Source organism: Micromonospora sp. NPDC000668 (assembly GCF_042897975.1).
Taxonomy (GTDB): Bacteria; Actinomycetota; Actinomycetes; order Mycobacteriales; family Micromonosporaceae; genus Micromonospora.
In genome coordinates, this window is the sequence record NZ_JBIAYP010000001.1 from 1,967,404 (window position 1) to 2,015,987 (window position 48,584).

Here is a 48,584-nt window from a genome sequence, read left to right on the forward strand (position 1 = left end):
CCGGAAGCCGGGCCGGGTCACCCCGATGAAGTGGGCCAGCTCGAAGATCTCGTCCAGATCCTTCCAGGACAGGATGCGTTGCAGCGCGTCCGCGCCGGTGATGAAGAACAGCTGCACCTTGGGGCCGTACTCGGCCTGAAGGTCGCGCAGCGTGTCGACGGTGTAGGTCGGCCCATTCCGGTCGATGTCGACCCGGCTGACCTGGAAGCGGGGGTTGGAGGCGGTGGCGATGACCGTCATCAGGTACCGGTCCTCGGCGGGGCTGACCGGCTCGTCGGACTTCTGCCACGGCTGCCCGGTGGGGACGAAGACCACCTCGTCCAGGCCGAACCGGTCCGCCACCTCGCTGGCCGCGACGAGGTGCCCGTGGTGGATCGGGTCGAAGGTGCCACCCATGATCCCAATCCGCCGGATATCTTCCTCCACCCCGTGATCGTAGGCCGGGCGTCGGGGCGGGCCGTTGCGGCCCGGTTCAGGGGTCGCGCGCCGGGCACTCGTGCGCATATACTCGTCGACAAGTAATCGGGTACGAGGAATGGGAGAAACGTCGTGCCGAAGCGGCGCAAGGTCGGCAACCTGCTGGCGCTGGCCGTGCTGTCCGCCCTGGTCCAGCGGCCGATGCACCCGTACGAGATCGCCACCGCACTGCGCGCCTGGGGCAAGGACCAGGACATGGAGTTCAAGTGGGGATCCTTCTACACGGTGATCCGCAACATGGACAAACACGACATGATCGAGGAGGTGGAGAGCCTCCGCGAAGGCCGGCGCCCGGAACGCACCGTCTACCGGATCACCGACGCGGGGCGGGCGGAGCTGGTCGACTGGGCCCGCGAGCTGGTCTCCACCCCGATGCCCGAGCATCCCCGCTTCCGCGCCGGCCTGTCCGTGCTCGCCGCACTGCATCCCGACGAGGCCACCGACCTGCTGCGGCAGCGGCTCGACCTGCTGGACGACGCGATCCGCCAGGACCGCGAAGCGCTCGACGCGCACCTGCGGGAGATCCCGCGACTGTTCCTGGTCGAGACGGAGTACGACCTGGCCATGCGCGCCGCCGAGGCGGCCTGGCTACGGGCACTGCTCGCCGAGCTGACCTCGGGCAGCTACCCGGGGCTGGACATCTGGCGGGCCTACCACGAGACCGGCGAGGTGCCAGCCGAGCTGACCGAGCTGGCGGAGAGGACCAGCACCCCCGACCCCAGCACCCGACGCCCCGAGACCTCCAACTGAAAGACGGCCCCGGCGGGGTGCGCCAACACCCCGCCGGAGCCCTTACCTCGAACCGACACCTGGAAAGGCACCCGGCCCGAAGCGGCAAACACGAGGATAACCGGGTTCCCTCCCAGGTCGGTTCGCCCGCGCACGGACCGACGACACCCAGGGAGAGAACATGACCACGGTACGAACCGCGATCGTCATCGGCGGCGGCATCGCCGGCCCGGTGACGGCACTCGCACTGCGCCGCGCCGGCATCACCGCCACCGTCCACGAGGCGTACCCCGCCACCGCCAGCGGAGTTGGCGGCATCGGCGGCACGCTCGCGCTCGCGCCCAACGGCGTGGCGGCCCTGCAAACGGTCGGCGCGGACCAGGCGGTGACGGCGATCGCCACCCCGATCGAGCGCAGCATCATGGCGGTCGGCCGCCGCCGCATCGACCTGCCCATCCTGGCCGGAGTGCCGCCGCTGCGCGTGGTGCACCGGGCCGAACTGCACCGGGTGCTGCACGACCGGGCGGTCGCCGAGGGCGTCGCTTTCGCGTACGGCAAGCGGCTGGTCGGCGCCGAGCAGACGGACAGTGGCGTGACCGCCCGCTTCGAGGACGGCAGCACCGCCACCGCCGACATTCTGGTCGGCGCCGACGGCATCCGGTCGACGATCCGTGGTCTCATCGACCCGGCCGCGCCCGGCCCCCGGTTCACCGGGCTGCTCGGCTTCGAGGCGGTGGCCCGGCACGAGGTGGACGTCGAGCCGGGCACGATGACCTTCGCGTTCGGGCGACGCGGCTACTACCTCTACTGGCCGGAGCCCGGCGGCGGCACCCGGTGGGGGGCCAACCTGCCGCAGCAGCGGCCGATGAGCCTGGTCGAGGCCCGCGCGGTGCCGTCGGCGGAATGGCTGGCCACGCTGCGCACCACCTACGGCGACGACGATCCGGGCCGGGAGCTGGTGGCGACCAGCAACGCCGACGAGCTCCAGGTGGTCGGTTCGCTGCAGATCATGCCGCCCGTGCCGCACTGGCACCGGGGGCGGATGGTGCTGGTCGGCGACGCGGCGCACGCGCCGTCGAACAGCTCCGGGCAGGGCGCGTCGCTGGCCATCGAGAGCGCGGTGCAGCTCGCCCGCTGCCTGCGCGACCTGCCGGACGTGGCGTCGGCGTTCGCCGCGTTCGAGCGGCTCCGCCGCTCGCGGGTCGAGAAGGTCGCCGCCCGCGCGGCGCGGATCAACCACGCCAAGGCGCCGGGGCCGGTCGCCCGGACGCTGATGCCGCTGCTGATGCCCCTGCTGACGCGCACCGCCATGGACCCGGAGAAGACGGTCGCCCACGAGCAGCGCTACGTCATCGACTGGGACGCGCCGGTCACGGCAGAGCCCGCGCTGCGCTGAGCCGGGGGCGGGGTGGCCGGTGGGCCACCCCGCCCCGACCGCTCTGTCAGGCCGCCGCGGCGGCCATCGCGGTCCGGGCGACCAGCGCACGGCGCAGGTCGTCGTCGGCGTCGGTGACCACCCGGCGCAGGCCCGGGGTCAGGTCGTCGCGGGCCAGCAGCGCGGCGGCCGCCTCCCGGGTCGGCTGCGCCACGGCGTAGCGGGGGAACGCCAGGGAAGCCACCCGGTCGGCCGTCCACGCGGTACGCCGTCGCGCGGCCGACGGCATGTCCGCGAAGTACCGCTCGACGTACGCGGCGGTCAGCTCGGCCTGTTCGGGTTGCCAGAACCCCTCGGCCGTCGCCTCCAACAGCCGGTTGGACAGCTCGGTGTCCCGCACGATGATCTCCCATGCCGCCTGCTTGGCGGCCGGGTCGGGCAGGGCGGCCCGGCAGCGGGCGGCTCGCTCCGCGCCGGTGGCGCTGGGGTCGGCGGCCGCCTCAGCGACGATCTCCGCCTCGCCGGCGGCGCCCAGCACCACCAGCCGGCGCAGCACCGCCCAGCGCAGCTCGGCGTCGACCTTCAGCCCCGCCGGCACGTCCCGGCCGGCGAGCCAGCCGGTGAGCAGGTCCGCGTCGGTGGTCGCGGCGATCCAGGCCCGCGCCGCGGCGAGCTGCAGCGACTCCCCCGCCGACGCGCCGTCGAGCAACTGCCGACACGCCCCGGCGACCCGGGCCAGCGCCGCGGACCGGGTCAGCGGGTCGAGGTAGCGATCGACCAGCGACCGGCTGAGGGTGAGCACGTCCTCCGCGATGATCACCTCGGTCTCGGCGGGCAGCGCGGCGACCATCAGGTCGACCAGGCCGCTGACCGGCCGCTCCCCGTCGGTCGCCGCGTCCAGCGCCTCGCCCCAGAGCACCGCCCGCGCCAACGGGTCGGCGAGCCCCGGCAGCACCAGCGGCACGGCGTCCGCCGACGCCGGATCGAGGCGGACCTTGGCGAAGGTGAGGTCGCCGTCGTTGGGCAGCAGGAGCCGGGCCGCCGGCTGGCCGGTCAGCTCGCCGAGCACCGTCCGGCCGCCGTCGGCGGCCGGGTCGAGGTCCACCTCGTCGCGCCGCACGGCGCCGTCCGCCGAGTAGCGGCCCACGCCGATCCGGTGCGGGCGAAGCACCGGGTACGACTCGGGCGCGGTCTGCACCACGGCCACCTCGGTGTAGCGGCCCTCGGCGTCAACGGCGACCTCGGCGCGCAGCGTGTTGACCTGCGGCCGGCGCAACCACACATCGGCCCAGCCGGAGAGGTCCCGGCCACTCGCCGTGGTGAGACTGGCCAGCAGGTCGGCGAGGGTCGCGTTGCCGAAGCGGTGCGCGGAGAAGTGGGCGTTCAGCCCGGCGAGGAACGCCTCGTCACCGAGCCACGCGACCAGCTGCCGCAGCACGCTGGCCCCCTTGGCGTACGAGATGCCGTCGAAGTTGAGCAGGCCCTCGTCGGCGTCGGCCACCTCCTCCGGAGCGACCGGGTGGGTGGAGGGGCGCTGGTCGGCGGCGTACCCCCAGGCCTTGCGGCGCATGGCGAAGGTGGTCCACGCCTGATCGAAACGGGTCGCCTCGGCGGTGACCCGGGTGCCCAGGTACTCCGCGAAGGACTCGTTCAGCCACAGGTCGTCCCACCAACGCATGGTGACCAGGTCGCCGAACCACATGTGCGCCATCTCGTGCGCGATGGTGGTGGCCCGCAGCTCGCGCTGGGTGTCGGTGACCGCCGAGCGGAACACGTAGTCGTCGCGGAAGGTGACGATGCCGGGGTTTTCCATGGCGCCGGCGTTGAACTCGGGCACGAACGCCTGGTCGTACTTGCCGAACGGGTAGCGCTCGGTGAAGAGCTGGTGAAACCGGTCCAGGCACTGCCGGGTGATGGTGAAGATCTCGTCGGCGTCGGCGTCCAGGTGCTCGGCGAGCGACCGGCGGCAGTAGATGCCCAGTGGCACGCCGTCGTGCTCGGCCCGCCGCACGTGGTACGGCCCGGCGATCAGCGAGAAGAAGTAGGTGGCCAGCGGCGCGGTCGGGGCGAACTCCCAACGACCGGGCACGGGATTGGCGGCCACCTCGGCGTTGCTGGCCACCGTCCACTCTGGCGGGGCGGTGACCGCGAGGGTGAACGACGCCTTGAGGTCGGGCTGGTCGAAGGCGGCGAAGATGCGCTGCACGTTGTCGAGGAAGGTCACCGCGTAGAGGTAGGTCTCACCGTCGGCCGGGTCGACGAAGCGGTGCATCCCCTCCCCCGTGTTGGAGTACGCCATCTCCGCCTCGACGACCAGGGTGTTCTCCGCGGCAAGGTCGCTCAGCGGCAGCCGGTTGTCGGTCAACGCTGCGGGGTCGACGGCGCGGTCGTTGAGGCGTACCGCCAGCAGTGTGGCGGGTTTGATCTCGGCGAAGGTCGCGGTGCCGGGGGTCGCCCGGAACCGGATCTCGACGCGGGAGCGGAACAGCTCCCCACCACCGGTCAGGTCGAGGTCCACCTGATAAGACTCGACAGTAATCGCCGCGCCACGCGCGGTCGCCTCTACACGGGTCAGGCTCGGCATCCGCTTATCCTGCCCGATGGGGATCCGCACGCGGTCACCACACGACCCTCGGCACTGGAGGAAAGAACCATGGCGCAGCACCCCAAGGGCGACTTCGACCTCTCTCGGGCGGTCTGGCAGCGGGCCGACGGGGACACCTCCGACAGCGCCGTCGAGGTCGCCTTCGTCGATGACCTGATCGGGATGCGCAACTCCGCCGAGCCGGAGGGGGCGGTGCTGGTCTTCACCCAGGCCGAGTGGGACGCGTTCGTCGCCGGCGCGCAGGACGGCGAGTTCGACCTGGACTGACACTCGTCGCCGGCGCGGTGCCCCACCCAGGGCACAACGCCGTCAGCCATCGCCGGGACCGTCGCCGTCGCCCCAGCCGAGTCCGCCGGGACCCGGGGCGTGATGGAAGCCGGGGTGGTCGGCCACGTCGACGCACCGCTCCCCGTCCGGGCCGACCGCCCCGCAGAACAGCCGTTCGGCGCGTTGCCAGGCGTCGGCCGGTGACAGGGCCGCCGCGCCGAGCGCCAGCTCCGGGCGGAGCAGGCTCAGCGCCTCGGCGTACGCCACGGCCAGCTCGCGGGCGTCGGCCGCGCCCGGCGCGGTGAAGCCCAGGTGCACCGTGAAGAACCGGTGCGGCCGGGTGGGTCTTCCGGGCGGACGGATCAGCCCTCCGCCGTCTCGACCCCTGCCGATGCCGAGCGCCCCGACCACCCGCCGCTGCCGCCAGTACGGTGATCTGTTGTCCCGCATCCACCCTCCCCGTGATCCGTGGTCGCCGCCCGGCCACGCCACCGGGCAGCCCGCCCGGCCCGGCTCTGTGGCCGGCCACCTACCGCAAAGCCAACCAGGTTTCCGCGCCGGTGGGAGGGGCCAGCAGACGCCGATCCGGTGGCCCCGGTGAGCGGACGGCCGGCCCAGCGGCGATCCGGGCGGCGGGATTCAGGAGCGCTGACCCGGGTAGACGCAGCCGACCGAGGAGACCGGCCAGCGGCGACGGCCGCCACCCGCAGGTGAGGAGACCCGATGGCGACCATGCCGGCCGACCGCAGCCCGGACAGCACGCTCGCGTTCCTCCGCGCCGGCTACCGGTTCATCGGCGATCGTTGCGACCGGTACGGCAGCGACGTCTTCCAGACCCGGATCCTGCTGACCCCGACCATCTGCCTGCGCGGCAGGCCGGCGGCGGAGCTGTTCTACGACACCGAGCGCTTCCAGCGGCGCACCGCGATGCCGCTGCGGGTGCAGCGGACCCTCACCGGTCGGGGCGGGGTGCAGGGGCTGGACGGCTCGGAGCACCGGGACCGCAAGGCGATGCTCATGTCGATCATGACGCCGACCGCCATCCGGCAGTTGGGCCAGCTCTTCGACGACGAGTGGCAGGCCCGGATCCCCGCCTGGGAGGGTGCCGCGCCGGTGGCGCTCTACGACGAGCTGGGCAGGCTGCTCACCCGGGTGGTCTGCGCCTGGGCCGGGGTGCCGCTGGCCGCGTCGCAGGTCGACCGCCGTACCGTCGAGCTGCACGCCATGATCGAAGCCCCGGCGGTGGTCGGCCCCCGGCACTGGCGGGGGCGGCTCGCCCGTCGCCGCGCCGAACGCTGGCTCGCCGACGTCATCGAGCGGACCCGGGTCGGTAGCGTCCCCGCGCCGGCCGGCAGCGCGCTGCAGGTGATCGCCGAGCACCGGGACGCCCGGGGCAGGCTCCTCCCCCGGCGGATCGCCGCCGTCGAACTGCTGAACGTGCTGCGGCCGACGGTCGCCGTGGACCGGTTCATCGTCTTCGCCGCGCTCGCCCTGCACGACCATCCGGCCTGGCGGCAGCGGGTCCGCGAGGACGACGAGGCCACCGAGCAGTTCGTCCAGGAGGTACGCCGCTACTACCCGTTCTTCCCGGCCGCCGCGGCCCGGGTCCGGCGCTCCTTCGACTGGGAGGGTCACCACTTTCCGCAGGGCCGACGCGTACTGCTCGACCTGTACGGCACCAACCACCACCCGGCGCTCTGGCCACAGCCCGAGCTGTTCCGCCCGGAGCGGTTCGCCGGCCGCCGCGTGGACCCGTTCGCGTTGATCCCACAGGGCGGCGGCGACCACAGGACTGGGCACCGCTGCGCCGGTGAGTGGATCACCATCGACCTGATGAAGCGGGCGGTCACCAACCTGACCAGCACCATGCGCTACGACGTCCCCCCGCAGAACCTGGCCCTGGATCTGCACAGGATGCCCGTCCTGCCCCCCACCGGCCTCACCCTCACCAACATCCGCCGCACCGCCTGACCCGGACGTCTGGGAATGGACCGCCCGCACCCGCAGCGCTACCCGGCGTCGGCCCGCAACGCCGAGGCCGGCCGCGCGCGGGCCGGAGAGCGGTCGAGCGACGGCCGCGCCGGCACGCCTCCACCCGCACTGCCGATGGCGTACGTCCTGCCGCTGCGCCGGACCACCGACGTTGGCCTGGCCGAGCTGACCGGCTACCTGCGCTGGCTGGGCGACCGGGTCGAGGTGACCGTCGTCGACGGTTCGCCGCCGGATCTCTTCGCCGGGCACGCCGCCGCGTGGCGCGGACTGAACCTCCGGCACCTGCCGCCCGACCCCACCCTGCACGGGCTGAACGGCAAGGTGATCGGGGTGCTCACCGGCGTCCGCGTGGCGGGCCACGAGCACGTGGTGATCGCCGATGACGACGTCCGGTACGACGACGCCGGGCTGGGCGCGGTGCACCGGTTGCTGGGCCGGGTGGATCTGGTGCGACCGCAGAACTACTTCGACCCGCTGCCCTGGCACGCCTGGTGGGACACCGGCCGGACGCTGCTCAACCGGGCGTTCGGGGCGGACTACCCGGGCACGCTGGCGGTTCGCCGCAGCACCTTCCTCGGCATGGGCGGATACGACCCGAACGTGCTCTTCGAGAACCTGGAGCTGATCCGCACCGTGCGGGCGTACGGCGGCACCGAGGCCGCACCGGCCTGGCTGTACGTACGCCGGCTGCCGCCGGACGCCGCGCACTTCCGCGGCCAACGAGGCCGCCAGGCGTACGACGATCTGGCCCAGCCGGCCCGCCTGCTGACCGTGCTCGCGGTCCTGCCGGCGCTGGCGGCGGCCGTCGCGGCCCGTCGACCCGGACTACTGCTCGGTGCGGCGGCCGGCACCGTCGCCCTGGCCGAGTTGGGCCGCCGTCGCGCTGGCGGCAGCACGGTCTTCCCGCCGACAACCGCGCTGTCGGCCCCGCTGTGGCTCCTGGAACGCGGCGCGTGCGGTTGGCTGGCGGTGGGCCGGCGTTTCCTGCTGGGCGGAGCCCGCTATGGCCACACCCGGATCCGCCAAGCCGCCCACCCCACCTCCCGCCTCCGCCCCCTTGCAGGGAACAGCCCGCGGGCACCGGGGTGGCCGCGGGCTGTCGGGGTGGGGACGGATCAGTAGGTGACCTGCTGGCGGGACTGCTGGGCCTGGTCCTTGACGTCCTGCGCAGCCGACTTCGTGTCGTCCTTGACCACGTGCACGGCGCCCTGGGCGGTGGACTTCACCGACTCGGCGGCGTGCTGGGCCGGCTCGCGCAGCTCGTCCTTGAGCTCGCTGGCCACCTCGCCCAGCTTCTCCTTCACCGCCCCGCTGTGCTCGCCGACCTTCTCCTTGATCTGGGTCGCGGCCTCCTGCTCGCGACGGGAGGCCGGGATCAGCGAGGAGGCCAGCCAGCCCACCCCGAACGCGATCAGGCCGGCGGCCAGCGGGTTGCCCGCCGACTTCTGCCGGATCACGTGCGGCGCGCTGTGCGCGGCGTCGCTGACGGTGGAGGCCGCCGAGTGCGCGGCGTCGTTGACGCTGGAGGCCGCCGACGAGGCGCGGTCGCCCACCGAGTGGGCGGCGTGGCCGGTGCCGTGGCCGAGGTCAGACGCGGTTCCCATGACCTTGTCCCTCACATTCTGCAGCGCGGAGCGGGCCCGCTGCTTGCGGTCGTCGACGATGCGGCTGGGGCTGACCTTGTACGCCAGCGCGTCCACATCGGAGCTGAGGCTGTTGCGGGTGGCTTCGATCTCCCGGCGGATCTGGTCGGGATCGGTGCTCATCGGGTGACTCCCTCCGGGTGGGGCTTGAGCGCGTCGGGGATCCGCTGCACGCTGTCGTTGGTCTGCTTGAGGCCACGCACGTGTTGGGCGTTCTTCTTGGCCATGGAGTAGAGAACCGCAGCGATCGCCGCCCAGATGACGGCCACGATGAGCCCGGCCCAGCCGGCGTCCATGACGTTGGACAGCCCGGCCCAGAGGGCCAGCGAAAGGAAGAGCGCCACCATGTAGCCGCCGAAGCCGGCCCCGCCGAAGAGCCCGGCAGCCTTGCCGGCCTTCTTGCCCTCCTGGCGGATCTCGGCCTTGGCCAGCTCGACCTCCTGGCGCATCAGCGTCGAGAGATCACCGGTGACCTGACGCATCAGCTCACCGATCGAGCTGCCCTTCACCTCCGCCGCGGTGTGCGGGGCACCCGCGTCGGGGTGGTAACCGGAGTCCAGTCCGGACCCCTGCGTCGGCATGCTCATGCCGTCGCCTCCCTTCGGATGACTCGGTGGCTCACGGGCGGGTGGTGCCGCTGGACGGCACGCCGGGCAGCGGATCGGTCTGGGTCACCGGCGGCAGCGGCTGGCCGGTGCCGGTCTGCTCCGGGTAGTCGCCCCGGCGCGGGTCGGCGTACCCACCGGGCGTCGGCTCGGCGTAGCCGCCGGGCGTCGGCTCGGCGTAGGTGCCGGGCGTCGGGTCGGCGTACGTGCCGGGGGTCGGGTCGGAGTAGCCGCCCGACGGGACGGCGTCCGGCACCGCGCGGGGCGCCGGCGTCGGGATCACGGCGGTCTGCTCCGGGTCGTACGCCCCTGCGCCGCGGTAGGTCGAGGAGCCGTTGCCGGAGTCGTCGCCAGCGGCGGAGATGCCGCGGGTCAGCCGGCCGGCCAGCACGCCGAGAACCGCCGCGCCGACCAGGAAGGTGCCCGGGTTACGCCGCGCGTAGTCGCGTACCTCGGTGAGCAGGTCGCCGGGCTCGCGCTCCTCGAGCCAGCCGGCCGCGCCGTGCACCCGGTCGGCAGCCTGACGGGCCAGCTCACTCACCGGACCGGCCTGGCCACCCTGCTCGGCCATCGAGCGCATCTCGTCGGCCAGCGAACGCAGCCCACCGGCGGCCCGGCGTTGCTGCTCACCGGTCTGGCTGGCGAGCTGGGTGCGGGCCTCGCCGTACAGGTTGCGGGCCTGCCGGGCAGCCTCACGGCCGACCTCGGTGCCCTGCTCCTTGGCGGTCTGGGCGACCGCACCGCCGGCCTGCGCGGCCTCGGAACCGACCTGGCGCGCCTGGTCGCGGACGCCACCGCCGTTGGTCGACTCCTGCCCGTACGTGGAAGACGTAGGTGAAAGATCGTAAGTCATGATTTCCCTTCCGCTCGGATAGTCGTCGCGGTTGTGCTGGGGGGATGCGGCTGCGTTACCGCGGCCGCCGACCATTCACCTACCCTGCGTTTTGGCTTCCATACCTCTTCGTGCATTTCTCTGCGCGGCCTGCCGGATCGACTTCAAAATGGAGGATCGTCGGGCTGCGTCACGTCGCCGCTGCGGACAGTGAGGTTCGCGAGGGCTGGCAGATCCACGAAGGGGGCAGCGATGGCACGAGACGCGCGAGGTGGCCGGCCGGCCGGCGCACGACCCCGGGTCCAGCTGGCCGCGTTGATCGTGGCCGGGGTCTTCCTGCTGATCGGCGTCCTCGGCTTCATTCCCGGCATCACCACCGACTACGGCGAGCTGAGGTTCGCCGGGCACCACTCGGACGCCCGGCTGGTCGGGCTGTTCCAGGTGTCGATCCTGCACAACGCGGTGCATCTGCTGTTCGGGCTGGCCGGCCTCGTGATGGCCCGGAGCCTCGCCGGCGCCCGGCTCTTCCTGGCCGGCGGCGGTGCGATCTACCTCGCCCTCTGGCTGTACGGGCTGGCGATCGAGGCCATCGACGAGGAAGGCGGGGCGAACATCCTGCCGCTCAACAACGCCGACAACTGGCTGCACCTCGCCCTCGGCTTCGGCATGCTCGCGCTCGGGCTGCTGCTCTCCAACCGGGCGGGCACCGGCGGGCGGCTGGACACTCCCGCCAACCGGCACTGACCTGCCGGTTCGTCGGTTTCGCGGTCGTACCGAGGTGGGTATCGGGAGCTGATCCGCGAAGGAGGACGAGATGCCTCGTTGGCTGCGCGACAACGCGCTGGCCGTCGCCATGCTCGGCGCGTTCCTGGTCTTCCTGGTGTTGCAGAGCGTCTTCGGCTGGCAGACCCACAACGAGGAACTGACCGAGTTCGGGGCCGCGCCGCTGAGCTGGCCGGCGTACCTGACCACCGGGCACTTCGCCGAGGCGGTTTCTTCGAGAACTGGGAGTCGGAGTTCCTCCAGATGGGCGGGTACGTGCTGCTCACCGCGTACCTGGTGCAGCGGGGTTCCGCCGAGTCGAAGCCGGTGGACCAGACCGACCGGCCGGAGGACGACGAGCGCCGGGCCACCCCGCAGTCGCCCTGGCCGGTGCGCGCCGGTGGCCTGCCGCTGGTCGCCTACCGCAACAGCCTCTCCATCGCGCTGCTGCTGATCTTCGCCGGCTCGTTCGTCGGCCACCTGCTCGGCGGCACCGCCGCGTACAACCAGGAGCAGGCGTTGCAGAGCGGGGCACCGCCGATCGGGGTGTGGGACTTCCTCGGCACCAGCGACTTCTGGTTCCAGTCCATGCAGAACTGGCAGAGCGAGTTCCTGGCGGTCGGCCCGCTGATCCTGCTGAGCATCGTCCTGCGCCAGCACGCCTCGCCGGAGTCGAAGCCGGTCACCGTGTCGCACGCCAGCACCGGCGCCTGAGCGCCGACAGCGCCGGGTGCGGCGGCGGGGTCGTCAGGCCGCGACCGGCAACCGCTTGGCGAAACAGACGCTGTACGGGTTGTCCACGTACTCGCCGTAGACCGGGATCCGGTCGTAGCCGCACGAGGTGTACAGCCCGATCGCGGCCGGTAGGTAGGTGCCCGTCTCCAGGCATACCACCGAGTGCCCCTGGCGGAACGCCAACTCCTCCAGCGCGGCGAGCAACTGGCGGGCGATGCCCCGACCCCGGTACGCCGGCCGGACGTACATCCGCTTGACCTCGCCGGTGGCGGTGTCGAGCGACTGGAGCCCACCGCAGGCGACCGCCCGACCGTTCACCACCACCGCGAGGTAGCGGATGTCGTCATGGGTGACGGTGACCTGCCCGTCCAACCCGCCGTCGGCCACGCGCAGCTCACGCTGCTGTGCGATGACCAGGGCGGCGATCTCCGGATCGGTGGTGGGCCGGACTTCGATCAGCATCACCCAACGCTAGGCGGGGCGGATTTCGCGGAGGTTTCCGGCAATCAACCCGATCACGGAGCGCACCGGGCTATTCGGCGTCGTCCTCGTCGTCGAGGTCCTCGATGTCGTCGGACGCGTCGGCACCCACCTCGTCGGCCGACCGCACCCGGCGGGCCTTGCGCGCGGCAAGCCGGTCCGCCGCCGACGCCCGGTTCGACTTCTCCTCCAGCCGGACGTCGGTGCCCCGGTTGCCGGGCACGTACTCCACGCCGGCGTAGAGCGTCGGCTGCCAGTCGAACTCGCGGGCGCCGATCCGGACCAGGTCACCAGGCTGCGCGCCGGCCTTGGCCAGCTTCTCCTCGACCCCGAGCCGGGCCAGCCGGTCGGCCAGGTAGCCGACCGCCTCGTCGTTGTCGAAGTTGGTCTGCTTGACCCACCGCTCCGGCCGGATGCCACGGACGGTGAACGACCCGTCCGCCTCGGTCGTGATGGTGAAGCCGGTGTCGTCCACGGCCATCGGCCGGATCACGATCCGGGTGGGCTCGGCCGGTGGCGCGGCCTTGCGCTGCGCCTCGACCATCTCGGCCATCGCGTAGGTGAGCTCCTTGAGCCCTTCCCGGGTGGCCGCGGAGACCTCGAACACCCGGTAGCCGCGCTCCTCCAGGTCGGGGCGCACGATCTCGGCGAGGTCGCGGCCGTCCGGCACGTCGACCTTGTTCACGGCCACCAGCCGCGGTCGGTCGGCCAGCCCGCCGTACTCCTTCAGCTCGGCCTCGATGGTCTCGATGTCCGCGACCGGGTCACGGCCGGGCTCCAGCGTCGCCGAGTCGATGACGTGCACCAGCACCGCGCAGCGCTCGATGTGCCGGAGGAACTCCAGGCCCAGCCCCTTGCCGGTGGCCGCGCCGGGGATCAGGCCCGGTACGTCGGCGACGGTGAAGGTGTGGTTGTCCATCCGGACCACGCCGAGGTTCGGCACGAGGGTGGTGAACGGGTAGTCGGCGATCTTCGGCTTGGCGGCGGAGATCACCGAGATCAGCGACGACTTGCCGGCCGACGGGAAGCCCACCAGGCCCACGTCGGCGACGCTCTTGAGCTCCAGCACCACGTCCAACTGGTCGCCGGGCTCGCCCAGCTCAGCGAAGCCGGGAGCCTTGCGCTTCGCGTTGGCCAGCGAGGCGTTGCCCCGCCCGCCGCGCCCGCCGCGGGCCACCTCGAAGGTGGTGCCGGCGCCGACCATGTCGGCCAGCACGGTGCCGTCGGAGGTCTGCACCACGGTGCCGTTGGGCACCTTGAGCACCAGGTCGTGGCCGTTGGCCCCGTCCCGGTTCGACCCCGCGCCGCCCTTGCCGTTGTCGGCCTTGACGTGTGGGCGGAAGTGGAAGTCGAGCAGCGTGGTCACCTGTGGGTCGACGACCAGGGACACGCTGCCGCCGTGCCCGCCGTTGCCACCGTCCGGACCACCGAAGGGCTTGAACTTCTCGCGGTGGATCGAGGCACAACCGTGCCCGCCATCGCCGGCCTGCAGATGCAGAACGACCCGGTCAACGAACGTCGCCACGGCGTCAATCCTTCCAGCGAGGTCGGACCCCGCACTGCGAAAAAGCTAAGCGGGCCGGGGACCCGGAGGTCCGCGGCCCGCTTAACCGGAAAACTACTGCTGCGGAACGATGCTGACGGTCTTGCGACCGCGCTTGGTGCCGAACAGGACCGAGCCGGCGGACAGCGCGAACAGCGTGTCGTCGCCGCCACGGCCGACCAGGTCACCGGGGTGGAACTTGGTGCCACGCTGCCGGATGAGGATCTCACCGGCGCTGACAACCTGACCACCGAAGCGCTTCACGCCGAGTCGCTGGGCCGCAGAATCACGACCGTTACGCGAGCTGGACGCACCCTTTTTGTGAGCCATTGGAGGACGACCTACTTCCCGCTGGAGATGCCGGTCACCTTGACCTGGGTCAGCGGCTGACGGTGACCCTGGCGCTTGTGGTAGCCAGTCTTGTTCTTGAACTTGTGGATCTTGATCTTCGGGCCCTTGGTGTGCGCGGCAATCTCGCCGGACACCGCGACCTCGGCAAGCTTCGTCGCGTCGGTCACCAGGTCGTCACCGTCGACGAGGAGCACCGCGGTGAGCTTCACCGCGTCACCGGGGGCACCGGTGAGCTTCTCGACCTCGATCACGTCGCCCTCGGCGACCTTGTACTGCTTGCCGCCGGTCTTGACGATCGCGTACATCGGAGGCGGACTCCCTGTCGTTGAGGCTGCTGGCGGGTCGTCCCCGCGGCGGCTCGCCGGGTAGCAGTGCACGGCGGCGCGGGCACACGGGAACTCGGCACACCAAAAGTGCGCCGCAGGCAAGAGTACGCCATTGCCGGCCTCGACCCCAAACCGGCCCGCCCCCGGTCAGCGGGCGCAGAGCTGATCAAGGCGCTGCTGGAGCCGGTCGAGCTCGGTCTCGTCGATCGACTCGACGTCGGTGCCGAGCGCGGCGACCTCGGTGCCGATGTCGGTCAGGAGCGTCTTGAGCTGCGGATCGGCGGCCTGGGCCGACTGCTCCCGCAGCACGGTCCGCCAACCGGTCAGCGCCGCCTCAGCCCGCCTGCGGGCCGCCTCGGCCGTGGCGCTGTCCCCGGCACCCACCGCAGCGATCATCTGGCCCAGCTCCGCCACGTACGTCTGGACGGCCGTGCTGCCCGCCTGCTGCGCGGCGGCGCAGACCTGCGTGGCGTTGCCGCCTGCCGCACCACCCGTACCGGTCGACCCCGCTGGCGTGCCGGTCGACCCGGCGGAGGCGCCCCCGGACCCGGCGGCCGGGTCGGATCCCCCGGTCGTCTCGCCAGCGGGCCGGTCGGTGGAGCAGCCGGCTCCGGCGGAGAGCGCGGTGACCAGCACGGTGACGGCGAGCAGACGACGCATCTTCTTCTCCTGACCGGGGGTGGCCGATCCTGGACCGGGTTGGCCGGACCGGCGAGGTCCCTCCCCCGTCACATTGCCGGGAAAGGGACCTCGTCAAACACCGGGCCGGTCAGGCGGTCAGGGGCGGGTCCGCCGGCGGGCGCCACCCCGGCGGGAGCGGCGACGGCCGGTGCCGCCCTCGGTGCCCTCCTCGTCGGCGTCGCCGTCGGCGAGCGCGTCCGGGTCGTCCGCGGCGGCCAGCCGGGCCGACTCGCCCTGCTGGGCGTCGGAGACAGCCGGCGCTGCGGCGGTGTCCGCCTCGTAGCGGGACAGGTCGTAGCCCATGGTGTCGACGTAGTCGGCGTCCGGTTCGGCGCTGGTGTCGGTCTCGACGACCTCGACCGCCGCCCGCTCGGCCGGGGCGTTCTTGCGCGCCCGGCGGCGGGAGGACGCGGTGCCCTGCTCGGCGGCCGGGGCGGCGGCGACCGCCGAGGCGACCGCCTTGACCTTCTCCCCCGCCGCGGCGGGGCGCGGCTTCTCCGGCACCGGCTCGGTGTGGATGATGACGCCGCGACCCTTGCAGCACTCGCAGGTCTCGCTGAACGCCTCCAGCAGGCCCGCGCCGATCCGCTTACGGGTCATCTGCACCAGGCCGAGCGAGGTGATCTCGGTGACCTGGTGCTTGGTGCGGTCCCGGCCCAGGCACTCGGTGAGCCGGCGCAGCACCAGCTCGCGGTTCGACTCCAGCACCATGTCGATGAAGTCGATCACCACGATGCCGCCGATGTCGCGCAGCCGGAGCTGGCGGACGATCTCCTCCGCCGCTTCCAGGTTGTTACGGGTGACCGTCTCCTCCAGGTTGCCCCCGGAGCCGGTGTACTTGCCGGTGTTGACGTCGACGACCGTCATGGCCTCGGTACGGTCGATCACCAGCGAGCCGCCGGAGGGCAGGAAGACCTTCCGGTCCAGACCCTTGATGATCTGCTCGTCGATCCGGTACTCGGCGAAGATGTCGCTCGTGCCGACGTGCCGGCGCACCCGGTCCACCAGGTCCGGGGAGACGTGCGACAGGTACGACTCGACCATGCCGTACGACTGCTCGCCCTCGATCACCAGCTCGCGGAAGTCCTCGTTGAACAGGTCCCGGACCACCCGGATGACCAGGTCGGGCTCCTCGTAGAGCAGCACCGGAGCGCCGCCCTCGGTGGCCTTGGCCTGGATGTCCTCCCACTGCGCCTGAAGCCGCTTGACGTCGCGGGCCAGCTCGTCCTCGCTGGCGCCCTCGGCGGCCGTCCGGACGATCACGCCCGCGCCGTCCGGAACCAGCTTCTTGAGCACGTCGCGCAGCCGCTTGCGCTCGTTGTCCGGCAGCTTCCGGCTGATCCCGGAGGCGTTGCCGTTGGGCACGTAGACCAGGTGCCGGCCGGAGAGCGCGATGTGGCTGGTCAGCCGGGCGCCCTTGTGCCCGATCGGGTCCTTGGTGACCTGGACGAGCACCGAGTCGCCGGACCGCAGCGCCTGTTCGATGGAGCGGGCCCGCCCCTCCAGGCCGGAGGTGTCCCAGTTGACCTCACCGGCGTACAGCACCGCGTTGCGGCCCCGGCCGACGTCGACGAACGCCGCCTCCATGCTCGGCAGCACGTTCTGCACCTTGCCCAGGTACACGTTGCCGGCCATCGTGCCGGACGAGTTGCGGGTGACGTAGTGCTCGACCAGCACGCCGTCCTCCAGGACGGCGATCTGGGTGCGGTCACCGCGCTGGCGGACCGCCATCACCCGGTCGACCGCCTCCCGGCGGGCCAGGAACTCCGACTCGCTGAGGATCGGCGGCCGGGTACGCCGCTGCTCCCGGCCGTCCCGGCGGCGCTGGCGCTTGGCCTCCAGCCGGGTCGAGCCGGACACGCCCTGCACCTCGTCGACGGTCCGGCGCGGCTCGCGGATCTTGACCACGGTCGGTACGCCGTCGTCGGCGGCCCCCTCCGTGTCACCGGCGCCCCGACGACGACGCCGCCGGCGACGACGGGTCATCCCGTCCCCGCCCTCGGCCTCCTCGTCCTCCTCGCCCTCGGCCTCGGCCTCGGCGGTCTCTTCCTCCTCGGCCTGCGCCGCCTCCTCGGACTCCTCGTCCTCGGCGTCGTCGGCACCGCCCTTGCCCCGGCCCCGGCCGCGGCGACCACGCCGGCGGCGGCGGCGCGCGGCGGCGCTGTCCTCGTCGTCCTCATCCGCCTCGGCGGCCTCGTCGGCCTCCTCGGTCGGCTCCTCCTCGGCCTCGATCGCCTCGACCGGCTCGGCCTCGCGGCGACCCCGCCGCCGCCGGCGGGACGGCTCGGCGGCCTCCTCCACGGCGGGCTCCTCGGCGACCGGAGCGGGCTCCGCCGGCCGGGTCACCGGCACGGCGTCCGGCTGCGGCGCCATGAACAGCACGGTGGGCGCGGAGAGCGCCGCACGCCGACGGCGGGTCCGCGGCTGCTCCGGCTCGTTGACCTCGACCGGCTCGATCGGCTCATTCGCCACACCGGCCACGGCCACACCCGGCGGCACCTCGCCGGAACGCTCCTGCGCCCCACTGGTCCGGGCGGGCTCGGCGGTGGTCTCGCTCGGGGCGGTCTCCGCCTCGCGCAGGTCGGACTCCGCCGGCGTATCGGCCTCCGGCTGCTCCAGCGCAGCGGGCTCCTCGACGGCGGCCGGCTCCTGGACAGCGGCCGGCTCCTGGACAGCGGCCGGCGTGGTCTTCTTCCGCCGCGTGCGGGTCACCTTGACCGGCGGGACCACCTCGGCGGTGGCCTCCTCGGCGGTGGCCGCGACCAGCGGCTCGTCGGCGGTCGTCTCGACGGGGGCGGCCTTGCGGCGGCGCCGGGGGGTCTTCGGGGCGGCGTCCAGATCGCCGGAGACCGGCGCGAACACCTCCGCCTGCGGCGACTCGTCGCTGCCGGCCCCGGCGGTGGAAGCCTCGACCGGAATCTCGGTCTGCTCCGGCTGGTTGAGCGGGGCGGCCCGGCGGCGGGTCGCCCGGGTACGCCGCACCGGGGCGGCGGGAGGCTCGGCGCTCTCCGCGCCGGCCGGCTCCGTGGTGGCGGCGCCGGTGGGGTTCGCGACGGCGGCGCCGTCGGCGGTGGTGCTCTGGTCAGCGGTGTCGCCGGCCGGCTGTGAACCGGTCCGTTCGCCGCCCTCGGGCTCGTTCTCGAGCATGGACGTTCTCCAGTTCTGGCTGCCCCGGGCGCGGGTAAGCGCTGCCACGCAGGGTTGCCGCAAAAGTGTTTCCGCCGGGCGCGCGTGGTGCGCGACCGCCGAAGTCTGCCTGCCAGAGCACTGACCGTCGGTCAGTGCCCAACGATGGCTGCCCCGCCGCGGTCCGCATCCAACGGATCCACGATCGCACCCTGCGCGGTCAACGTGCCCTGAGCCAGCCGGGTCACCCTCGGCGAGACCGGCGGCTCCAGGTCGGCCACCACGCGGAGGCCGGAAAGGACGTCATCGGGCCGTACGGACGGGGTGACCTGCCGCACGACCAGTTCGAGTATCGCACACGGTACGGCCGGCGCCCCGGAAGGCGTCGGCGTCGCATCAAGGACATCGATCGATATCACGGCCGCTCGGGCGTCGAAGGTGCGGCGGCCCTGCTTGGTCATCCGCTCGACCAGCACCTCGTCGGCGGCGTTGAAGGCGTCCACGGCGGCGCGCAGCACGGCCGTGTCGACCTCGGGCAGCTCGATGTGCCAGTACGACGCCTCGATCCGGTCCGGCAGACTGCCGCTCACGGCGATCACGGCGTCCAGCACGTCCAGCCCGGGCGAGAGCGCGGCGTCCAGCGCGGCCCGCAGCGCCTCCGGGTCGACCGGCGCCTGGAGGCCGATTTCCAGGTACTCCGCCTCGCTGGCGACTCCGGTGGGCGCGGCGCTGGCGTAGGAGATCTTCGGGTGTGGGGTGAAGCCCTGGGAGAAGGCGATGGGCACGGCGGCCCGACGCAGCGCGCGCTCGAAGGCCCGCGCGAAGTCCCGGTGGGAGGTGAACCGCAGCGGGCCCCGCTTGGCGTACCGGATACGGACGCGCTGGACGACCGGCGCCTGGCCGCCCTCGGGTTGAGGCTTTCTGGCGATCGTGGGCTCCTCGGGTGGACCTGCGTGTCCGTCCCATCCTGGCGCAGGGCTCGTGACGGTACGCAGCCGGGGCGGCCGAAAGGCCCGACGAAAAACATTGAAACCGGTCGGCGAGATCGTCCGGACCCACCGGGGACGGCAATGGCCGGCCAGTGACCCGCAGGTCACTGGCCGGCCACCAGGATCAGGACCGGTTGCCGCCCCCGGGCGGGGCGGGCGGCGCCCCCGGAGGAGGGCCGTAGCCAGGCGGCGGGGGGTAGCCAGGCGGCGGGGCGTAGCCGGAGTGCGGGGCATAACCCCCACCTGGGGTCGGCGACTGGTAGGCACCCGGCGGGCCGTACCCGCCGGGAGGCGGCTGGTCGAGCAGGTGATCGGGTACGTCGGCGGCCGCCCTCGCCTCACGGCGGTACCGACGCCGGTTCCAGATCAGGAAGGCCGCCAGCCCCACCAGCAACACCAGCACCACGGCGACGCCAATGGCGATCACCATGACCTGCTGGTCCGTGGGGCCGCCCCGGTCACCGTGCTGGGTGACGTCGAACTCCTCGTCCGCGCCCCCTGTCCGGGCAGGCTCCGGACCGGTCGCGGCGGCCGGATCGAGCAGCGGGTTGGCGTTGACCCGCGGCACGTCCGCGCTCAGCGCGGTTACCGGGTCGATCCGACCGAAGCCGTACTGCGGGTCCCGGCCTGACGGCCCGGCGTCCCGGGAGGTCTGGATGATCCGGTTGATGACGTTGGCGGCGTCGAGGTCCGGGTACTTCGCCCGGATCAGCGCCACGAGACCGGAGACGATCGCGGTGCTGTCGGAGGTGCCGTCGCCCCAGCCGTAGCCGTGGTCGGGGCCCACGTTGTAGATGCCGTCGCCGGGTGCGGCGATCACCGCCGCCGGCCCCTGGACCGAGCCGGACCAGAAGTTGCCGCCCCGGGTCGTCCCGGTCACCGCGACCACGCCGGGGACGTTGGCAGGACTATCCACGTCGGTGCTGCCCTTGGCGGTGTTCCCGGCGGCGGCGACCACGACGACGTCGCGGTCCAGCGCGTACCTGATCGCGCTCTCCTCGTCGGCGCTGGCCGCCCCCGGTGCACCCTGGGACAGGTTGATCACCTTGGCGCCGCCGTCGACGGCCATCCGGATGCCGAGGGCGACCGCATCGGCGGCGTTGCCGCCGGTGCCCGCGCGCAGCTTGATGGGCAGGATCTTCGCGGCGGGGGCGATGCCGTCCACGCCGTCACGGCTCGCGTTCGTCGCCGCGATGATGCCGGCCATGTGCGTGCCATGCCCGTCCTCGTCGACCCGTCCGTCGCCCGACGCACCGTAGCTGCGACCGCCGGGAAGCACCTGACCCCGCAGGTCCGGGTGGGTGGCGTCGACGCCACTGTCGAGCACGGCCACGACCACGCCCCGCCCGGTCGAGATCTTGTGCACCTGGGCGATCTTGAGCTCGTCCAGATACCACTGCTCGGCCCGCCGGGGCGCGGCGGACGCCGGTTGGGCGGCCCCCAGCACCAGGAGCCCCGCCAGCAGGCAGGCCGTGACCGGCCGACGCGCTCCGACGTTCACCCTCATCCGTCCGTCCTCATCGCAGGATGCCCGGGGACGCACCGTCACCGGAGCCCCACGGATCGTCGTCCTCAGTCAACCACGACGAGTGCTCGGAGCCGGTGCCGCCATGCCCGGCACCGCCCTGGCCTCCGCCCATCATGCCGCCGCCCATCATGCCGGCGCCCGCCATCCCGCCACGGGCGCCGCCAGCGCCAGCGCCACCGGCGGCCGCGGCGTTGCGCAACGCGCTCGCCGCGCTCGTCATCGGCGGCACCTTGCCGTTGCCGCCGCCCACCATGCCGGGGATACCGCCCATGCCGATCCCGCCGGCCGATCCGACGCCGCCGCCGATCCCACCGCCAGCACCGCCGCCGCCGATCCCACCGCCGAAACCGCCGCCGGCACCGCCGAGACCGGCGCTACCGACTCCGGGGCCGCCGCCGAGGCCACTCAGGCCGCCGACGCCGCTCGGTGCCGCGCCAGCCAGACCGCTGCTGAAGCCGTCGTCGCCGCCCCCGGGGTAACCGGACCCGGTGGACGGGGGTGTGAACGGGCCGACGCCGGTGGGGCCGTCAGGAGTGTCGCCGATGGTCGGCGGCTTGCTGTCGAGGGACGGCGGCTTGCTGTCGATGGTCGGCGGCTTGTTGTCGATGGTCGGCATCTTGCTGTCGATCTTGGGGTCATTTCCCCGATCGAAGTCACCCAGGTCCGGCTTCCCCGTCGGCGGAACCCGGGTGTCGGGGCGGTAGCCGTCCGAGTCGTCGCGGTCTGGCCCGACGAGTGTCAGCTTCGGACGCTCGGTCACCACCGCCGTGGGCAGCGGAGACATCGCGGTGTTCGCCGCCTGCTGGTTGTCCCGGTACCAGTTGTCCAGGTGGGACTTGGTGTCCCACCAGCCACCCCGCTTGCTGTCACCGGCCTGGCCGTCGACCTTCATGGTCGCCTCCAGGTCGTCGGCCTTGTCGCGGAACGCGCCGTCGGCGTACGAGGCGGGGTTGTTCTGGTAGTCCTTGCGCAGCGCGGCGAGGAAGCCCGACGTGCTCTCACCGTCGCGGGAGTCGTCGAGCTCGGTGCCGTTGGGCAGGCTCCACTCGTTCCACCCGAAGTCGTCCATCAGTGGGATCGGGATCGTGGAAACCGCCTTGCGGATGTCACCCTCGATCCGCGACAACGCCCCGCTGACGTTGCTCGCGTCGGTGATCAGTTTCTCGATGTCCTTGCCGATCTCACCCAGGTGCTCGCGGTACGCGTCACCACCGCTGCCCTTCCAGCCGGCGAGCATGCCGGGCAGACCGCCGACGTGCGGGCGCTCCACACCGGTCGCGATCGGGCCGACGAACGATCGGCCGACGAGCGCGTCCCGAAGCTGTGTGAGGCCGGAGGAGAGGTTGCTCCACCCCACCCCGACCGATCCGACCGTCTCCGGGTCTGCGGAGAGCGTCACCTCGCGGACGCACCGCTCCCAGGTTCCTCCAGCCATGACGTCCCCCTCAGGCCGTGTACGGGTAGGTGGGCTGGCCGCCGGCAGCGGGCGGCGGGGCCGCGGACTCGAGCAGCCGCTCGATCTGCGAGCCGTTGGCAGCGTTGCGCTCCTCGGTGTCGCGGAACGCCTGGGCGATGTCCTCGGTGCCCTTCTTGAGCGCGGCGAGCTTCTGGGAGAGCGACTTGAGGTGCGCCTCCATGTTGGTCGTCGACCGAGTCAGCGCCTGCCACTGCATGCGGGCGTCCTCGTAGGCCCCGAAGGGGGTGCCGTTCGGGACGGTCTGGGCGGTGGTGCTGTCGCCCTTCATCCGCTCCTTGACGCGCTCCATCTCGTAGCCGATGGTGTCGTCGACGTACTGCTTGAGCCGCTCGACGTACGCTGCCGCGGCGTCCAGGTCCTCGACGCTGACGTGCAGATCGCCGATGTTCGGCGGCGTGATGCCAGCCATCCGCTTCCTCCCCGTTTTCCGACCCGCGGGGGTCGGTCCATGTCAGACGCAGCGTATCGAGTGTTGCCAAGTCAGGGCAGCCCCGGCCACCGCTATTCGGTAATTATGACCGTCGATGTCAGCGACGCAGCTGCGGGAGCAGCAACGCGATGCCGATCCCGACCAGGGCCAACGGGGCCAGAAGCACGACCACGCCGCTCCAGTCCGCCTCCCCGCGCAGCGCCTGAACGGCCATCAGGACCACCAGGAACACGAGCAGCAGGGCGAGGACCGAGAGCATCACCACCAGCAGACGGGCCTTGTCGGGGCTCATCGGCCGACCGTCCCGCGCGGCAGCAACGACATCGGATCGGCCAGGAATGCGTCAGCGCCGACGCCACCCAACCGCAGGCCGGACATGACCTCCGCGCGTCGCTCCTCGGCCAGCGCCTCCGCCGCCCGCACGGCCTCCACCACCGCCTCGCCGAGCGTGATGTTGTCGACCGTACGGTGGGCCCGCGCGGCGATGGAGATGTCCAGCAACTCCTTCGCGCCGGACACCGTGGCGGTGACCATGCCGTCCGCTGCGGTGCCGACGAACTCCTCCCGGGCGAGCCGTCCGGTCTCCGTGGTGGCGCTCTCCAGCAGCGCCGTCATCTCCGTAACCAATCGCGCGAGCTCCTGTCTCCTCATTGGAACCGCCGCGTCGCGTCCCGCCACACCGCGAGCGGATCCTCCGTGCGGCCGTCCCACTCGACCGGCGCCTCCACGACGTCGTCGAGGCTGGCCCGCATGCTCTCCGCCATGGCGAGGCGGGCGGCGGTCACGGCCTGTCGGCAGTGCGGGCCCAGGAGCTCGGCGGGCAGGTCGCGCACCGCCCGCGCACTGATCCGTACGTCCGTGAGCTGCCCCGCGCCGTCGACGACGGCGGTGATCGTGCCGGTCTCGTCGAACCCCTCGTGCGTCCGGTCCCCGGTTTCGGTCACCAGCGCGACGAGGTCGCGGGTAGCGGCCTCGGCGCGGCGCATGGCGGGCTCGTACGCCTCGGTGCGGCTCACCTCCCGGACGGACTCGACGGCCCTGCGGTAGACATCGCTCATCACTGCTCCGTTCGCCCGACTCAGGTAACCGGTTCCTTGTTCCAGTTCTCCGGATTGCTGACGATGTCGCGGTACCGGTCCCCGATTTTGGCGCTCTCGGCGTCGACCTTCTCCCCGGTCAGCTCGAACCCTCGCTTGAGCTGGGCCACGGCCGTGCCGATCGCGCTGTTCGCACCGCGCATCCCCTGCATCAGCCCGACGATCGCGGTGATGATGCCGAGCACGAAGGCGGCCCAACTGCCGATGATCGCCCACTTGAAGGCGGGCCCGGCCGGTCCGCCGGCGTTCGCGGCGATGCAGCCGACGATCGCGAGGCCGGTGCCCACCGACCAGGCCCAGAAGAGCGTCTCGAGCCCGTCCGCGACGGTGTTGCACCCGGACGAGGTCGTGATGGCGAGTTTCTGGAGCGCGTCCAGCGGCTCGACCACCTTGGTGGTCAGGAAGTTCTTGAAGACCTCGGAGCCGGCGCCCTTCCAGATGCCGTCGACCTCACCGTTCAGCCGGGACAGCTTGCCGGCAAGTTCGGAGAACTCCTCCGCGAGGCCGGTCCACTTGTCGTCGGCCTCCTGGAACGGTGCCCAACTGCGCACGTTCATGACGGCGACCGGGGTGACGAAGGCCATCGCCAACGCCCCCGCGCCGGAGGGCTCGGCGGCCACCGCGAGCGTGCCGCCCAACCCGATGATGACCGCTTCCAGCGCGATCGTGGCGGCCTGGTCGGCACCGGATACCACGTTCTCACCCACAGAAGCTCGCCTCCCTGTTCCGTCGTGAAGGAGAGACCGGGCAGGTCGCGGGGACCGCGCTCAGTCCAGTGCCGTGTCGAAGGACTGACCGTGCCGTTCCTCCATCGTGCGGTAGTGCTCGACCACCCGGCCGAGCCCTTTCGCGACCTCGGCGACGGCAGCGGCGAGCGCCGCCACGGCCTGCGTCGTCGTCTCGTGCATCTCGTCGTACGCGGCGGAGAAGCCGGCATCGAAGGCCGGCGCGGCCCCGGCGGGCAGCCGCAGATACTCGATCTTGGGAAGCACTCCGGTATCCAGCGACTTTGCCGTCGCCGACAGCTCGGAGACGAGGTCGCCCAGCTTCTCGGTATTCATGGAGAAATCGGCCACCCGAGCCCCCTCCGCCAGCGCCGCTCACCCACCGGCAAAGACCCGGTGGGTGACGTGTTGGTAATGGAGGGTAGCGGGTGACCGCCGCCCGGCGCTGCCCCGCGATCAGGCGGACTGGTCGCCCGCCGGCACCTTCATGCCGTTGCCGCCCAGCGGCGTGAGGGGGAGGAGCTTCTTGCCGGTGGGGCCGATCTGGATCTCGGTGTCCATGGAGGGGCAGACGCCGCAGTCGAAGCACGGGGTCCACCGGCAGTCGTCCTGCTCGTACTCCGAGACCGAGTCCTGCCAGTCCTGCCAGAGCCAGTCCTTGTCCAGGCCCGAGTCCAGGTGGTCCCAGGGCAGGACCTCCAGCTCGTCGCGCTGACGGGTGGTGTACCAGTCGAGGTCCACCCCGAACGCGGGCAGCGTCTCGGCCGCCGCGTCCACCCAGCGCTGGTACGAGAAGTGCTCGCTCCAACCGTCGAACCGGCCGCCGTTCTCCCACACCTTGCGGATCACCGAACCGACCCGACGGTCGCCCCGGGAGAGCAGGCCCTCGATCAGCGACGGCTCGCCGTCGTGGTAGCGGTAGCCGATCGCCCGGCCCAGCGAGCGGTCCGAGTTGATCGCCTGCTTGAGGATCTTGAGCCGGTGGTCGATGACCTCCGGGCGCTCCATCGGGGCCCACTGGAACGGGGTGTGCGGCTTCGGCACGAACCCACCGATGGAGACGGTGCAGCGGATGTCCTTGGAACCGGTCGCGGCCCGGCCAGCCTTGATCACCTCGTGCGCCATGTCCGCGATCTCCAGGACGTCGGCGTCGGTCTCGGTGGGCAGGCCGCACATGAAGTAGAGCTTCACCTGCCGCCAGCCGTTGCTGTAGGCGGTGACCACGGTGCGAATGAGGTCTTCCTTCGACACCATCTTGTTGATGACCTTGCGGATCCGCTCCGACCCGCCCTCCGGGGCGAAGGTCAGGCCGGTGCGCCGCCCGTTGCGGGACAGCTCCTGCGCGAGGTCGATGTTGAAGGCGTCCACCCGGGTCGACGGCAGCGACAGCGAGACGTTGGTGCCCTCGTACTGCTGGGCCAGGCCCGAGCACATGTCGCCGATCTCGGAGTGGTCGGCTGAGGAGAGCGACAGCAGGCCCACCTCGGAGAAGCCGGAGAACTCCAGCCCGTCGCGCACCATCTGCCCGACCGTGGTGATCGACCGCTCGCGCACCGGGCGGGTGATCATGCCGGCCTGGCAGAACCGGCAACCCCGGGTGCAGCCCCGGAAGATCTCCACCGCGTACCGCTCGTGCACCGTCTCGGCCAGCGGGACGAGGGGCTTCTTCGGGTACGGCCAGGCGTCCAGGTCCATCGTCGTGCGCTTGTGCACCCGGAACGGCACGTCCGCCCGGTTCGGCACGACTCGCTGGATCCGGCCGTCGGCGAGGTAGTCCACGTCGTAGAAGCGCGGCACGTAGACGCTCTCGGTGCGGGCGAGCCGCAGCAGCAACTCGTCGCGGCCACCCGGGGAGCCCTCGGCCTTCCACTCCCGGACGATCGCGGTGATCTCCAGGACCGCCTCCTCGCCGTCGCCGAGCACAGCGGCGTCGATGAAGTCGGCGATCGGCTCCGGGTTGAACGCGGCGTGCCCGCCGGCCACGATCACCGGGTCGGCGTCGGTGCGGTCGGCGGCCAGCATCGGGATGCCGGCCAGGTCGATCGCGGTGAGCAGGTTGGTGTAACCCAGCTCGGTGGAGAAGGAGATGCCGAACACGTCGAAGTCGCGGACCGACCGGTGCGCGTCGACGGTGAACTGCGGCACGCCGTGCGTGCGCATCAGGGACTCCAGGTCCGGCCAGACCGCGTACGTCCGCTCGGCGAGGGTGTCGGGCAGCTCGTTGAGCACCTCGTAGAGGATCTGAACACCCTGGTTGGGCAGGCCCACCTCGTACGCGTCGGGATACATCAGCGCCCAGCGCACGGTTGCCGCGTCCCAGTCCTTGACCACCGCACCCAGTTCACCACCGACGTACTGGATGGGCTTCGTGACCTGGGGTAGCAGCGGCTCCAGCTGGGACCAGATGGAATTGGTCGCGGCCGGGCGCGGCGTCGTGGACGGGGCACTCATGATGCCCAAGGGTACGCGTCCACCCGGCCGTGACCGCGCGCACGCCGCCATGACGTCCGATCGACGCCGACTGTCGTGCGCGGCAGCCCGCAGCCCGGTCGGCGGAGCTGGCGGCGCGGTACTAACCTCGGACCGGCGCGAGAGGAGATTGCCGCGATGCCGGAGCCCCAGCCGGGAGCAGGCCGTCCGGCCGACGGGAGCACCCCGGGCACGGAGCCGGACCGGGATCCGGCGGTCGCCGACGAGCCGACGCCCCCACCCGTACCCTCGGACCAGCCGGAACCCTCGGACCAGCCGGAAGTACCGCAGCGGCCGGATCCCTCAGACCAGCCGGAGCCGCCGACCGACCAGGCCGCCGGCCCGGACGACGCCGCACCGACACACACACCGGGACCGGCGGACGAGCCGGGACCGGCCGACGACCCGCGACCAGCCGACGAGCCCGCAGCCGCCGGTGCGGCCGACTCCCCGGCCGCCACCGCGCCGGTCAGCGCGCCCCGGTGGAGCGGATCCGCGCCGGTGCCGCCCCCGCTGCCGCGCAAGCGGGCCTGGGGTGCGTCGGCCGAGCCGACCCCTGTCCCGCCCACTCCAGACGAGCCGCCGGAGCACCGGACCCCGGTCGACCCGTGGGCCGGCGTGGACACCGGCGGCTGGGACCTGCCGCACGCCGAGCTGCCCCCGCTGCCCCCGACGCTGCACTACCCAGTGCCACCCGCGACCCGGCAGTGGCCCGGTCCGCCCACTCCCCCGGTCGGACCGCACCCGGCGTCGCCGCCGGCCGCCCCACTGCCGCCGGCCGCCCCGCTGTCCCCAGCCGCCCGGCCCACCATGCCGGCCCGGCCGATGTCTCCACCCGCACCACCGCCCGCCCCGCCGAAGCAGCGCCGGGGCCGACGGTCCGCGGCACCGCCACCGGTGTCACCGCCACCGGGCTGGCAGGCCCCCAAGGGGTACGTCCCGGTCAAGGTCCGTCGGCGACGCCGCTGGCCGTGGCTGCTGCTGCTCACCCTGGCCTGCTGCTGCGGCTGCCCGGCCTACTACGGGTTTCCGATCTCGGCCCAGTACCCGGCCCGAGCGGCGCTGCCCGAGCAGGTGGCCGACCTGAGCCTGCGCCAGGACAGCCGCAACGCGGACGCCGCCCGTGACCTGGAGAACGAGGTACGTCGGGAGCACTGGCTGGCCGAGGACACGTTCGCCGGCGTCTACGGCACCGCAGACGGCAAGCGGGTGACGGTCTTCGGCGGCACCGGCTTCCGGCTCACCCCGGAGGCGGACGCGGACGCGGAGATCACCCGACTCAGTGAGCGCTACGCGCTGGAAGCCCCCGAGACGGTGAAAACCGGCGTGCGGGGCCGGCACGAACGCTGCGCGGTCGGCCGTTCCGCCGGCAGCGACGTGGTGGTCTGCACCTCGGTCGACCACGGCAGCATCGCCACCGGCGTGTTCACCCGGCTCTCCGTCGCCGACAGCGCGGCGCTGCTGGACACTCTGCGCGGTCAGATCGTCCAGCCCGAGCAGAGCTGACGGCCGGGGGTCGGTCAGGAGTCGCGGGTCGGGTCCGGGTGGGCGCGCGGCGGAGCGTAACGGGGCACGTACTCCTGGCCCGTGAGCTTCTGGATCTCGCTCATGATCTCGTCGGTCATCTGCCGGAGCGAGGTGCGGTCGTCCTGCCGGCCGGTGAAGTCCAGCGGCTTGCCGAACCGAACGGTGATCTTGGCGGCGCCGGGGCGGGGCACCCGGGCGCCAATCGGCTGCGCCTTGTCCGTGCCGATCATGCCGACTGGGATGACCGGCACTCCGGCGGAGAGCGCCAGCCGGGCCGCTCCGGTCCGTCCCCGGTAGAGCTTGCCGTCCGGTGAGCGGGTGCCCTCCGGATAGACCACCACCAGGTCGCCGCCCTTGAGTGCCGGGATGGCCGCGTCGAACGCGGACAGCGCAGCCCGCCCGCCGGCCCGCTCGACCGGGATCGCGCCCAGGCCGGTGAGGACGAACTTGGAGATCGCGCCCTTGACCCCGGTGCCCTTGAAGTACTCCGACTTCGCCCAGAACGCCAGGTGCCGGGGCACCACCGTGCCGAGGAACAGCTCGTCGGCCACCGACAGATGGTTCCCGGCGAAGACCGCGCCGCCGGTCTCCGGCAGGTGCTCCAGCCCCTCCACGGTCGGGCGGAACGCCAACCGCAGCGTGGGCGCCACGGTGAGCTTGCCGATGGTGTAGAGCAGGGGCACTGGTCCTCCGGCGGTCGTGGGTTGCACAGGCGGTGTCACGTTAGCTGACGCCCGCACTCCGCCCGGAGCGGGTGGCGGGCGTCCCGGACCCACGGGGGCGGCCCGGGCGTGAGCGTCCGGGGACGGACGGGACGACCTCGACCCGTCCGTCCCCGGACCACCTCATACCCGACGGACCACGACCGTCACCCGGTCACCCTCGCCGACATCGCCGACGAAGCCATCGACGCCCTCGGCGAAGTCGACGGAGTCGGCCAGCACCTCTCCGGAGACGAAGTCGATGTACGCGGCCACCGCCGCGCGCACCTCCTCGGACGCCGACACCGACACCACGATCCGGTCCGAGACGTCCAGGTCGGCGTCCCGGCGGGCCTGCTGCACCACCCGGACCACGTCCCGGGCCAACCCCTCGGCGGCCAGCTCGGGGGTGACCTCGGTGTCCAGCACCACCACACCCTCACCGCCGGGCAGCGGCGCGGAGTGCTCGGCGTCGGCGGCGACCAGGCGCAGCTCGTACTCACCCTCGGCCAGGGTGACCCCGGCAGCCACCGGAGCGCCGTCGACCAGCTCCCACTCGCCCGCCTTGACCGCCTTGATCACCTGCTGGACCTGCTTGCCGACCCGCGGGCCGAGCGCCCGGGGCACCACGGTCAGGACCTGCTGGCAGTACTCGGCCAGGTCCGCGCTGAACTCCACCGCCTTCACGTTGACCTCGTCGGTGACCAGGTCGGCGAACGGGCGCAGCTGCTCCGCCGCCGGCGAGGCCACGACCAGCTTGGGCAGCGGCAGCCGCACCCGCAGCCCCTTGGCCTTGCGCAGCGACAGTGCCGCCGAGGCGACCGCCCGGGTGGCGTCCATCGCGGCGACCAACTCGTGGTCGGCCGGAAACTCGGTCGCCTCCGGCCAGTCGGTCAGGTGCACCGAGCGCTCCCCGGTCAGCCCGCGCCAGATCTCCTCCGCGGTCAGCGGCGCGAGCGGCGCCACCACCCGGCAGAGCGTCTCCAGCACCGTCCACAGCGTGTCGAAGGCGTTCGCGTCCCCGGACCAGAACCGGTCCCGGGACCGGCGCACGTACCAGTTGGTCAGCGCGTCCAGGTAGGACCGGACGGTGGCGCAGGCGCCGGAGATGTCGTACGCCTCCATCTGCGCACCGACCGTCGACACCAGCTCGTTCGTCTTCGCCAGCACGTACCGGTCGAGCAGGTCCGGCGAGTCGGTGCGGCGCCGCGCCTGGTACCCGTCCGCGTTGGCGTAGAGCGAGAAGAAGTACCAGACGTTCCACAGCGGCAGCATCACCTGGCGGACGGCGTCCCGGATGCCCGCCTCGGTGACCGCCATGTCGCCGCCGCGCAGCACCGGCGAGGACATCAGCATCCAGCGCATCGCGTCCGAGCCGTACGCGTCGAAGACGTGGTAGACGTCCGGGTAGTTGCGCAGGCTCTTGGACATCTTGCGCCCGTCCGAGCCGAGCAGGATGCCGTGGCTGAGGCAGTTGCGGAACGCCGGCCGGTCGAACAGCGCGGTGGCCAGCACGTGCATCGTGTAGAACCAGCCGCGGGTCTGCCCGATGTACTCGACGATGAAGTCGCCCGGGTAGTGGTGCTCGAACCAGTCCGCGTTCTCGAACGGGTAGTGCACCTGGGCGAACGGCATCGAGCCGGACTCGAACCAGCAGTCCAGCACCTCCGGCACCCGACGCATCATCGACTGCCCGGTCGGGTCGTCCGGGTTGGGGCGGACCAGGTCGTCCACCGCCGGCCGGTGCAGGTCGGTCAGGCGTACGCCGAAGTCCCGCTCGATGTCGGCGAGCGAGCCGTAGACGTCGAGCCGGGGATAGTTCGGGTCGTCGGACTTCCAGACCGGGATCGGCGAGCCCCAGAACCGGTTCCGGCTGATCGACCAGTCGCGGGCGTTGGCCAGCCACTTGCCGAACGAGCCGTCCTTGATGTGCCCGGGCGTCCAGTTGATCTGCTGGTTCAGCTCGACCATCCGGTCCTTGAACCGGGTCACCGCGACGAACCACGACGACACCGCCTTGTAGACCAGTGGGGTGTCGCAGCGCCAGCAGTGCGGGTACGAGTGGGTGTAGGTGTCCTGCTTGAGCACCACCCCCCGCTCCTTGAGCTCCCGGATCACCGGCTTGTTGACGTCGAAGACCTGCTCACCCTGGTACGGCGGAACCAACGCCGTGAACCGGGTGTGGTCGTCGACCGTGACGATGGTGGGGATGCCGGCGGCGTTGCAGACGTTCTGGTCGTCCTCACCGAAGGCCGGAGCCAGGTGCACGATCCCGGTGCCGTCCTCGGTGGTGACGAAGTCCGCGCCGAGCACCTGGTAGGCGTTCTCGCCGGCCTGCTCGACCAGGAAGTCGTAGAGCGGGGTGTAGCGGCGCCCGACCAGGTCCCGGCCGTACACCGTGCCGACCTGCTCGTACCCGTCCAGCTCCTTGGCGTACGCCCCGAGCCGGGCGGCGCCCACCACGTAACGGTCACCGTCGCGCTCCAGCACGGCGTACTCGATGTCCGGGCCGACGGCGAGCGCCAGGTTCGACGGCAGGGTCCACGGCGTGGTGGTCCAGACGCCCAGCTTGACCGACCCGCGGAGCAGCTCCGGGGCGGACTCGTCCGGGGTCAGCCCGAACCACACGGTCAACGTCGGGTCGTGCCGGTCCCGGTAGACGTCGTCCATCCGGGTCTCGGTGTTCGACAGCGGCGTCTCGCAGCGCCAGCAGTACGCCAGCACCCGGAAACCCTCGTAGATCAGACCCTTGTCGTGCAGGGTCCGGAAGGCCCACATGACGCTTTCCATGTAGTCCAGGTCGAGGGTCTTGTAGTCGTTGGTGAAGTCGACCCAGCGGGCCTGCCGGTTGATGTACCGCTCCCAGTCCTGGGTGAACTCCAGCACCGAGGTGCGGCAGGCCTCGTTGAACCGGGCCACGCCGAGGTCGATGATCTCTGCCTTGCTGGTGATGCCGAGCTGCTTCTCGGCCACCACCTCGGCGGGCAGGCCGTGGCAGTCCCAGCCGAAGCGCCGCTCGACGTGCCGGCCGCGCATGGTCTGGTAGCGGGGCACCACGTCCTTGACGTAGCCGGTGAAGAGGTGGCCGTAGTGCGGCAGGCCGTTGGCGAACGGCGGGCCGTCGTAGAAGACGTACTCGTTCTTGCCGTCGTCGCCGGCCGGGCGGGCCTCCACCGACGCCTCGAAGGTCTTGTCGGCCGTCCAGTGCTCCAGCACCCGGCGCTCGACCGCGGGCAGGTCCGGGCTCGCCGGGACTCCGGCGGCGGTCGGGTCGTGCAGTGGATAGGCCATCGGGGGTCGCTCTCCTCGCGCAGCTCACTCATCAGTGGGTCTGCGAGGACGAGCGTCTCCGGGAACGCCTCGACGGCGCTCCCGGGTGGCCCGCGGTACCACCCCGCTTGGCGGTCAGGATCGACCGCCCGCTCATTGGCCGGCTGTGACGGGCCGGACCCGTCCGGTTCTACTGGGCCGGTTGCCCGGCTGTTCTTCCGGAGGCTCACCGGTGATGGCCGGGTCATCGCCTTACGGTGCACAACGATACTCGACCCGCCCACCGGCGCGCCGCCGAGTAATCCCGCCCGCCGGCGCGCCGCCGCCGGATCCCGCCCGCCGACCGCCGCCTAGGCTGGCCGGGTGATCCGGATCGAGTTGGACGAGCCCACGCTGGCTCGCACCCGGATCGCCACCAGCCCGCTGTGGGAGGTGATGACCAGCCTGTACGTGCTGCACCGCAACCCGGGCGAGGCGCCCTGGCCGTACACCGGTTGGGCGCGGCACGCCCGGCGGGTGCTGGCCGAGGTGCCGGCGACCGCCCCGGTCCGGCTGCTGGCCATCGGCTCGCGCGCACCGGACTTCCTCAGCCCGATTCCCACGTCGGCCACGCCGACCCTGGCCGAGCAGCTCGCCGAGCTGCGCGCGACGCCGCCGGAGGTGATCGCCGACCAGATCCCCCGCTACCACCGGGCCGACGACCTGCCCGGGTGGCTCAGCCCGTTCGTCACGGACCGGCAGGCCGCCCTGGACCGGTTGGCGGACGGTATCGAGGCGTACTGGGACGCGGCTATCGCGCACTGGTGGCCGGCGATGCGGGCGACGCTGGACGAGGAGGTGCTGCACCGGGCACGGGCACTCGCCGCGCACGGCCCGGACGCGCTACTGGCCGACCTGCACGAGCGGGTGCGCTGGGACAGGCCGGTGCTGACCCTGGTGAAGCCGCTGGAACAGCATTTCGAGGCGGTCGACAAGCGACTGCTGCTGATCCCGCTGATTTTCTCCCGGGGAGCGCTCGCCTGCTCCACCGACCACCCGGAGATCGTCGCCGTCTCCTACCAGGCGCGTGGCGCGGCGCTGCTCGCCGATGGCGCGCCCGCCCCGGCTGCCCCGACCGGGCCGGCGGTCGACCGGCTGGCGGTGCTGGTCGGGCGGGGGCGTGCCCAGGTGTTGCGGGCGCTGACCCGGCCGGCGACCACAGCCGGCCTCGCGGCCACCCTGGGGCTGGCCCCGAGCACCGTCTCGGAGCAGCTCTCCGCGTTGCTCACCGCCGGCGTGGTGCACCGCCGGCGGGTCGGCCGGCGGGTGCTGTACGGCCTGGAACCAGCCGGCGTGGCCCTGGTGCAGTTGATCGGCGACGAGCCGGTGACCGCCTCGGCCTGAGCATTCGGCCGGATCCGAATTCGTTTCCCGCCGTCCCGACCGCTCCTAGCCTGCGGGCCATGAGCGAACACGCGATCGAGGCGGTCGGGCTGCGCCGCACGTACCGCAGCCGCACCGGATGGTTACGACCACAGCGCCGGGAGGTCGAGGCGGTCCGCGGCGTCGACCTGACGGTCGGCAACGGGGAGCTGTTCGGCCTGCTCGGACCGAACGGCGCTGGCAAGACGACGACCATCAAGCTGCTGAACACGCTGCTCATCCCGACCGCCGGCGAGGCCCGGATCTGCGGCTTCGACGTGGTCCGGCAGACCCGCGAGGTGCGCCGGCGGATCGGGTACGTCTTCGGCGGTGACCGGGGGCTCTACGACCGGCTCTCCGCACGGGACAACCTGCGCTACTTCGCCGAGCTGTACGGCGTGCCGGGGCGGGAGCAGCAGCGGCGGATCGCCGAGCTTCTCGACCTGGTCCGGCTGACCGGCCGGGAGAACGACCGGGTGGAGGGTTACTCCCGGGGCATGCGGCAGCGGCTGCACATCGCCCGGGGCCTGCTGCACCGGCCGAGCGTGCTCTTCCTCGACGAGCCGTCGATCGGGGTGGACCCGGTGGCCGCCCGGGAGCTGCGGCAGACCGTCGCCGAGCTGGCCGCCACCGGCACCACCGTGCTGCTCACCACGCACTACATGGCCGAGGCGGACGAGCTGTGCGGCCGGATCGCGGTGATCGCGAACGGCACCATCCAGGCCCTCGGCACCCCGGCGGAGCTGCGGCACCACGCCGACGGCCGGCAGGTGCTGGAGGTGGAGGCGTACGGGGTGGGCGACACCCAGCTCGCCGTGATCCACGCCCTGCCCGGGGTACGCGAGGCGAGCGTGGCCGTCACCGGTGCGGCGCAGGTGCTGACCGTGCAGTCCGACGCGGGGGTGGACGTGCAGGCGGACGTGTTGCGCGCGCTGGACGGGGTCAGGCTGGGCCGGGTCACCGCGCGGCAGCCCACCCTGGAGGACGCGTACGTGGCGATCGTGAACCGGGTCGACGCGCAGGCCCGTGCGTTCGAGGCGGTGGCCGGGTGAGGACGCTGCGGATGATCGCGGTCGGTGCGCTGTTGCACGCCAAGCAGCTCAGCCGGTCGCCGTTCGAGATCGCCACCGCGCTGATCGTGCCGGTGGTGCAGGCGACCCTGGCCGTCTACCTGTTCCGGGCCGGCGGGGAGCCGGGCCGACTGTTGGAGGCCGCTGTCGGAGCGGGGCTGATGGGCATCTGGTCGTCGGTGCTGTTCGGTTCCGGTGGCGCCATCCAGAACCAGCGGTGGCAGGGAACCCTGGAGATGATCATGTTGGCGCCCCGGCCGCCCGCCCTGGTGGTGCTGCCGATCACGCTGGCCACCGCGCTCACCGGCACGTACGCCATGCTCGCCACGCTGGCCTGGGGTCGGCTGCTGTACGGCATTCCGCTGTCCTTCGCCCGCCCGTTGGCGTTCGCGGTCGCGGTGCCCGGCTGCATCATCGGGCTCGGCATGTTCGGCCTGCTGCTCGCCTCCACGTTCGTGCTGCTACGCAACGCCAACGCGCTGGCCAACACGCTGGAGTACCCGATCTGGCTGGTCTCCGGGATGCTCGTGCCGATCACCGCGCTGCCCGGTTGGACCGGCCCGATCGCAGCCGTGCTGCCCACCACCTGGGGAGCGCGTGCGGTCCGCGAGGCGGCCACCGGCAGCGGGCCGGTCTGGCCGTCGCTCGGCGTCTGCCTGGCGATCAGCCTGGCCTGCCTGGCGCTCGGCGCGATCATGATGACCCACGTCGAGCGGCGGGCCCGCGCGGCGGCCACGCTCGCTCTGGCCTGAGGAGGCGACGATGACCGCACTGCTCCGCCTGGTCGGCATCGGTGGCGTGATCGCCTACCGGGCCCTGTTCAACTGGACCACCCCTGCGATGTTCGTCGGCACGCTGCTCGTCGGCCCGCTGTTCCAACTGCTCTTCTTCGCCTATCTGGGACGGCAGCTCGGGGTCGCCGACGACAGCTTCTACATCACCGGCAACGCGGTGCTGGCGGCCTCCCTGGCGTGCGTGTTCGGCGGCACGATGGCGGTCTCCAACGAGCGGCGCTTCGGCACCCTCGGGCACGTGCTGCTCTCGCCGCGCAGCCGTACCGCGGTCTTCCTCGGCCGGGTCCTGCCGTACGCGGCGAACGGCCTGCTGATCGCGGTGACCACGCTGACCGCCGCGTCGCTGCTGCTCGGCCTGCGGGTGCCGGTCGACGCGCTGCCGGGGCTGCTGCTGACCCTGGCGGTCGCGGCGCTGGCCTGCGGCTTCTTCGGCCTGACGTTGGGCGCGATCGGGCTGCGGTTCCGGGACGTCTGGCTGGTCTCCAACGTCTCGATCGCGCTACTACTCCTGCTGACCGGGGTGAACGTGCCCGCCGCCGGGCTACCGGCCTGGATGCGGGTCACCGGCGAGCTGCTGCCGATCACCCACGCCGCGGAGGCGGCCCGCCGGCTGGTCGCCGGCGAGGGTTTCCGGGCCGCCGCACCCCAGCTCGCGGTCGAGCTGGCCATCGCGGTCGCCTACGCCCTGCTCGCCGCCACCCTGCTCAAGCTCTTCGAGGCCGAGTCCCGCCGCCGAGCATCCCTCGACACCCTCTAACCCCAGGGCCGACCAGGAGGTTGGCGGGCGCGCGAACTGCGCACGCCCGCCAACCTCATGATCACCGTGCTCGGGTCAGGGTGCCGGGAGGGTGGTGCTCCACAGGGCGGCGCCGTCGCGGTCGCGGAGGTGCACCGTGAGGGCGGCCGACTCCCCGTCGATGAAGACCTCACCGAAGTGCTGGAAGCCCTCCGCCGGCGAGGTGTTGGCGCGCGGCGGTGCGTGCACGAAGGCCGCCTGCGGCCCGAACGTGCCGTCCAGCGCGTTCGGACCGAACGCGCCGGCGTGCGCCGGCCCGGAGACGAACTCCCAGAACGGGGTGAAGTCGCCGACCGCCGCGCGCGACGGGTCGTAGTGGTGCGCGGCGGTGTAGTGCACGTCGGCGGTGAGGAAGACCATGCCGGTCACCCCGGCCCGGTGGGTGGCCCGCAGCACCTCGGCGAACTCCAGCTCACGCCCGGCCGGCGCGCCCGGGTCGCCCTGCGCGACACCCTCCTGCGCGCCCGGACCGTCCGGCACGACCACCCCGATCGGCAGGTCGTTGGCGATCACCTTCCAGGTCGCCCGGGACCGCTTCAGTTCCCGGATCAGCCACTCCCGCTGCTCGCGGCCGAGCAGGCCGCGCTTCGGGTCGGCGTACGTGTTGCCGTCGTTCGCGTCCTTGTAGGTCCGCATGTCCAGCACGAACACGTCCAGCAGCGGCCCGTACGACAGCCGCCGGTACATCGGCCCGTCGACCGGCACCGGCAGCCACTCGTTGAACGCCTGACGGGCCCGGGCGGCCAGCACGTCCACCCGCTGCTCGGTGTAGCGGGGGTCGTCCAGGATCTCCCCCGGGTACCAGTTGTTGAGGACCTCGTGGTCGTCCCACTGGTTGATCTGCGGCACCGTCGCGGCGAACGCCCGCAGGTGCTCGTCGAGCAGGTTGTACGCGAACTGTCCCCGGTACTCGGCCAGCGTCTCGGCGACCTTGCTCTTCTCCGGGGTCACCAGGTTGCGCCAGATCTGCCCGTCGGGCAGCGTCACCGACTCGACCAGCGGGCCGTCGGCGTACACGGTGTCACCGCTGCACAGGAAGAAGTCCGGCCGGGTCTCCCGCATCGCCTTGAAGATCGACATCCCGCCGAAGTCCGGGGCGATCCCCCAGCCCTGCCCGACGACGTCCCCGGTCCAGACGAACCGCACGTCGCGCCGCCGGTGCCGACCCGGCGCGGTGGTCAGCGACCCGGTCAGCGGCTCGCTGACCAGCCCGTGCCGCTCCAGGCTCTCCACCCGGACCCGGTAGTGCAGCCGCTCGGCGTCCGGCAGACCCCGCAGCCGGACCTTGCCGGTAAAGTCACCGGTCGGGGCCAGCACCGGCCCACGCAGCTGCCGCGCGCCCCGGAAGTCCGGCCGGCGACTCACCTCGACCAGCATCCGACCCGGCCGGTCGGCCCGGGTCCAGACCAGCGCCGAGTCCGCGGTCACGTCGCCGCTCTGCACACCATGGGTGAGCACCGGGCGCCCCGCCGGGCGCCAGGCCGGCGCCGCGTTCGCCCCGGCACCGCCCAGCAGGCCGCCGCCGGCGACTCCGGCCCCGGCCACCAGGCCGGCCCGCAGCAGGGTACGTCGATCAAGCTCGGTCATGCTTCCTCCCGATGATGGGTTGACCCCGTCGGTCTACCGGTCGGAGATGGCCGCGACCGGCGGTCCGGGTGACGAGAGCGGGAACCCCGGTTGTCCGGCCGGCTTGACCCGGCTGGCGCGCTCACGCAAACTTCGCCGGTGCGTTCGCTTCGGTACGACGAGTTCCAGGCCATGCGTCGATTCCCCGCCCTGGACGGGCTGCGGGCAGTGGCCGCCATCATGGTCTTCGCCTTCCACTACGGAGGTCCGTCCTGGAAGTGGCTGACCGGCTGGATCGGCGTACACCTGTTCTTCGTGCTCTCCGGCTTCCTCATCACGACGCTGCTGCTGCGTGAGGAGCACCGGTACGGCAAGGTCTCGCTGCGCGCGTTCTACCTGCGGCGGTTCTTCCGGATCATGCCGGTCTACCTGCTGGTGCTCTTCCTGAGCTGGGGGCTGGCCCGGCTCAGCGGCAGCGCCGACTCGATCGAACGCCTGATGAAGTACTACCTGCTGTTCCTCAACGAACTCCTGCCGGCCAGCGCGCCGTACCTGCACTCCTGGACCATCGGGATCGAGCAGAAGTTCTACCTGTTCTGGCCGGCCATCGCGTTCGTCCTGGTGACCGCCGCGTTCCGCCGCCGGCTGGCCGTCACGGCCGGCCTGATCGTGCTCTTCATCGCGCTGATCCCGCCGGACATCGCCTGGCTGAGCTGGCCGATCCACTATGTGGCGATCCTGCTCGGCTGCCTGACCGCGGTGGTCATGCACCACCCCCGAGGCTTCGCGGTGGTCCGGCCGCTGACCCACCCGGCGACGGCCACCGTGGTGATCGTGGTCTTCATCGCGTTCCAGGTGGCCGTGCAGTACTGGCCGACCCGGTTCGGCCAGGAGGCGCTGATCGGCACCTACGCCGCCGCGGCGGCGCTGCTGCTGCCTGCCCTGCTCTCGCGCAGTGTGCTCGCCCGCGGGTTGGGGCTTCGTCCGCTGGTCTTCATCGGCGAGCGGTCGTACTCGATGTACCTGGTCCAGTCCATCGCGGCGCGGGCGGCGATCGGACTGCTGCCCACCATGGGGCATCGCAGCACCGGCCTCTTCCTGGGTGCCGTGGTGGTGGCGCTGCTCATCGCCGACGTGCTCTACCGGTGGGTCGAGCTACCCATGATCGAGGTGGGCCGCCGGCTGGCCGCCCGGGTGACCCGGCGCGGCCCGCGCGACAGCGGCGACAAAGCCGGTGCGGGCGGTACGACAGGTGACACCGCCGGGGTCCCCGCGGCCGAGCTGATCCCCCGCCCACGCGAGGTGCTGGCGGACACCGCCCCGGCGACCCGCGGCTGACCTCTTCCCCGACCCGTTCCGGACGGCATGACCGGGGTCACAGCGGCCCACTGTCACGGCACACCCCGGCCCACCCGTCGTGACGGTGTCGAACCGATCAGGGAGGTAGTCGTGCCACGGATGAACCCGGCCGAGCTGGTACCCCAGGCGTACAAGGCCGTCATGGGGATGGAGAAGTACGTCCAGACGAACGTCGACCACACCGTGCTGGAGCTGGTCAAGCTGCGGGCGTCGATCCTCAACGGGTGTGCGTTCTGCGTCGACATGCACAGCCGGGACGCGCTCGCCGCAGGCGAGTCGAGCCGGCGGCTGTTCGCGGTGGCCGCCTGGCGGGAGGCGACGTTCTTCGACGAGCGGGAGCGTGCGGCACTGGCGCTCACCGACGCGGTCACCCGGCTCGGCGAGCACGGGGTGCCGGATGAGGTGTGGGACACCGCCGCGAAGGTCTGGTCGGAGAAGGAACTGGCCGACCTGGTCATCGCGATTGCCACAATCAACGTGTGGAATCGGATCGCGGTGACGATGCAGCTGGAGCCTCCGGCACAGGTGTGACGACCGAGGCGGCAGAGGCGGCCGGTGCGCTCGAGGCGCACCGGCCCATGCTGCTCGGGCTCGCCTATCGCCTCCTCGGCAGCCGGGACGACGCGGAGGACGTGCTCCAGGAGGCGTACCTGCGCTGGCTGGGCGTGGACCGGTCAGCGGTGGACGAGCCGCGCCGGTACCTGTCCCGGGTGGTCACCCGGCTGGCCCTGGACCGGCTGCGGACGCGGCAGGCCAGGCGTGAGACGTACGTCGGGACGTGGCTGCCCGAGCCGGTGCCCACCGCGCCCTCGCCGTTCGGGCCGTTGGACCGCGCGGAGCTACGCGACTCGCTGTCCACCGCGCTACTGCACGTGCTGGAACGGCTCACCCCGCCGGAGCGCGCGGTGTACGTCCTGCACACCGCCTTCGAGATGCCGTACGCCGAGATCGCGGAAATCCTGGATCGGACCCCTGCGGACTGCCGGCAACTGCACCACCGCGCGACCGCCCGGGTGCACCAGGAGCAACGACGGTTCACCGCCAGCCGGTCCGAGCGGGAACGGTTGCTGGACGCGTTCCTGGCCGCCGCCCGGGACGGTGACCTGGCGACGCTCACCGGCCTGGTCGCCGCGGACGCCACGGCCTGGACCGACGGTGGCGGCCGGGTGTCGGCCGCCCGCAGGCCGATCAGCGGAGCGGATCGGATCGCCCGGTTCTTCGCCGGGATCTACGGCCCGCGCCACAGCTGGGCGGCGCGCCACCTGGAGCTGAACGGGGAACCCGCCGCCCTGATGACCCGCGCGGACGGCAGCCGGTACACGCTGACGGTCACCGCGGCCGACGGGCGGATCACCGGGATCTACGTGGTCGGCAATCCGGCGAAGCTACCGCCGCTCGACTGAGCCCCCGGCACCGTCAGCCGATGCCGTCAGCCGGACCCGGCGAGGACGCGTCAGCCCAGCTCGGGGAACCAGAGCGCGATCTCGCGCTTGGCGCTGTCCGGAGAGTCGGAGGCGTGCACCAGGTTCTCCCGGTTGGACAGCGACAGGTCGCCGCGGATGGTGCCGGCGACGGCCTTACGCCCGTCGGTCGCGCCGACCAGCCCGCGGACCACCTCGATGACCTGGTCGCCGGAGAGCACCAGGGCCACCAGCGGGCCGCCGGTCATGAAGTCCTTCAACGGCGGGTAGAACGCCTTGTCGACGTGCTCGGAGTAGTGCTCGTCGGCGAGTGCCGCGTCCATCGTCCGGTGCACCATCGCGTCGATCCGCAGCCCCTTGCGCTCAAAGCGGGAGAGGACCTCGCCGACCAGGCCTCGGCGGACCGCGTCGGGCTTGATCAGAACGAGGCTGCGCTCATCCGCGCTGTTGCTGGACACGCTGGGTTCCTCCTGTACGCGCTGAACGCTCGGGGTCGGTACGGTCAGCCTAGCGACCCGGTCCCGGCGCCGGCGCGGCGGCCGGTCTTCCCCCCGGTGGCCGATCCGGCCTAGCCTGGCCCTGACCCCCGGGAGGTCCACTGTGGCGAATGGCGGGAACCGACCCATCGCGCCGGTACGCAAGCTGATCGGCACGGTGCTGGGCACCGTGGCCACGTTCGTCGTCCTCTTCGGGCTGGGCATGACCAGTTGGGCCATCGTGGCGCTCGGCGTCGCCTTGTTGGTGCTGGCGATCGCGTTGGCCACCGTGCGCGGCGGCGGGCGCACCTGGGTGGTCGGTGTCGGGCATGTGCACAGCGCTTCCGAACCACCCACCCAGTACGCGTTCGGCCGCTGCGAGCTGCAACTGGTGATCGACGCGCCCGGGCTGCCGCCCCGATCCAAGAAGATCATCGAGCCGCGGGTGCCGGTCTCCAAGTGGCCGTCGCTGGGCCAGACCCTCCCGATCCGGGTTGCGCTGGACGACCAGCGGCACGTCAAGGTCCTCTGGGACGAGGTGCTGACCCACGCCGAGACCGCGGCGGCCGTCGCGGACCTGCCGCCGGAGTTCGCCGACGCCGAGGCCTTGGACGAGGTGCTGATCCAGCAGGACGCGCCCCCGTGGGCCGACCGCGCGCCCGACGACGACTTCCGGGACGACTTCCGCGATCCGCGCGGCGGCGACCCGTTCCGCAGCCCGCTCGACTCCGACCCGCTGCGCGACGATCTCGGCGTCGCACCCGAAGAGCGCGAGCCGGTGGTGGTGCACCAGAGCCCGGGTGGCCCGGTGGTGCTGGAGGGGGTCCTGGTCGAGCAGCAGACCGGCGGCGGGCTGCCCCGGCGGGCCACCCCCGCGCCGCGTCCGCCCGCCGAGGAGCAGTTCGACCAGCCCGACACCGACCGCTTCGACCAGCCGGCGGACGATCCGCCCCCGCCGGCCGAGGAGCGTTCCGACCCGCCTGCCGCGCAACGCTTCGACCCGCCTCCCGCGCAGCGGTCCGGCCCGTTCGTGACGGACCCACTGGACCCGCTCGACCTGCCGCTGGACGATCCCACCCCGCCCGGAGCGGCACGCGAGACCGTCACCGCCGAGGAGTTGGACGAGGCGATCTTCGGGTACGACGCGACGACCGCCGCCGATTCGGCCGCCCCGATCAGCGGGGTGGGCCTCACCCTGCTGGTCACCGACCTGTCCCGGTCGCTCGGCTTCTACCGCGACGTGCTCGGCTTCACCGAGGTCGACCAGGGCGCCGGCAACGCGGTGCTCGCCTCCGGCACGACCCGGCTGGTGCTGCGCGAGGTGACCGGGGCGGCGCCCATCAGCCGCCGGCTGGTGCACGTCAACCTTGAGGTCGACGACATCGAGGCGGCGTACGGGCGGCTGCGCGGCTCGGGCGTCCGCTTCACGTACGCGCCCCGGGTGGTCAACCGAGGCACCAAGCTGGAGGTGTGGGCGGCGGCGTTCCGCGATCCGGACGGCCACGGCATCGCCCTCACCCAGTGGCGCGAACGCGCCGACGCCTGAGCCGACACGGCACGGGCGCGGCTGTCCGGGTCGGGCTTCAGCCGAGGATGACCCGGCGGACGTGCAGCGCGTACGCCCAGACCAGGGCGAAGATGACGCCCAGCGCGAACAGCGACCAGTGCAGCAGGCCGGACAACAGCAGCAGGCCCTGGAGCACGGTGCCGGCGTGCCAGGCCCACGGACGGCGCATCATGCCGGCAAGCAGGACGGCGACCACCGCCAGGGCAACCACGGCGCCGATCGCGGTGCCGCTCAGGTCACCGCCGACCACCCGGATCGGCTGGATGGCCAGCACCAGCACCAGCGCTTCCAGGCTGAGCGTCCCGGCACCCAGGCCGCGTACCGCCCCCTCCGGGTTGCGCAGCCCGGACCGCCGCGGCTGCCCGGCCACCGGCTGGTCCGCCGGCGCCTCGGCCTCGGGCTGGTCCACCGGCGCGCCGGACGCAGGCTGGTCCGCTGTCGAGTGCTCTGCGGTCCGGGGGTCCCGCTCCGGGCCGATCATCGCTTCAGCAACCGACGTGCGTCGGCCACCGTCACCACCGACCCGGTGACCAGCACCCCGACCCCGCTGAGCTCACCGGGGACGTCCTCCTCGGCCAGCGCCACCGCCAGCTCAATCGCGTCCGGCATCTCCTCGGCCACCTCGACCCGCTCCTCGCCGAAGATCTCGCCGGCCAGCGCGGCGAGTTCCGCCGTCGGCATCGCCCGCGGCGAAGTGTTGCGGGTGACCACCACCAGATCGACCACCGGCTCCAGCAGCTCCAACAGGCTGGACGCGTCCTTGTCGGCGAGCACGCCGACGACCGCCACCAGCTTGCTGAAGGCAAACTCCTCCTGCAACGCCTTGACGGTGGCGGCCATGCCGTGCGGGTTGTGCGCGCCGTCCAGCAAGACGGTGGGGGCGTTCCGGACCCGCTCCAGCCGACCCGGGGAGCTGGCCTCGGCGAAGCCCTCCCGGACCACCTCGACGTCCAGTTGCCGCGTGGTCCCGGCGCCCAGGAACGCCTCCACCGCGGCGAGCGCCACCGCGGCGTTCTGCGCCTGGTGCGCGCCGTGCAGCGGGATGAACACGTCCTCGTAGATGCCGCCGAGCCCCTGCAGGGTGAGCACCTGGCCGCCGACCGCGAGGGACCGGCCCAGCACGCCGAACTCGGCACCCTCCCGGGCGAGGGTGGCGCCCACCTCGGCGCACCGTTCGAGGAGGGGACGCGCCGCCTCCTCCTCCTGCGCCGCCGCGATCACGGTGGCGCCCTGGTGGATGATGCCGGCCTTGGCCAGCGCGATGTCCTGAAGCGTGTCGCCGAGCCATTCGGTGTGGTCCAGGCCGATCGGCGTGATCACGCAGACCCCGGCCTGGATGACGTTCGTGGCGTCCTCGGCGCCGCCGAGGCCCACCTCGACCACCGCGATGTCGACCGGCGCGTCGGCGAACGTGGCGAACGCCAGCGCGGTGGTCATGTCGAAGTACGTCAGCGGCTCGTCCGACCCGGCGTCGACCAGCTCTGCCAGCGGCCGGATCTCCCGGTAGACGGCGGCGAAGCGCTCCTCGCTGACCGGCTCGCCGTCCAGGCTGATCCGTTCCCGGACCGTCTCCAGGTGCGGGCTCGTGTACCGGCCGGTGTGCAGCCCGAACGCCCGAAGCAGCGAGTCGATCATTCGCGCGGTGGAGGTCTTGCCGTTGGTGCCGGTCAGGTGGATGGCCGGGTACGCCCGCTGCGGGCTGCCGAGCAGGTCGAGCAGAGACTCGATCCGGTCCAGCTCGAAGACCATGCGGGTGAAGCCGCGAGCGGCCAGCTCGGCCTCGACGGTGGCGAAATCGGTACGGTCGGTCACGAGGAAAGCGTCTCCAGAGCAGCGTCGATCCGGACCAGGTCGGCCTCGGCGGTGGCGAGCCGGTCGCGGATCTTCGCGACCACCGGCTCGGGGGCCTTGCCGATGAAGGCCGGGTTGTCGAGCTTCGCCCGGGCCTGCGCGACCTCCTTCTCGGCCGCCGCGCGGTCCTTGGTCAGCCGGGCCCGCTCGGCGGCCACGTCGATCGACCCCCGAGTGTCCAACGCGACACCAACCGCCCCGGGCATGGCCAGCGTGGCGCTGGCCTGGAAGTCCTCGGCGACCGGGTCCAGCCGGGCCAGCGAGCGGATCAGCGGCTCGTGGGCGGCGATACCGGCCCCCGCCAACCCGTCCAGCCGGGCGGCCACCCGCTGGGTCGGGCGCAGCCCCTGGTCGGAACGGAACCGGCGAATCTCGGTGATCACCCGCTGCACGCCGGCCAGCTCCGCCTCGGCGGCGTCGTCGATCAGCGAACGGTCGGCCACCGGCCAGGCGGCCCGCTGCACCGTCTCGCCGCCGGTCAGCGCGAGCCACAGCTCCTCGGTGACGAACGGGATGACCGGGTGCAGCAGCCGCAGCAGCTGGTCCAGCACGTGCCCGAGCACCCGCCGGGTGTTCTCGGCCCGCTTACCGCCCTCGGCGAGCACCGACTTGCTCAGCTCGACGTACCAGTCGCAGACGTCGTCCCACGCGAAGTGGTAGAGCAGGTCGCACACCTTGGCGAACTCGTACGCCTCGAACTGCTCGTCAACCTCGGCGGTGACGTGCGCCAGCCGGGACAGGATCCACCGGTCGACGGTGGAGAGCCGCTCGGCGGCGGGCAGGTCGCCCGAGGTGTGCGCGCCGTTCATCAGGGCGAACCGGGTGGCGTTCCAGAGCTTGTTGCAGAAGTTGCGCGAGCCCTGACACCACTCCTCACTGACCGGGACGTCCTGGCCGGGGTTCGCACCGCGGGCCAGGGTGAACCGGGTCGCGTCGGCACCGAACCGGTCGATCCAGTCCAGCGGGTCGACCACGTTGCCGAACGACTTGGACATCTTCTTGCCGTGCTCGTCGCGGACCATGCCGTGCAGGGCCACCACGTCGAACGGCTGCCGGCCGTCCATCGCGTACAGGCCGAACATCATCATCCGGGCGACCCAGAAGAAGAGGATGTCGTAGCCGGTGACCAGGACGCTGGTCGGGTAGAACTTGGCCAGGTCCGGGGTCTGCTCCGGCCAGCCGAGGGTGGAGAACGGCCAGAGCGCGCTGGAGAACCACGTGTCCAGCACGTCCTCGTCCTGCCGCCAGCCGTCCCCGGTCGGCGGCTGCTCGCCGGGGCCGACGCAGACGATCTCGCCCTGCGGGCCGTACCAGACCGGGATCCGGTGCCCCCACCACAGCTGTCGGGAGATGCACCAGTCGTGCATGTTGTCGACCCAGGCGAAGTAGCGCTTGGCCAGCTCGGCCGGCTCAATGCGGACCCGACCGTCGCGCACCGCGTCGCCGGCGGCCTGGGCCAGTGGCGCGGTGTTGACGAACCACTGCAACGACAGCCGCGGCTCGACGGTCGTCTTGCACCGCGAGCAGTGCCCGACCGCGTGCACGTACGGCCGCTTCTCGGCCACGATCCGGCCCTGCTCGCGCAGCGCCGCCACGATCGCGGGCCGCGCCTCGAACCGGTCCAGCCCTTCGAACGGGCCGGGCACGGTGATCACGCCGCGCTCGTCCATCACGGTCAGCGCGGGCAGGTCGTGCCGCTGGCCGATCTCGAAGTCGTTCGGGTCGTGCGCGGGGGTCACCTTGACCATGCCAGTGCCGAAGGACGGGTCGACGTGCGCGTCGGCGACGATCGGGATGCGACGACCGGTCAACGGCAGCTCGACCTCCGTGCCGATCAGGTGCTGGTACCGCTCGTCGTCCGGGTGCACCGCCACGGCGGTGTCGCCCAGCATCGTCTCGGCCCGGGTGGTGGCCACCACGACCTCGTCGCTGTACCGGATGGAGATCAGCTCACCGTCGTCGTCGGTGTGCTCGACCTCGATGTCGGAGAGCGCGGTCAGACAGCGCGGGCACCAGTTGATGATCCGGTTGGCCCGGTAGATCAAGCCCTCGTCGAAGAGCTTCTTGAAGATCGTCTGGACGGCGCGGGTCAGGCCCTCGTCCATGGTGAAGCGCTCCCGGTCCCAGTCGACCGAGTCACCGAGGCGCCGCATCTGACCGAGGATCGCCCCACCGGACTCGGCCTTCCACTGCCAGACCCGCTCGACGAACTTCTCCCGGCCGAGGTCGTGCCGGGACAGGCCTTCGCCGGCGAGCTGACGCTCGACCAGGTTCTGGGTGGCGATGCCCGCATGGTCCATGCCGGGCAGCCAGAGCGCCTCGAAGCCCTGCATGCGCTTACGCCGGGTCAGCGCGTCCATCAGCGTGTGCTCGAACGCGTGGCCCATGTGCAGCGAACCGGTGACGTTCGGCGGCGGGATGACGATCGTGAAGGGCGGCTTGTCGCTGTCCGCGGAGGCCCGGAAGTGCCCGGCGGCTACCCACTGCTCGTACCGTCGCTGCTCTACCTCGCCGGGCTGGTACTGGCCGGCCAGGGTGGGGGCGTCGGGGCGTCGGGCATCGAGTCTGTCGGTCACCCTGGAAAGTCTACGGAGGGCTTCGGCGGACCCGGCGTGCACCACCTGCCATTCGCGTACGGTGTCGGCTATGTCCGACGCACATCTCACTGAGCGCCCGCTCGACGACGGTCGCGAGCCGGTCGAGCTGACCGACGAGCCGATCCAGCTGAGCACCCGGGATACCGGCGGCGACCCCGACGAGCCGCAGGGTGGGTGGTCCCGGCGCCGCCGGATCGGCTGGACCGTCGCACTGGTCGTCGGCCTGGCGGGTGCGGGCGTGCTGGGTGTCAGCGGATGGCGGGTGGCACAGCAGAAGGACACCCAGCTGACCTCGCCCGATCAGGTGGCGGGCCTGACCCGTGACGACAGCGAGCGGGCGAAGAGCACTGCGGACTACCTGCGCAGCGGCCTCGCCGCCGACATCGAGCTCGACCGCAGCTTCGGCACCGTCTACCGCGACCCGGCCGACGACAAGCGGTCGGTGCTCGTCTTCGGGGGCACCACCCTGCTCTGGCAGCCGGAGCGCGACCTGGACAGCCTCTTCGGCCTGATGTCCGACGAGACCGGCGCGGTGACCGGCCTGCGCGAGGTGCCCGCGGGCGAGCTGGGCGGCGTGATGAAGTGCGGCAGCACCAGCGGCGAGGGCGGCGACTTCGCGGTGTGCGGCTGGGCCGACCACGGCAGCGTCGTGATGGCCATGTTCCCTGGACGGTCGGTCACCGACGCCGGGGGCCTGCTGCGCAACCTCCGCGCGGACATGCAGACCCGGAACTGACCGACTCCGTTTTCCTTGGGTGGATATGCGTCAGGGCCACCCCCAGTGGGGGTGGCCCTGACGCATAGAAAACGCAGGAAGGGCCACCCTGTACGGGTGACCCTTCCTGGAATGATTGTCCGGCGGTGTCCTACTCTCCCACACCCTCACGAGTGCAGTACCATCGGCGCTGGAGGGCTTAGCTTCCGGGTTCGGAATGTGACCGGGC

At 72.2% G+C, this 48,584-nt stretch carries 46 protein-coding genes, 1 rRNA gene and 1 pseudogene (1 of these 48 running past the window's edge); 18 read left to right on the forward strand and 30 right to left on the reverse strand.

The window, feature by feature from the left end; genetic code table 11:
• Positions 1-426: the 5' portion of a nicotinate-nucleotide adenylyltransferase gene (gene nadD, locus ACFY29_RS09175; RefSeq protein ID WP_328419396.1), read on the reverse strand. It extends 171 nt beyond the left edge of the window; 426 of the gene's 597 nt are visible here — the first part of the coding sequence; its start codon is at positions 424-426; its stop codon lies beyond the left edge, outside the window.
• A gap of 123 nt (positions 427-549) precedes the next feature.
• Between nadD and ACFY29_RS09180 the strand changes: the two genes are divergently transcribed.
• Both ACFY29_RS09180 and ACFY29_RS09185 read left to right on the forward strand, forming a co-directional pair.
• Positions 550-1,227, forward strand: a complete 678-nt coding sequence (locus ACFY29_RS09180; protein WP_386984512.1) for a PadR family transcriptional regulator — start codon at positions 550-552, stop codon at positions 1,225-1,227.
• A 160-nt stretch (positions 1,228-1,387) separates the two neighbouring features.
• Complete coding sequence (locus ACFY29_RS09185; protein ID WP_386984514.1) at positions 1,388-2,602, forward strand: FAD-dependent monooxygenase; 1,215 nt, start codon at positions 1,388-1,390, stop codon at positions 2,600-2,602.
• Between the two features lie 46 nt (positions 2,603-2,648).
• On the opposite strand, the gene pepN is transcribed toward ACFY29_RS09185, so the two are convergent.
• Positions 2,649-5,165 carry an aminopeptidase N gene (gene pepN, locus ACFY29_RS09190; protein ID WP_386984516.1) on the reverse strand — a complete coding sequence of 839 codons (2,517 nt, stop codon included), beginning with the start codon at positions 5,163-5,165 and terminating at the stop codon, positions 2,649-2,651.
• Positions 5,166-5,234: 69 nt separating this feature from the next.
• On the opposite strand from pepN, the gene ACFY29_RS09195 reads away from it, so the two are divergent.
• Positions 5,235-5,453, forward strand: a complete 219-nt coding sequence (locus ACFY29_RS09195; RefSeq protein ID WP_121653657.1) for a DUF397 domain-containing protein — start codon at positions 5,235-5,237, stop codon at positions 5,451-5,453.
• 42 nt (positions 5,454-5,495) lie between these two features.
• On the opposite strand, the gene ACFY29_RS09200 is transcribed toward ACFY29_RS09195, so the two are convergent.
• Complete coding sequence (locus ACFY29_RS09200; RefSeq protein ID WP_328419407.1) at positions 5,496-5,903, reverse strand: hypothetical protein; 408 nt, start codon at positions 5,901-5,903, stop codon at positions 5,496-5,498.
• Positions 5,904-6,176: 273 nt separating this feature from the next.
• Here ACFY29_RS09200 and ACFY29_RS09205 point away from each other — a divergent pair, with 273 nt between their 5' ends.
• A complete protein-coding gene (locus ACFY29_RS09205; protein WP_386984518.1) occupies positions 6,177-7,424 on the forward strand; it encodes a cytochrome P450 in 1,248 nt (415 codons plus the stop codon).
• A 15-nt stretch (positions 7,425-7,439) separates the two neighbouring features.
• Positions 7,440-8,567, forward strand: coding sequence for a glycosyltransferase (locus ACFY29_RS09210; RefSeq protein WP_386984520.1), 1,128 nt, complete (start codon positions 7,440-7,442; stop codon positions 8,565-8,567).
• Here the strand turns inward: ACFY29_RS09210 and ACFY29_RS09215 are convergent.
• From ACFY29_RS09215 to ACFY29_RS09225, 3 genes are read right to left on the reverse strand one after another with little or no spacing between them, the layout of a single operon-like run.
• The gene (locus ACFY29_RS09215) at positions 8,561-9,211 is read right to left on the reverse strand and encodes a DUF3618 domain-containing protein (protein WP_328419411.1); all 651 of its coding nucleotides are present in this window, start codon (positions 9,209-9,211) and stop codon (positions 8,561-8,563) included. The genes ACFY29_RS09210 and ACFY29_RS09215 overlap by 7 nt on opposite strands.
• On the reverse strand, positions 9,208-9,675 hold the full coding sequence (locus ACFY29_RS09220) for a phage holin family protein (protein ID WP_328419412.1): 468 nt from the start codon (positions 9,673-9,675) through the stop codon (positions 9,208-9,210). Before ACFY29_RS09220 ends, ACFY29_RS09215 begins: the two co-directional genes overlap by 4 nt.
• 31 nt (positions 9,676-9,706) lie before the next feature.
• On the reverse strand, positions 9,707-10,546 hold the full coding sequence (locus ACFY29_RS09225) for a hypothetical protein (protein ID WP_386984523.1): 840 nt from the start codon (positions 10,544-10,546) through the stop codon (positions 9,707-9,709).
• A 231-nt stretch (positions 10,547-10,777) separates the two neighbouring features.
• Here ACFY29_RS09225 and ACFY29_RS09230 point away from each other — a divergent pair, with 231 nt between their 5' ends.
• The 3 genes and pseudogenes from ACFY29_RS09230 to ACFY29_RS09240 all read left to right on the forward strand — a co-directional run bounded on the left by ACFY29_RS09230 (position 10,778) and on the right by ACFY29_RS09240 (position 12,001).
• Positions 10,778-11,269, forward strand: coding sequence for a DUF4383 domain-containing protein (locus tag ACFY29_RS09230; RefSeq protein ID WP_386984525.1), 492 nt, complete (start codon positions 10,778-10,780; stop codon positions 11,267-11,269).
• 109 nt (positions 11,270-11,378) lie between these two features.
• A pseudogene (locus ACFY29_RS09235) lies at positions 11,379-11,456 on the forward strand (hypothetical protein); the annotation flags it as partial.
• Positions 11,457-11,551: 95 nt separating this feature from the next.
• Positions 11,552-12,001 (forward strand): DUF6766 family protein, encoded by a 450-nt coding sequence (locus ACFY29_RS09240; RefSeq protein WP_386984527.1) that lies wholly within the window; start codon positions 11,552-11,554, stop codon positions 11,999-12,001.
• Between the two features lie 33 nt (positions 12,002-12,034).
• Here the strand turns inward: ACFY29_RS09240 and ACFY29_RS09245 are convergent, their stop codons facing one another.
• From ACFY29_RS09245 to ACFY29_RS09320, 16 genes are all read right to left on the reverse strand, one after another.
• On the reverse strand, positions 12,035-12,484 hold the full coding sequence (locus ACFY29_RS09245; RefSeq protein ID WP_355609158.1) for a GNAT family N-acetyltransferase: 450 nt from the start codon (positions 12,482-12,484) through the stop codon (positions 12,035-12,037).
• A gap of 70 nt (positions 12,485-12,554) precedes the next feature.
• On the reverse strand, positions 12,555-14,027 hold the full coding sequence (gene obgE / locus ACFY29_RS09250; protein WP_386984529.1) for a GTPase ObgE: 1,473 nt from the start codon (positions 14,025-14,027) through the stop codon (positions 12,555-12,557).
• Positions 14,028-14,120: 93 nt separating this feature from the next.
• Complete coding sequence (rpmA, locus tag ACFY29_RS09255) at positions 14,121-14,375, reverse strand: 50S ribosomal protein L27 (protein ID WP_109818441.1); 255 nt, start codon at positions 14,373-14,375, stop codon at positions 14,121-14,123.
• A gap of 11 nt (positions 14,376-14,386) precedes the next feature.
• On the reverse strand, positions 14,387-14,701 hold the full coding sequence (gene rplU / locus ACFY29_RS09260; protein ID WP_328419425.1) for a 50S ribosomal protein L21: 315 nt from the start codon (positions 14,699-14,701) through the stop codon (positions 14,387-14,389).
• A 168-nt stretch (positions 14,702-14,869) separates the two neighbouring features.
• A complete protein-coding gene (locus tag ACFY29_RS09265; RefSeq protein ID WP_386984532.1) occupies positions 14,870-15,382 on the reverse strand; it encodes a hypothetical protein in 513 nt (170 codons plus the stop codon).
• A 117-nt stretch (positions 15,383-15,499) separates the two neighbouring features.
• Positions 15,500-18,550, reverse strand: a complete 3,051-nt coding sequence (locus tag ACFY29_RS09270) for an Rne/Rng family ribonuclease (protein ID WP_386984534.1) — start codon at positions 18,548-18,550, stop codon at positions 15,500-15,502.
• A gap of 131 nt (positions 18,551-18,681) precedes the next feature.
• Entirely contained in the window at positions 18,682-19,401 is a 720-nt protein-coding gene (locus ACFY29_RS09275; RefSeq protein WP_328426849.1) for a TIGR03936 family radical SAM-associated protein, read from the reverse strand.
• Positions 19,402-19,642: 241 nt separating this feature from the next.
• A complete protein-coding gene (gene mycP / locus ACFY29_RS09280; protein ID WP_386984536.1) occupies positions 19,643-21,025 on the reverse strand; it encodes a type VII secretion-associated serine protease mycosin in 1,383 nt (460 codons plus the stop codon).
• Between the two features lie 10 nt (positions 21,026-21,035).
• Positions 21,036-22,481, reverse strand: coding sequence for a hypothetical protein (locus ACFY29_RS09285; protein WP_386984537.1), 1,446 nt, complete (start codon positions 22,479-22,481; stop codon positions 21,036-21,038).
• Between the two features lie 10 nt (positions 22,482-22,491).
• The gene (locus tag ACFY29_RS09290) at positions 22,492-22,932 is read right to left on the reverse strand and encodes a hypothetical protein (protein WP_328419432.1); all 441 of its coding nucleotides are present in this window, start codon (positions 22,930-22,932) and stop codon (positions 22,492-22,494) included.
• A gap of 118 nt (positions 22,933-23,050) precedes the next feature.
• A complete protein-coding gene (locus ACFY29_RS09295; protein ID WP_386984539.1) occupies positions 23,051-23,245 on the reverse strand; it encodes a hypothetical protein in 195 nt (64 codons plus the stop codon).
• Complete coding sequence (locus ACFY29_RS09300; protein WP_386984540.1) at positions 23,242-23,568, reverse strand: YbaB/EbfC family nucleoid-associated protein; 327 nt, start codon at positions 23,566-23,568, stop codon at positions 23,242-23,244. Before ACFY29_RS09300 ends, ACFY29_RS09295 begins: the two co-directional genes overlap by 4 nt.
• A gap of 32 nt (positions 23,569-23,600) precedes the next feature.
• On the reverse strand, positions 23,601-24,011 hold the full coding sequence (locus ACFY29_RS09305; protein WP_328419438.1) for a YbaB/EbfC family nucleoid-associated protein: 411 nt from the start codon (positions 24,009-24,011) through the stop codon (positions 23,601-23,603).
• Positions 24,012-24,031: 20 nt separating this feature from the next.
• Entirely contained in the window at positions 24,032-24,757 is a 726-nt protein-coding gene (locus ACFY29_RS09310; protein ID WP_386984542.1) for a hypothetical protein, read from the reverse strand.
• 60 nt (positions 24,758-24,817) lie between these two features.
• Entirely contained in the window at positions 24,818-25,126 is a 309-nt protein-coding gene (locus tag ACFY29_RS09315) for a hypothetical protein (protein WP_386984544.1), read from the reverse strand.
• Positions 25,127-25,231: 105 nt separating this feature from the next.
• Positions 25,232-27,226: a TIGR03960 family B12-binding radical SAM protein gene (locus ACFY29_RS09320; protein ID WP_328419444.1), complete on the reverse strand. Its 1,995-nt coding sequence runs from the start codon at positions 27,224-27,226 to the stop codon at positions 25,232-25,234.
• Between the two features lie 156 nt (positions 27,227-27,382).
• Between ACFY29_RS09320 and ACFY29_RS09325 the strand changes: the two genes are divergently transcribed.
• Positions 27,383-28,750, forward strand: coding sequence for a hypothetical protein (locus ACFY29_RS09325; protein WP_386984546.1), 1,368 nt, complete (start codon positions 27,383-27,385; stop codon positions 28,748-28,750).
• A gap of 14 nt (positions 28,751-28,764) precedes the next feature.
• Here the strand turns inward: ACFY29_RS09325 and ACFY29_RS09330 are convergent, their stop codons facing one another.
• Together ACFY29_RS09330 and ileS are read right to left on the reverse strand one after the other, a co-directional pair.
• Positions 28,765-29,454 (reverse strand): lysophospholipid acyltransferase family protein, encoded by a 690-nt coding sequence (locus tag ACFY29_RS09330; RefSeq protein WP_328419448.1) that lies wholly within the window; start codon positions 29,452-29,454, stop codon positions 28,765-28,767.
• 162 nt (positions 29,455-29,616) lie between these two features.
• Positions 29,617-32,763 carry an isoleucine--tRNA ligase gene (ileS, locus tag ACFY29_RS09335; protein WP_386984548.1) on the reverse strand — a complete coding sequence of 1,049 codons (3,147 nt, stop codon included), beginning with the start codon at positions 32,761-32,763 and terminating at the stop codon, positions 29,617-29,619.
• Between the two features lie 342 nt (positions 32,764-33,105).
• Here ileS and ACFY29_RS09340 point away from each other — a divergent pair, with 342 nt between their 5' ends.
• Genes ACFY29_RS09340 through ACFY29_RS09355 form a run of 4 tightly spaced genes read left to right on the forward strand, consistent with a single transcriptional unit; the run spans position 33,106 to position 36,764 of the window.
• A complete protein-coding gene (locus ACFY29_RS09340) occupies positions 33,106-34,125 on the forward strand; it encodes an ArsR family transcriptional regulator (RefSeq protein ID WP_386984549.1) in 1,020 nt (339 codons plus the stop codon).
• A gap of 59 nt (positions 34,126-34,184) precedes the next feature.
• Complete coding sequence (locus ACFY29_RS09345) at positions 34,185-35,195, forward strand: ATP-binding cassette domain-containing protein (protein WP_386984551.1); 1,011 nt, start codon at positions 34,185-34,187, stop codon at positions 35,193-35,195.
• Positions 35,192-35,965, forward strand: a complete 774-nt coding sequence (locus ACFY29_RS09350) for an ABC transporter permease (protein WP_386984553.1) — start codon at positions 35,192-35,194, stop codon at positions 35,963-35,965. The genes ACFY29_RS09345 and ACFY29_RS09350 overlap by 4 nt, the downstream gene beginning before the upstream one ends.
• Before the next feature lie 10 nt (positions 35,966-35,975).
• Positions 35,976-36,764, forward strand: coding sequence for an ABC transporter permease (locus tag ACFY29_RS09355; RefSeq protein ID WP_355609200.1), 789 nt, complete (start codon positions 35,976-35,978; stop codon positions 36,762-36,764).
• A gap of 75 nt (positions 36,765-36,839) precedes the next feature.
• On the opposite strand, the gene ACFY29_RS09360 is transcribed toward ACFY29_RS09355, so the two are convergent.
• Positions 36,840-38,390 carry an alkaline phosphatase D family protein gene (locus tag ACFY29_RS09360; RefSeq protein WP_386984555.1) on the reverse strand — a complete coding sequence of 517 codons (1,551 nt, stop codon included), beginning with the start codon at positions 38,388-38,390 and terminating at the stop codon, positions 36,840-36,842.
• A gap of 138 nt (positions 38,391-38,528) precedes the next feature.
• Here ACFY29_RS09360 and ACFY29_RS09365 point away from each other — a divergent pair, with 138 nt between their 5' ends.
• From ACFY29_RS09365 to sigJ, 3 genes are all read left to right on the forward strand, one after another.
• Positions 38,529-39,707, forward strand: coding sequence for an acyltransferase family protein (locus ACFY29_RS09365; RefSeq protein WP_386984557.1), 1,179 nt, complete (start codon positions 38,529-38,531; stop codon positions 39,705-39,707).
• Between the two features lie 120 nt (positions 39,708-39,827).
• On the forward strand, positions 39,828-40,259 hold the full coding sequence (locus ACFY29_RS09370) for a carboxymuconolactone decarboxylase family protein (protein WP_355609233.1): 432 nt from the start codon (positions 39,828-39,830) through the stop codon (positions 40,257-40,259).
• Complete coding sequence (gene sigJ / locus ACFY29_RS09375; protein ID WP_355609207.1) at positions 40,256-41,131, forward strand: RNA polymerase sigma factor SigJ; 876 nt, start codon at positions 40,256-40,258, stop codon at positions 41,129-41,131. The genes ACFY29_RS09370 and sigJ overlap by 4 nt, the downstream gene beginning before the upstream one ends.
• A 50-nt stretch (positions 41,132-41,181) precedes the next feature.
• Here the strand turns inward: sigJ and ndk are convergent, their stop codons facing one another.
• A complete protein-coding gene (gene ndk, locus ACFY29_RS09380; protein ID WP_328419466.1) occupies positions 41,182-41,607 on the reverse strand; it encodes a nucleoside-diphosphate kinase in 426 nt (141 codons plus the stop codon).
• Between the two features lie 142 nt (positions 41,608-41,749).
• Here ndk and ACFY29_RS09385 point away from each other — a divergent pair, with 142 nt between their 5' ends.
• Positions 41,750-43,171: a VOC family protein gene (locus ACFY29_RS09385; protein ID WP_386984559.1), complete on the forward strand. Its 1,422-nt coding sequence runs from the start codon at positions 41,750-41,752 to the stop codon at positions 43,169-43,171.
• 37 nt (positions 43,172-43,208) lie between these two features.
• Here the strand turns inward: ACFY29_RS09385 and ACFY29_RS09390 are convergent, their stop codons facing one another.
• The 3 genes from ACFY29_RS09390 to ACFY29_RS09400 are packed head-to-tail and all read right to left on the reverse strand — an operon-like array spanning position 43,209 to position 47,619.
• On the reverse strand, positions 43,209-43,673 hold the full coding sequence (locus tag ACFY29_RS09390) for a DUF4233 domain-containing protein (protein WP_386984561.1): 465 nt from the start codon (positions 43,671-43,673) through the stop codon (positions 43,209-43,211).
• Complete coding sequence (locus tag ACFY29_RS09395) at positions 43,670-45,004, reverse strand: folylpolyglutamate synthase/dihydrofolate synthase family protein (protein WP_328419472.1); 1,335 nt, start codon at positions 45,002-45,004, stop codon at positions 43,670-43,672. Before ACFY29_RS09395 ends, ACFY29_RS09390 begins: the two co-directional genes overlap by 4 nt.
• Complete coding sequence (locus ACFY29_RS09400) at positions 45,001-47,619, reverse strand: valine--tRNA ligase (protein WP_386984563.1); 2,619 nt, start codon at positions 47,617-47,619, stop codon at positions 45,001-45,003. Before ACFY29_RS09400 ends, ACFY29_RS09395 begins: the two co-directional genes overlap by 4 nt.
• Positions 47,620-47,689: 70 nt before the next feature.
• On the opposite strand from ACFY29_RS09400, the gene ACFY29_RS09405 reads away from it, so the two are divergent.
• A complete protein-coding gene (locus tag ACFY29_RS09405; protein WP_386984565.1) occupies positions 47,690-48,376 on the forward strand; it encodes a hypothetical protein in 687 nt (228 codons plus the stop codon).
• 117 nt (positions 48,377-48,493) lie between these two features.
• Here ACFY29_RS09405 and rrf read toward each other — a convergent pair.
• Positions 48,494-48,584 (reverse strand): 5S ribosomal RNA (rrf, locus tag ACFY29_RS09410); the annotation flags it as partial.

Coding starts and splice junctions, on each gene's coding strand:
- ACFY29_RS09185 (WP_386984514.1), top strand. CDS start 1,388: ATGACCACGGTACGAACCGCGATCGTCATCGGCGGCGGCATCGCCGGC.
- pepN (WP_386984516.1), bottom strand. CDS start 5,165: ATGCCGAGCCTGACCCGTGTAGAGGCGACCGCGCGTGGCGCGGCGATT.
- ACFY29_RS09195 (WP_121653657.1), top strand. CDS start 5,235: ATGGCGCAGCACCCCAAGGGCGACTTCGACCTCTCTCGGGCGGTCTGG.
- ACFY29_RS09200 (WP_328419407.1), bottom strand. CDS start 5,903: ATGCGGGACAACAGATCACCGTACTGGCGGCAGCGGCGGGTGGTCGGG.
- ACFY29_RS09205 (WP_386984518.1), top strand. CDS start 6,177: ATGGCGACCATGCCGGCCGACCGCAGCCCGGACAGCACGCTCGCGTTC.
- ACFY29_RS09210 (WP_386984520.1), top strand. CDS start 7,440: ATGGACCGCCCGCACCCGCAGCGCTACCCGGCGTCGGCCCGCAACGCC.
- ACFY29_RS09215 (WP_328419411.1), bottom strand. CDS start 9,211: ATGAGCACCGATCCCGACCAGATCCGCCGGGAGATCGAAGCCACCCGC.
- ACFY29_RS09220 (WP_328419412.1), bottom strand. CDS start 9,675: ATGAGCATGCCGACGCAGGGGTCCGGACTGGACTCCGGTTACCACCCC.
- ACFY29_RS09225 (WP_386984523.1), bottom strand. CDS start 10,546: ATGACTTACGATCTTTCACCTACGTCTTCCACGTACGGGCAGGAGTCG.
- ACFY29_RS09230 (WP_386984525.1), top strand. CDS start 10,778: ATGGCACGAGACGCGCGAGGTGGCCGGCCGGCCGGCGCACGACCCCGG.
- ACFY29_RS09240 (WP_386984527.1), top strand. CDS start 11,552: ATGGGCGGGTACGTGCTGCTCACCGCGTACCTGGTGCAGCGGGGTTCC.
- ACFY29_RS09245 (WP_355609158.1), bottom strand. CDS start 12,484: ATGCTGATCGAAGTCCGGCCCACCACCGATCCGGAGATCGCCGCCCTG.
- rpmA (WP_109818441.1), bottom strand. CDS start 14,375: ATGGCTCACAAAAAGGGTGCGTCCAGCTCGCGTAACGGTCGTGATTCT.
- rplU (WP_328419425.1), bottom strand. CDS start 14,701: ATGTACGCGATCGTCAAGACCGGCGGCAAGCAGTACAAGGTCGCCGAG.
- ACFY29_RS09265 (WP_386984532.1), bottom strand. CDS start 15,382: ATGCGTCGTCTGCTCGCCGTCACCGTGCTGGTCACCGCGCTCTCCGCC.
- ACFY29_RS09270 (WP_386984534.1), bottom strand. CDS start 18,550: ATGCTCGAGAACGAGCCCGAGGGCGGCGAACGGACCGGTTCACAGCCG.
- mycP (WP_386984536.1), bottom strand. CDS start 21,025: ATGAGGGTGAACGTCGGAGCGCGTCGGCCGGTCACGGCCTGCCTGCTG.
- ACFY29_RS09285 (WP_386984537.1), bottom strand. CDS start 22,481: ATGGCTGGAGGAACCTGGGAGCGGTGCGTCCGCGAGGTGACGCTCTCC.
- ACFY29_RS09290 (WP_328419432.1), bottom strand. CDS start 22,932: ATGGCTGGCATCACGCCGCCGAACATCGGCGATCTGCACGTCAGCGTC.
- ACFY29_RS09295 (WP_386984539.1), bottom strand. CDS start 23,245: ATGAGCCCCGACAAGGCCCGTCTGCTGGTGGTGATGCTCTCGGTCCTC.
- ACFY29_RS09300 (WP_386984540.1), bottom strand. CDS start 23,568: ATGACGGCGCTGCTGGAGAGCGCCACCACGGAGACCGGACGGCTCGCC.
- ACFY29_RS09305 (WP_328419438.1), bottom strand. CDS start 24,011: ATGAGCGATGTCTACCGCAGGGCCGTCGAGTCCGTCCGGGAGGTGAGC.
- ACFY29_RS09320 (WP_328419444.1), bottom strand. CDS start 27,226: ATGAGTGCCCCGTCCACGACGCCGCGCCCGGCCGCGACCAATTCCATC.
- ACFY29_RS09325 (WP_386984546.1), top strand. CDS start 27,383: ATGCCGGAGCCCCAGCCGGGAGCAGGCCGTCCGGCCGACGGGAGCACC.
- ileS (WP_386984548.1), bottom strand. CDS start 32,763: ATGGCCTATCCACTGCACGACCCGACCGCCGCCGGAGTCCCGGCGAGC.
- ACFY29_RS09345 (WP_386984551.1), top strand. CDS start 34,185: ATGAGCGAACACGCGATCGAGGCGGTCGGGCTGCGCCGCACGTACCGC.
- ACFY29_RS09355 (WP_355609200.1), top strand. CDS start 35,976: ATGACCGCACTGCTCCGCCTGGTCGGCATCGGTGGCGTGATCGCCTAC.
- ACFY29_RS09360 (WP_386984555.1), bottom strand. CDS start 38,390: ATGACCGAGCTTGATCGACGTACCCTGCTGCGGGCCGGCCTGGTGGCC.
- ACFY29_RS09370 (WP_355609233.1), top strand. CDS start 39,828: ATGAACCCGGCCGAGCTGGTACCCCAGGCGTACAAGGCCGTCATGGGG.
- ACFY29_RS09390 (WP_386984561.1), bottom strand. CDS start 43,673: ATGATCGGCCCGGAGCGGGACCCCCGGACCGCAGAGCACTCGACAGCG.
- ACFY29_RS09405 (WP_386984565.1), top strand. CDS start 47,690: ATGTCCGACGCACATCTCACTGAGCGCCCGCTCGACGACGGTCGCGAG.